Consider the following 56,593-nt stretch of genomic DNA (forward strand, 5'->3'; position numbering starts at 1 on the left):
GAGCAGGTGCTGCGAGTCTGCCTCGTTGAGCGCCGCGGTCGGCTCGTCGAGGATCAGGAGCTTGACCGACTTACTGAGCGCCTTGGCGATCTCCACGAGTTGCTGCTTGCCGACGCCGATGTTCTTGATCAGGGTGTCCGGATCTTCGCGGAGCCCGACCCGCGCGAGCAGTTCGAGGGCGGTCTTCTTGGCCGTGATCCAGTCGATCGCGCCCCACCGGGTCGGCTCGTTGCCGAGGAAGATGTTCTCGGTGATGGACAGCTCGGGGATCAGCGCGAGTTCCTGGTGGATGATCGCGATCCCGGCTTCCTCGCTCGAGCGGATGTCCCGGAAATGCACGGTCCTGCCCTGGTAGACGATGTCGCCGTCATAGGTCCCGTACTGGTACACCCCGGAGAGCACTTTCATGAGGGTGGATTTGCCTGCGCCGTTCTCACCGCAGATGGCGTGGATCTCCCCTGCCTTCACGGTGAGGGACACGTCGGACAGGGCCTTGACCCCGGGGAACTCCTTCGTGATCGATCGCATTTCCAGAATGACCGGCCCGTCCGCGCGGACGGGCTCGTCGTTCATGACGTGCTGGGTGGACATCATTGTGCTCCTTGCGCCAGATGCCACAGATAGTAACCGGCAGTGGCCGCGAGCAACAGGCTCCCTGCTGCCGCGACGTGTCACGCTTGGGTAACGGCTGATCGGATACACAAAAGGCAGATCGCAGGCGCAAAAAAGCGGGCCGGTCGTCCGAAGACGACCGGCCCGCTCTCGCGTGTTTGTGCGGGTCAGCGACCGCCGGAGCGACGCTTGTTGTACACGTCGAACGCGACGGCACCGAGCAGCACCAGGCCCTTGATGAGCTGCTGGTACTCCGTTCCGACACCGAGGATCGACATGCCGTTGTTCAGCAGCCCGATGATGAAACCACCGATGATGGCGCCGGTGACGGTACCGATACCACCGGTGACCGCGGCGCCACCGATGAAGACGGCGGCGATGGCGTCGAGTTCGAAGCCGTCACCGGCCTTCGGGTTGGCGAGGTTGAGCTGGGCGGTGAAGACGAGCCCGGCGAGTGCCGAGATGACGCCCATGTTCACGAAGAGCATGAAGGTGACGCGCTTGGTCTTGATGCCCGACAGTGCAGCGGCGTTCAGGTTGCCACCGATGGCGTAGATGTGGCGGCCGAAGACGCTGTTCGACATCACGGATGCGTAGACGACGATCAGGACGCCGAGGACGATCAGGACGATGGGCGTGCCACGGTAGCTCGCGAGCAGGTACGTGATGCCGAGGATCATCGCTGCGGTGAACACCAGCTTGGTGAGGAACCAGGCGAACGGCTCGTCTTCGACGTCGTACTTCGCGCGGGCACGGCGCTGGCGGATGCCCTGGAGCACCAGGAAGAGCGTCGCAATGATGCCGATACCGAGGGTCAGCGGTTCGACAGCACTGGTTCCGCCGCCGAGGTCGGGGAGGAATCCGCTGCCGAGGGCGCGGAATTCGTCGGGGAACGGCGAGATCTGCTTGTTCTGCAGTGCTATCTGGGTGAGCCCACGGAAGGTGAGCATACCGGCCAAGGTCACGATGAAGGCCGGTATCCCGAAGTAGGCGATCCAGAAGCCCTGCCACATTCCCACGAGGGCGCCGACACCGAGGCACAGGATGATCGCGAGCCACCACGGCACATTCCACTGCGTGATCATCACGCCGGACATGGCGCCGACGAAGGCGACGACCGAACCGACCGAGAGGTCGATGTGGCCGGCGATGATGACCATGACCATGCCGACGGCGAGGATCAGGATGTAGCTGTTCTGCACGATCAGGTTCGTGACGTTGATCGGCTTCAGGGTGATGCCGTTGGTGGCCACCTGGAAGAAGATCACGATCGCGATCAGGGCGATGAACAGGCCGATTTGCCGCAGCTGGCCGGCGAGGTAATTAAGTGAAGATCTGAACACGCTCATCGCTTGTCCTTGTCCCTTTCCTGGGTCATGTTTTGCATAAGGAATTCGGCCGTCGTCTGCCCGCGGGCGACGTCCGCCGTGATCCGGCCTTCGAAGATGGTGTAGATCCGGTCGCAGATGCCGATCAGTTCCGGCAGTTCGGACGAGATCACGATGACGCCCTTGCCTGCGTCGGCGAGGCGGTTGATGATTCCGTAGATCTCATACTTGGCGCCGACGTCGATGCCGCGGGTGGGCTCGTCGAGGATGAGGACATCCGGGTCGGAGAACATCCACTTGGACAGCACGACCTTCTGCTGGTTTCCGCCGGAGAGCTTCCCGGCGAGGGCCTCAACCGTCGGAGCCTTGATGTTCATGCTCTTGCGGTAGCCCTCTGCGACGACGATCTCCTGGTTGGAGTCCACCCAGCCGCGCTTGGCGATCTTGTGCATGCCCACCGTGGAGATGTTGCGTTTGATGTCCTCGATCAGGTTGAGACCGTACCGCTTGCGATCCTCGGTTGCGTACGCCAGGCCGTGATCGATGGCGTTCGCTACCGTGCTCGTGTTGATCTTGACGCCGTTCTTGTACACGGTGCCGGAGATGTTGTGCCCGTAGCTGTGGCCGAAGACGCTCATCGCGAGCTCGGTCCTGCCCGCGCCCATCAGCCCGGCGATGCCGACGATCTCGCCGGCCCTGACGGTGATGTTCGCGTCCTTGACAACCCGGCGCTGGTGGTCGAGCGGGTGGTAGACGTTCCAGTCTTCGACCCGGAGGAGTTCCTCACCGATGTTCGGCGTGTGGTCGGGGTAGCGGCTGCCGAGGTCGCGGCCGACCATGCCCTTGATGATGCGCTCCTCGGAGATGTCATCGGTGTGCATGTCGAGCGTCTCGATGAGCTTGCCGTCACGGATGATGGTGACCTCGTCGGCGATGGCCTTGATCTCGTTCAGCTTGTGGCTGATCATGATCGAGGTGACGCCCTGGCCCTTGAGGTGCTTCATCAGGTCGAGCAGGTGCGCGGAGTCCTCGTCGTTGAGTGCTGCGGTCGGCTCGTCCAGGATCAGGAGTTTGACCTCCTTGGACAGGGCCTTCGCGATTTCCACGAGCTGCTGCTTGCCGACGCCGATGTCGCGGATCTTGGTGATCGGGTTGTCCTTGAGACCGACCCTGGCGAGCAGCTTGGCTGCCTCCATGTTGGTCTTGTTCCAGTCGATCCAGCCGTTGTTCTGCTGCTCGTTGCCGAGGAAGATGTTCTCGGCGATGGAGAGGAACGGGCTCAGCGCCAGCTCCTGGTGGATGATGACGACGCCTGAGGCCTCGGAGTCATTGATGGATTTAAAGGCGACCGGCTCATTTTCGAAGACGATCTCGCCCTCGTATGTGCCGTGCGGGTAGACGCCGGAGAGCACCTTCATCAAGGTGGACTTTCCTGCACCGTTTTCACCGCAAATCGCGTGGATGTGGCCTCGCTTCACCGCGAGGGAAACGTCCTGGAGGGCTTTCACTCCGGGAAAGGTTTTCGTGATGCTGCGCATCTCGAGAATATTCGTTGTCACCGTTACTTCTTCTTCCGGTGGAGAGAGGGTGGGTGGTGGTTGTGGTGCTGGTGCTTTCGGTGCTGGCAGTGGCGGCGGGGTGACCCGCCGCCACTGCCGGGGGAGCGAAGAACCTACTTGAGGTCGGCCTCGGTGTAGTAACCGGTGTCGACGAGCAGGGCCTTGTAGTTGTCCTTGGTAACGACCTGCGGAGCGAACAGGAAGGTCGGGACGACCTTGACCTTGTTGTTGTAGCTCTTCGTGTCGTTGACCTCGGGGGTCTTGCCGTTGAGCAGGTCGTCAGCCATCTTCACGGCCTCGTCGCCGAGCTGGCGCGTGTCCTTGTAGATGGAGGAGTACTGCTGGCCGGCGATGATCGACTTGACCGAAGCGGCCTCGGAGTCCTGACCGGTGATGATCGGGAGCTTGTCGGTGGCGTATCCCGAGCTCGTCAGAGCCGAGATGATGCCGATGGAGAGACCGTCATACGGGGAGAGCACGCCGTCGACCTTGGAGCCGTCGGAGTAGGTGCTCGCGATGAGGTTCTGCATCCGCTTCTGGGCGGTCGCCGGGTCCCAACGCAGGGTGGCGACCTGGGTGAAGCTGACCTGGCCGCTCTTGACGACGATGACGCCCTTGTCGATGTACGGCTGCAGGACGGAGATGGCGCCGTTGAAGAAGAACGTGGCGTTGTTGTCGTCGGGGCTGCCGCCGAAGAGTTCGACGTTGAACGGGCCGGTCTTGCCGGTGTCCTTGCCGTCCTTGTCCAGCACGCCGAGTCCGGTGAGCAGGCTCGTGGCCTGCAGCACGCCGACCTCGTTGTTGTCGAACGTGGTGTAGTAGTCGACGTTCTTGTTGCCGTTGATCAGGCGGTCGTACGCGATGACCTTGACGCCGGCCGCTGCGGCCTGGTCAAGCTGGTCGCTGAGCGCGGTGCCGTCGATCGACGCGATGATGAGGATCTTCGCGCCCTTCGTCAGCATGTTGCTGATCTGCTGGACCTGGGTGGGGATCTTGTCTTCGCCGTATTCGAGGTCGACCTTGTAGCCGAGCTTCTCGAGGGAGGCCTTGACAGCGTCGCCGTCCTTGATCCAGCGCTCGCTGGACTTGGTGGGCATTGCGACGCCGACAAGTGCACCGGCGTTGGCGCCCGCTGCAGCGGTGGTGGTGGCTGTGTCGCCACGTCCGCCGGAGCAGGCAGCGAGGGAGAGTGCGAGTCCAATGGCAGCGATGCCTGCGAGGACCTTACTTGTCTTCACTGAATTACCTTTCGTGGATCTGTTATCAACTCTGATGGCAGTTGTATTGGTGCTGCTATGTGATTACAGGCCTTGTGCCAGTCGGTAGTAGGCCTGGTTCCAACGCACCTAGCGGGTGAAATCCCGAAGGGTGGTGGTCTTATCGGTCACGAGAAGCTCGGTGCGAGCAATCGCGGCGAAATCGTGGGGGTCGAGAGTGGTGGAGAGAGCGGGCATCACTTCAGTGCTCCTTGCGGCGCTTGTCCGTAGACGTTCTGATAGCGGTTGTAGAGGGAGTCGATCGCGGCCTGCGGGATCGGGATGAGTGCTCCGCCCTGGCGGGCGATGTGCACGGTGCGGGCGACGTCTTCGACCATGACCGCGGCCTTGACCGCGTCCCTGGCGTCCTTGCCGATCGTGAAGGGGCCGTGGTTCTGCATCAGGACGGCCCGGGACCGGTGTCCCGTGAGGGCCGCGACGATGCCGCGGCCGATCGTGTCGTCACCGATGATCGCGAAGGTGCCGATCGGGATCGGGCCGCCGAACTCGTCGGCCATGGCCGTGATCACGCAGGGGATCTCCTCACCGCGGGCGGCCCAGGCGGTCGCGTAGGTGGAGTGCGTGTGCACGACACCGCCGATCTCGGGCATGTTGCGGTAGACGTAGGCGTGGGCGGCGGTGTCGCTCGACGGGGAACGGTCCGAGCCGGGGGTGCCGGGGATCACTGCGCCGTCGAGGTCGCACAGGATCATGTTCTCCGGGGCGAGGTCGGCGTAGTCGACGCCGCTCGGCTTGATCACGAAGAGGTCTGCGCCCGGGACGCGGCCGGAGACGTTGCCGCCGGTCCAGACCACGAGGCCGTTGCGGGTGAGTTCGGCGTGGAGGTCGGCGACATCGGCGCGGATGCGAGCGATCGCGACCTCGATCTGGGGTCCGTAGGTGCTCATGCGAACGCCACCGTACCGGTGGAGATACCCGCACCGCGCGTGAGGGCGTTCGGTCGGCGATCGCCTCCGATGACAGAGATCTCGGCGGATGCGTCGGCTGCGGGCGCGGCCTGTGCGTTCTCGATCACGAAATTCGACTCCTTTGTCATGCGGTGCTGAGGCCATGGCCGTCTGCGTACTCACGTGCGTACTTACATTGTCACGAAATGTGAACGGTCACAATCGCTGTGCTCACACTACGCCCGCAGTGGGCGTCCTTGTCAAGTCAGGGCGAAAAAGTGGCTGGTTGCGTTTTGGTAACCACCCGAAACGCGCCGGATTCAGAAGGCAGGGGGCCCTGTGGAGCCACGGACGATGAGCTCGGGAATGATCGGTGCGCGGAACTTGTCCGGGTCGTCACCGGCGATGGTGCCGAGCAGGAGGGCGATGCACCGGCGGCCCAGTTCCGCGAAGTCCTGGCGCACGGTCGTGAGCGGCGGCCAGAAGTGTGGCGCCTCCGGAATATCGTCGAACCCGACGATGCTCACATCCCGTGGGATGTCGAGCCCCGCATCCCTGACCGCGTGCATGATCCCGAGCGCCATCTGGTCGTTCGAGGAGAAAATGGCGGTGAAGTCGCGTTGCCGCAACAGTTCGCGCCCGGCGTGATAGCCGAAGTCCGCCGTCCAGTCCCCGAGGATCGGGGCGGTCGTCGGCACGTCCATCGCCCCCATTTCCTCCAGGAACCCGCGCATCCGCGCCTCGGCCTCGATCCAGTCCTGCGGCCCGGCGAGGTGGAAGATGCGCCGGTGCCCGAGGTCGATGAGATGCCGTGTGGCCAGTCGTGCACCGTGGATCTGGTCGACGGAGAGTGCGTGGTCATTGGGCCGGCCCGTCGACTGGAGTGTGACATACGGCACCTCGATCGAGAGCTGTTCGAGGACGTCGAAGACGCGGACCTGGGGGGCGATGACCACGATCCCCTCGACCGACTGGTACATCAGGTGGTCGAGTGCCGCTTCGATCGAGACAGTGTCGACCGAGGTCAGGTTCGCGGTGTTGACGTAATAGCCCGCCTCCCGCGCCGCATCCTGGATCGCGGCGATGCTGCTCGCGGGGCCGTACTGGGCCCCGGAGGCCGACAGCACGCCGATCGTGCGCGATCGCCCCCTCGACAGCGCCCTGGCCGCCCGGTTGGGTCGGTATTGGAGCTCCTCGATCACCTGCAGCACGCGGGCCTTGGTCGAATCTCGGATGCTCGGGTGATTGTTGAGTACTCGCGACACCGTCTGATGCGAGACTCCGGCGAGGCGTGCAACGTCCCGGATGCTGGGAGCCCGACCAGTGGGCAGTTCAGCAGTCATCGGGGCCTCGTCTATGAGCACGGTCACAAAGAAATTACGCACCCCCAGTATGCACCGCCGGGGAGGCGCGATGTGACCGTCACATAGCGGGAATCCGGCCTCAGCCGACCGGGCCGGGTACCCGCGCGAATGCCCGCACCGGGAAAGTGCCGAAGCCCTCGATCTTCGGAGGTACCGCCGAGAACGTCCCGCCGGAGGCCGGTACGTCCCCCAGCCCGGTGAGGTGCTCGACGACGTGGATGCCGGCAGCGAGCAGGGCCGAATGGGCGGGCCTCTCCCCACTCCCCTCGGTGTCGTCGATGTTGAGCGAGTCGATCCCGACGAGGGCGACGCCGGCACCGACGAGGAACCCGACGGCGTCTTCGGCCAGGAAGGGAGCCCCCGCCCTGTACTCCGGGGTGCCGAAGTGGCGGTCCCAGCCGGTGTGGATCAACACGGCCGAACCGGCCAGGCCGGAGCCTCGCTCGGCGAATGCCGCTGCGGGAATGCCACGGGCCGCAGCATCCGTCAGATGGAATACCTCGGCGGGGAGGTCGACGAGGGTATCGAGGTCGAGGCCGGCGAGATCCGTTCCACCCTCGTACCGGTGGTACGGACTGTCGAGATACGTGCCCGTGTTGCCGATCAGGGTGATCACGTCCATGGTGAATTCGGTGCCGGGCGCGTAGGCCGAGCGCGAGGCGGCACGGGTGAGGAAGGGCTCGATCACGGGAGCCGGCAGCCCCGGGTACGTCACGAGGCCCGCCCGGATGGTGTGGCTGAGATCGATCAGGCGGGCACGGGCGACGGTCATGTGTTCTCCTGGGCGGTTCGGGTTGGGCGGGGACGTGTTGAGCGAGCGCTTCCGGGCGAATGTTCGGGTGTACGGGAGCGCAGGGGGTTCGTCCGGCGCTTCTTGACCCGGCCGATGACGACGGCGACGAGGGCGAGCACGGCGGGAACGAGGAGGTTCGGGCCCGCGAGCACGAGCAGCGCGCCGGTGAGGGCCACGCTGACCGCTGCGAGCCACCAGCCGAGGCTGTAGCGGTCCAGGAGGCGCACGGCGGCGATCATGCCGAGAGTGTAGATCGCGACCATGGAGCTCGTGTGGATCAGGATGAAGACCGACAGGGGCAGGTGCTGCGTCACCATGATCGTGAAGTACCCACCGGTGAGCACGGCGACCACGGAGAGGCTGCGGCGCGGGACGCCGCCCGATTCGACGCCGCGGGCGAGCCAGAGCGGGAGATCGCCGTCGCGACCGAGCGAGGCGCCGAGCTTGGCGAACGCGCCCAGGTACACGTTGAGCACCCCGAGGGCGACGATCGCTGCGATCACCGCGACCGAGACCGGGCCGACGCCGCCGGGCGCCTGGGCGACGAGGGCGAGCAGGGGGACGGCGCCCGTTCCCGCAGCGCCGCCGAGGACGGCGACCGTCACGTACTGCAGCGCGAGGTAGGCCGCGCCCACGACCACGAGCGCGATCGCCGTCGCCGCCGGGATGACGCGGCGGGGATTGCGGAACTCCCCCGCGATGTGGGTGCCGACCTCCCAGCCGGCGAAGGCCCAGACGAACAGGCTGACGGCGGCGCCGACGCCGGTCCAGCCGTGAGTCAGGAACGGCTGGAAGTTTCCGGGCTCTGCGGCGGGGAAGGCGACGGTGACGACCCCGATGACGATGACGAGCAGCGCTCCGGTGAGGATGAGCTGAACGGCTCCGGAGACCCGGACACCGAGGTAGTTGGACACGAACGGTGGAACAAGGATCAGGAGGGCGACGATCGGTACGGCGGCCTGCTCCACCCCGAGGATCGCGACGACGTATTCCGCGCCGAGCATGGCGACGACCGGGGCGCCGAAGCCGACGCCGAAGAAGAACCAGTAGCCGGTCATCCGCGCCCACGTCTGGCCGAGGGCCGTGCGGACGTAGCTCGCCACGCCGCCGGGGTCCGGGTATCGGGCGGCGAGGGCGGCGAACGTGCCCGCGAGCGGGATGGACAGCACGAAGACGATCAGAACCGCGAGCAGGGAGGCCGGCCCTGCCGCAGCGGCCGTGAGTCCGGGCAGCACCAGGATCCCGGTGCCGAGGACCGCGGCGATGTACAGCGCGGTGCCCTGCAGCAGGCCCAGACTCCCGGAGCCGGTGGGGGCGGGGCTCACGGGGGCATCCGTCGGCTGGGTCATGGTCCTATGCTGCCGGACGACCATGCCCCGGCGAAATGGCAGACGTGACACACTCCGTCGAATTCCTGCCAACTTGCGGCCCGCACCGGCCGCAGCCGAATCCGTTAGGGGCGGGTGAGGTGGGCGACGGCGGCGAGGGCAGCGTCGAGGTCGGCGATCAGGTCGGCCTTGTCCTCGATACCGACGGAGAGGCGGATGATGTTGTCTGCGACCTCGAGTTCCGTTCCACGCACCGAGGCGTGCGTCATCTCGGCGGGGTAGTTCACGAGGGACTCGACGCCACCGAGGGACTCGGCGAGCTGGAAGAGCTTCGTGGACTCGGCGAAGGCGCGGGCAGCGGCGGCCCCGCCGGCGAACGCGATCGAGAGCATGCCGCCGAAGCCGCTCATCTGGCGTTTGGCGAGCTCGTGGCCGGGGTGGTTCGGCAGGCCGGGGAAGTAGACGGCTTCGAGGGCTGGATGGCCGTCGAGGTGTTCGGCGATCGCCTGCGCGTTGGAGCAGTGCCGGTCCATCCGCACCGAGAGGGTCTTGATGCCGCGCACGGTGAGCCAGGCGTCGAGGGGTGCGGAGACGGGTCCTGTGGCGAACTGCAGGAACTGCGCCTTCTGGTAGAGCGCATCGTCATTGATCACGAGGGCCCCGCCGAGCACGTCGGAGTGACCGCCGAGGTACTTGGTGGTCGAGTGCACGACGACGTCGGCGCCGAACGCCAGCGGATGCTGCAGGGCGGGGCTCGCAAACGTGTTGTCGACGATCACGGTGACGCCGAAACGGTGCCCGAGCGTGGCGAGCGCCTCGATGTCGCTGATCTTCATGAGGGGGTTGCTCGGCGTCTCGACCCAGAGGATCTTCGTTTCAGCGGGAATGATCGCGGCCTCGACGGCGGCGAGATCGGACAGGTCGACGGTCGTGTTGCGGATGCCGACCGCGCCGTGCACCGTGTTGATCAGGCGGTGCGTTCCGCCGTAGACGTCGTTGCCGAGCACGATATGATCGCCGGGTGCGAGCAGGGCACGCAGGATGGTGTCCTCCGCGGCGAGGCCGCTCGCGAACGACAGGCCGTGCGCGCCACCCTCGAGGGCGGCGAGCAGGGTCTCGAGCACGGTGCGCGTCGGGTTCCCGCCGCGGCTGTATTCGTAGCCGCCGCGCAGATGGCCGATGCTCTCCTGCACATAGGTCGAGGTCAGGTAGATCGGCGGGATGACGGCTCCGGTCGTCGGGTCGAATTCCTGTCCGGCGTGGATGGCGAGGGTGTCGAAGTTCGGGGTGCTGGGCATCCGTGGGTCCTTTGGTGGTGGGCGCTCAGGCGCTGAGGTAGGTGAGGAGGTCGTGGCGGGTGATGACGCCGAGGGGCTTGCCATCGGCGGTGACGAGGAGGGCATCGTCGTGGGCGAAGGCGGCACGGGCGGACGCGACGGGTTCGTTGACGCCGATCATCGGCAGGGAATCGCCGACGTAGGCGCTGATCTTGTCGGTGAGTTTCGCCTCGCCGGAGAAGACGAGCTCCATCAAGTGGCGCTCGTCGATCGCGCCGAGCACCTCGCCCATCACGACCGGCGGCTTGGCGGTCAACACGAGCAGCTGGGAGACGCTCGACACCGTCATGGCCTCGATCGCGTCGCGCACGGTGTCGATCGGGTGCACGTAGACGAAGGCAGGCAGGGTGCCGGTCTTGCTCTCGAGGAGGTCTGCCACGGTGTGCCCGGCCGGGGCGTTGCTGAAGCCGTAGCTGCGCATCCACTTGTCGTTGAAGATCTTGCCGAGGTAGCCGCGACCGCCGTCGGGCAGCAGCACGACGACGACGGCGTCGGCCGGGAGGGTCGCCGCGGCGCGAAGGGCCGCGACCACGGCCATGCCGCTCGAACCGCCGACGAGGATGCCCTCTTCGAGTGCGAGGCGCCTGGTCATGGCGAAGGATTCGGCGTCGGAGACGGCGATGACCTCGTGCACGACGGCGGGGTCGTACGCCGCAGGCCAGAAGTCCTCGCCGACGCCTTCAACGAGGTAGGGCCTGCCGGTGCCGCCGGAGTAGACCGAGCCTTCCGGGTCCGCGCCGATGATGCGCACCGTGTCGCCGGAGACCTCGCGGAGGTACCGCCCGGTGCCGGTGATCGTTCCGCCGGTGCCGACGCCCGCGACGAAGTGGGTGACGGTGCCGTCGGTGTCGCGCCAGATCTCCGGACCTGTCGACTCGTAGTGGCTGAGCGGCCCGTTCGGATTGGCGTACTGGTTGGGCTTGAAGGCGCCGGGGATCTCCCTGGCGAGCCGGTCGGAGACGCTGTAGTACGACTCCGGGTCGTCGGGCGCGACGGATGTCGGGGTCACGACGACCTCGGCGCCGTACGCGGTGAGCACGTTGCGCTTGTCCTCGCCGACCTTGTCCGGCAGCACGAACACGCACCGGTAGCCGCGCTGCTGCGCGACGAGGGCGAGGCCGACGCCGGTGTTGCCGGACGTGGGTTCGACGATGGTTCCGCCGGGCAGCAGCAGGCCGTCACGTTCGGCGGCATCGATGATTCGGGTGGCGATCCGGTCCTTCGCGGAGCCGCCCGGGTTGAAGTACTCGAGTTTGACCAGCACGGTCGCGCCGATCCCCTCGGTGACCTTGTTGAGTTTGACCAGCGGCGTGTTGCCGATGAGGTCGAGGATGGTGTCTGCAATCTTCATGGAAGATCCTTCGTCGAGGTGTCGTGAATGTCACCGCGCGGCCTGGGGCTCACGCACGGGACGGGCGAGGAGTGATCGGGGTGGGGCGTCAGGGGTCGGTCAGCGACCCGGACAACACGGACACTTCAGACGGACGAGCACCCTCCAACTCTAGTACCGCTCGTCGGTGAGCGGGCGGGGCGGAATCACAGGGGCGCTCGGTGCCACGGCCGGGACAGCACCCGAGACGGCGCCCGGGCTCGCGACCTGCTCGGAGTAGAGCCGCGCGTAGACGCCGTTCGCGTCGAGCAGGCCGCCGTGGGTCCCGCTCTCGACGATCCGGCCGCCGTCGACGACGAAGATCACGTCGGCCGCGACGATCGTCGAGAGTCGGTGGGCGATCGCGATCGTGGTGCGGCCGCGGGACGCGGTGTCGAGTGCCGCCTGCACGACGCGCTCGGAGATGGCGTCGAGGGCGCTCGTCGCCTCGTCGAGGATGAGCACTTCCGGGTTCTTCAGGAGCACCCTGGCGATGGCGATACGCTGCTTTTCGCCGCCGGAGAGCCGGTACCCGCGCTCGCCGACGACCGTGTCGTAGCCGGCGGGGAAGGACGCGATCGTGTCGTGGATGCTCGCGGACCGGGCGGCGGCCTCGAGTTCGTCCGCCGTGGCATCCGGTTTCGCATAGCGGAGGTTCTCGGCGATCGTCGCGTGGAAGAGGTAGGTCTCCTGGCTCACAATGCCGATGTGGGAGACGAGGGACTGCTGGGCGAGATCGCGCACGTCGATGCCGCCGAACAGGACTCGCCCTTCCGTCGCCTCGTAGAAGCGGGGGATCAGGTAGGAGACGGTCGTCTTCCCGGCGCCGGACGGCCCGACGAACGCGGCGAACTGGCCGGGCTCGATCGTGAACGAGACCTGGTCGAGGGTGGGCCGGGACTCACCGGCGGCATCCGGATAGGCGAACGTGACGGCATCGAATTCGACGCGACCGGTGGCGGGGCCGGTCTCGGGCACCGCGAGAGCCTCCGGGGAATCCTGGATCGCCGGGACGAGGTCGAGGTACTGGAAGATCCGCGCGAAGAGGGCGCTCGAGGTCTGCAGGTCGAGTGCGACCCGCATCAGGCCGAGCAGGGGGAACAGCAGCCGGGACTGCACGGTCGTGAACGCGACGATCGTGCCTGCGGTGATGTCGGCGGAACCGTTGCTCATCAGCAGGCCGGCGACCAGGTAGACGATCGCGGGGATGCTCGAGAGGAAAATACTGACCATGGCGAAGAACCACTGGCCGCTCATCTGCTGGCTGACCTGCAGTCGTACCTGGTTGTCGTTCTCGTCCGAGTAGCGGCCGATCTCGGCCTGCTGCCTGGTGAAGCTCTTGGAGAGCAGAATCCCGGAGACGCTCAGAGTCTCCTGCGTGATCGCGGTCATGTCGGAGAGCGATTCCTGGGTCTTCGCCGCGATCCGGGCGCGGACCTGGCCGACGCGGCGCTGGGCGATCACGAGGATCGGCATCAGGATCAGGGCGACGATCGTGAGCTGCCAGTCGAGCAGGAGCATCGCGACGAACGCGGCGATCACGGTGACGGCGTTGCCGAGCAGGCTCGAGATGGTGTTCGTGAGCACGCTCGCGACGCCGCCGACGTCGTTCTGCAGCCGCGACTGGATGATCCCGGTCTTGGTGCGGGTGAAGAAGCTCAGCTCCATGGCCTGCAGGTGAGTGAACAGTCGCACGCGCAGGGCGCCCATCACGGTGTTGCCGACACTCGCGGTGAGCCAGGTCTGCCACACCCCGAGCAGCTGGGAACCGAGGTAGATCGCGATCATGAGCCCGACGAGGGTCGCGAGGCGGGGCAGGTTGGGCTCTCCCCCCGGCGGGAACAGGCCCTCGTCGAATGCGCGCTGCACGAGCAGAGGCGGGACCACCGAGAGCGCGGCGCTGATGATCACGAGCACGACGGTGACAGTGAGCGCGGTGCGGTGCGGCGCGAACAGCGCGGCAATCCTGCCGAGGAGGTTCGGTATCCGCGGTGCTTCGGCGTTCTCGGCGCGCTGGGCGACGGGGTCACCGCTGCTGATCCGCCCGCGCGGGCGTCCGTACTGTCCAGGCCGGCCGGAGGGGGCCGACCCGCCACCGTGGCCGTGCATTGCACTCATGAAGCCAGCCTAAACGTCGCCGCAGCGGCATCCGCTCGCCTGCAGGGCACGCAACTGTGCCCGCTCCGGACACCTGTTCCCGTTGCGCGGGGCACAGGTGTCCGTTACGGGCACAGGTGTTGTTCGAGCGGATGCCCGGGCCTGGTCAGCCCTTCGTCGAGCCGGCCAGCAGGCCGCGCACGAAGTAACGCTGCAGGCTGAAGAACACGATGAGCGGCACGATCAGGGACACGAAGGCCGCGGCCGTGAGGCGCTGCCAGTCCTGCCCTCGGGTACCGGTGAGTTCGGCCAGGCGCTGCGTGAGCGGGGCGACATCCGGCGTGCCGCCCGAGAAGATCAGGGCGACGAGCAGGTCGTTCCAGACCCAGAGGAACTGGAAGATCGCGAAGGACGCGAGCGCGGGCACCGCGAGCGGCAGCACGATCCGGAAGAAGACCTGGCCGTGGCTGGCGCCGTCGACACGGGCTGCCTCGATGACCTCGCTCGGGATCTCGGAGATGAAGTTGTGCAGCAGGAAGATCGCCAGCGGCAGCGCGAAGATCGTGTGCGCGATCCAGACCGGCAGGTAGTTCTGCGCCGGGATCATCGGGATCAGCTGGTGCAGCGCCTCCTGCCCGGGCTTCAGGATCGCGGTGAACATCTGGAGCAGCGGGATCAGCGCGAGCTGCAGGGGCACGATCTGCAGTGCGAACACGAGCACGAAGAGTGCGCCACTGCCCTTGAACTTGATCCAGGCAAAGGCGTACGCGGCCATCGAGGCGATCACGAGGGGGAAGATCGTGGCGGGGATCGCGATCGCGAGGGAGTTCACGAAGTACGCGCCGAGCTGCGGGGAGGACTGCGAGGTGGAGAGCAGCACCTCCTTGTAGTTGTCGAGCGTGAAGCCCGGGTTCTGCAGGATGGTCCACCACCCCGTCGTGGTGATCAGCCCGGCGGGCCGGAAGGAGGACACGAACAGGCCGAAGGTCGGCAGCGTCCACAGGATCGCGATGACGAGCGACACGACCGTCGCCGTGCGCGACGTGAGGCGCCGTTTCACCCTGGCCGACTTGGTGCCGACGGTGACGACCTCGAGGGCATTCTTCTTGGTGCCGACGATGGGCAGGTCGACTACGTTGTCGCTCATCGGATCTCCCTCTGCTTGCGCATGATTCGTACGTTGTAGATGACAATCGGCAGCACCATCAGGAACAGCACGATCGCGAGCGCAGCGCCACGGCCCTGCTCACCGGCTCGGAATGCCTGCGTGTACATCTCGTTGGCGATGACGCTCGTGTTGAAGTTACCGGCGGTCATCGTGCGCACGATGTCGAAGACTTTGAGGGTGGCGATCGAGATAGTCGTGATCACGACGACGAGCGAGCCGCGGATGCCGGGGATCGTCACGTTGGTGAACCGCTGCCAGGCGTTGGTTCCGTCGAGTTCGGCGGCCTCGATCTGCTCGGTCGGGACCCCCTTGATGGCTGCAGAGAGGATGACCATGGCGAATCCGGTCTGGATCCAGATCATCACGATGATCAGGAGGAAGGTGTTGATCGGCGAGGTCTGGAGCCACTGCACCGGCTGGCCGCCGAGCCAGACCACGATCTGGTTCAGGAGGCCGATCTGGTCGCTTCCTCCCGACTTGTAGTCGTAGATGAAGCGCCAGATGATTCCGGCACCGACGAAGGAGATCGCCATCGGCATGAAGACGAGGGCCTTGAAGTATTTCTCTCCCCGGGACTTGTCGATGAAGACCGCGTAGCCGAGGCCGATGGCCGTTGAGATCGTCGGCACGACGACAACCCAGATCAGGGTGTTGCCCAGGGTGATCAAAGCAGCCGGCTGGGTGAACATCCAGACGAAGTTCTCGGCGCCGACATAGGCACCCGAACTGTTGGTGAACGCCAGGAGGGAGGTGCGGAATGCCGGGTAGATCAAACCGGCAAGCAGCAGGAGGAGGGCGGGCGCGATGAAGAAAGTCAGCTGCCAATAGTCGCGCCCGCGTTTGGGCGCCCTGTCTATCAGGAAAAGCAGGAGACCGATGACAAGCGCGAACGCTGCCAGTGCCCCCACTACCTGGATTATCTTTCCGAGTAAGTCTGCGGTCGTCATTGGCCGGTCCCTTCAATCGTGCGCGAAGCGGTCGTGCGAGGGGTCGCGTGGAGGTCTTGTGGGTGGTGCAGGTGGTGCGGTCGTGCGGGAGGCGGGTGGCGGGGCCCGCCGACTTCTCGGCAGGCCCCGCCCCGGTTGGGGCATCCGCTAGCGGATGCCCCGGGGAACTAGCTCTTCGGCCAGCTCGCCTCAATGGTGTCCGTGACCTTCTGGCTGCTGTCGCCGCTCAGCCAGGACACGATGCCCTTCCAGAACGAGTCGGTGCCGACGGCACCGGGCATCAGGTCGGAACCGTCGAAACGGAACACCGTCTTCGGGTCCTGCAGGATGGTGATGCTCTGCTTGAGCAGGTCGCTCGAGGCGTTCGCGGGGTCGAGGCCGGTGTTGGCGCTGATCACGCCGCCCTCCTTGACCCGGTTGTTCGCCCAGGTGTCACTGGACAGGTAGGTGAGCGTCGCGGTGATCGCGTCGCTCGTCTTGAAGGCTCCGACGAGCTCGCCGCCACCGGTGACCGCCTGGTCGCCGCCGGCCTTGACCGGGGGAAGCAGGAACGCGTAGACATCGCCCGTGGGGGAAACCGTCACCGCGGAGCCGTCCGCCTTCTTCCAGAAGCCCTCGTAGAACGAGGCCTGGTGGTGCAGGGAGCACTTACCGTCGAGGATCGGGAGGCCCGCGTCGCCGAACTGCGTGGAGATGATCGACGAGACATCGCCGAGACCACCGTTGACGTCGTCCGGGTTCTTGAGGATCGCACCGACGGAGTCGAACGCCTTCACGATGGCGGGGTCGTTGAACGGGATCTTGTGCGTGACCCACTTGTCGTAGGTGTCCGCGCCGGCCTGGCGAAGCACGTAGTCCTCGACCCAGTCGGTTCCCGGCCAGCCGGTTGCGTCACCTGATCCGACACCGGCACACCACGGCTTGTGGTCGCCGTCGGCCGCGATCTTCGCGGTGAGTGCGGTCAGTTCATCGAGGGTCTTCGGGATTTCGTAGCCCTTGGCCTTGAATTCCGCAGGCGAGTACCAGACGTAGCCCTTGACGCTCGCCATCAGCGGGGCGGCGTAGAAGGTGCCGTCAGCTGCGGTGCCGTAGCCCTTCCAGTCCTTCGACCACCACTTGTCGACGTTCGCCTCGACGGCGGCCGGCGCCTTCTTGAGGAAGCCGGCAGCAGCGAGCTTGTTGAAGAGGCCCGGCTGCGGGATGATGCCGATGTCGGGAGCGTTGCCACCCTCGGCGAGCACCGCGATCTGGGCTTCGAATTCCTTCGTGCCCTGGTAGGTGACCTTGATGCCCGTGCAGGACTGGAAGTCGGCCCAGGAATTGACGAGGCGATCGGCCTCGACGTCCTGGATGGTGCCACCGATCTTGACCTCGGGGCTGTCCTTGAACGTCCCGTAGGACGCGTAGTCGGCACAGTTGGACGACGACGAACTGGATGCGGCGATGTCGCCTGTGCATCCGGTCAGGGCGAGTCCGACCACGGCCGCGGTGGCCAGCGGCAGGTAGAGCCGGCGGTGCTGCTTCACGCTCATGCGTTTCTCCTCATTGAGTGATGCGGGTACGCGAGCTATGCGGTTCACGTACCGAAATGTGATGCGGGACTGTGTTGCGGGAATGTACTGCGGGAATCAAGAACTGCAATACGGGATCGTGCCGGGTATCCGATTCCCCTGCCTTCGTAAGTAAGGAACCGGTTCCACATCACAAACTACGGGAGGTCAGCGGGATTGGCAAGACAATCTTTGTCACGAAATCGCAAAGATTCCGGCGATGATCGCGCGACCACGCACACGCGGGCATTAAAAGTGTCACAGTTCAGCCTTTTCTGCTGGAACCGGTTCCAGTAACAGCGAAAGGAGCGCTACTCTTTCGTTACCGATCCAAAGGAGGACGAGTCGTGAGCGCAATCGCCGACGTGGCACGCCTCGCAGGCGTTGCAAAAGCGACGGCATCCCGCGCACTCAGCGGTCGCGGTTACGTTTCGGAGGCGACGCGGCTCCGGGTCGTCGCGGCCGCGAGGGAGATCGGCTACGTCGCCTCGCCGAACGCCGCGAGCCTCGTGACCGGGCGCACGAAGAACGTCGGCGTGATCATCCCGTTCATCAGCCGGTGGTTCTTCTCCGAGGTGCTCGAGAGCCTGGAACAGGCCCTGCTCGCAGAGGGCTACGACATGACGCTCTACAACCTCCCGGCAGCGTCCGCCGAACGCGACAGCGTCTTCGAGTACTTCCTCGCTCGCAAGCGGTTCGACGGGGTCATCTCTGTCGGCGTCGCCTTGAGCGAGGCGGAGGTCGATCGACTTCACCGCCTCGGGAGGCCGTTGATCGGCATCGGCGGGCCGATCAGGGACGTGCACACGATCGCGATCGACGATGTCGCGACAGCGCGGCTCGCGACCGAACACCTGCTCGGCCTCGGCCACGTCGACGTCGTGCACGTCGGCGGAGATCCGATCGACGAGATGGACTTCCGGGTGCACAGCCAGCGCCTGAGTGGCTTCTACTCCGCCATGCGCGACGCAGGCCGCTCGACGGACCGATGCTTCTACCCCTGCGAATTCAGCATGCCCGGCGGCTACGAGGTGGGGTTGTCCGTGCTCGGCGACCCGCGTACCCGTCCGACCGCGATCTTCGCCGCGAGCGACGAAATCGCCATCGGCGTCATCGTCGCGGCGCGGGAACTCGGCATCCAGGTGCCGGCCGAGCTGTCCGTGATCGGCATCGACGGGCATCCGTACGCGGACATGTTCCGCCTCACGACCCTGGAGCAGCATCCACGCAGGCAGGGACGCCTCGCCGTGAGCGCGCTCCTGACCGAACTCGCGCGCCCGACGGACGCGGACGCGAGGCTCGAGGAAGACGGATACCTCACGGTGCTGCCGACGAACCTCGTGATCCGGTCGAGCACGAGCGGCCCGCACCGGCCACGCAGTTAGCTGTCTCCGGCGCCGATCGCCTCTGCCTCTTCGAGCTCGTCCTCCATCGCACCGTCAGCACGGGCGAGGTGGCGGTGGCCGAGCACGAGAATCGCGACGGCCACGAGGACGGATGCCGCCCCGGCGTAGAACGGGACCGCCGGCCCGAAGAACTCCGCGAGCAGGGTTGCGGCAGGCGGCGCGATCGCCCCGCCGAGGAACCGCACGCCCGAATAGGCCGAGGACGCTACCGGGCGCGGCAGGTCGGTCGCCTCCATCACGGATTCGGTGAGCACGGTGTTGAGCACGCCGAGCAGCAGCCCGCCGACGATGACGCACGTGACGACACCGGTGGCCGAGCCGATCAGCACGCCCGCTGCCGCGAGGTCGAGGGCGAGCAGGGGCAGCACGAGCCAGAGCACCCGGCTGCGGCGCATCCGCCTGGTCAGGAGCGGGGCGACCCAGACCGAGGTGACGGCGAGCGAGATGCCCCAGCCGAAGAAGACCAGGCCGAGGGTGATCGCACTGCCCAGGCCGAGCGGCACGAGCGCGAACGGCGTGTACGCGAGCAGCACGAAGAAGCCGATGTTGTAGAACAGGGCCGCGCTCGCGAGGATGCCGAGCCCCGGCCGGGCGAGCGCCCGGAAGGGTGCTGACAGCCGGATCGGCGCGGGCTTCTGCGGCTCCTTCTTCAGCATCACGATGATCGCCACGAAGCCGATCGCCATCAGCGCCGCACTGCCGAAGAAGGGCCCTCGCCAGCTGATGCTGCCGAGCAGCCCGCCGATGAGCGGGCCGATCGCGATGCCGAGCCCGAGGGCCGCCTCGTAGAGGATGATCGCCGAGGACGTGCCTCCGGATGCCGCGCCGACGATGGTCGCGAGCGCGGTCGAGATGAAGAGGGCGTTGCCGAGGCCCCAGCCGGCGCGGAAGCCGATGATGGTCTCGACGTTCTGCGACAGGCCGGCGGCGAGCGCGAACACGATGATGAGCGCGAGGCCGATCAGCAGGGTGCGCTTGGCGCCGATCCTGCTCGACAGCCAGCTCGTGAAGAACATCGCGATCCCGGTGATCACGAGGTAGCTCGTGAAGAGCATCTCGGTCTGGGTCGGGCTCGCGGCGAGGTCGCGGGCGATCGCAGGCAGGATCGGGTCGACGAGGCCGATGCCCATGAACGCGATCACGCACGCGAAGGCGACGGCCCAGACCGCGGTCGGCTGGTGCAGGATGCTGCCGGCGCCTTCCCGTCGTCCGTGCACGTCGGTTGCGGCAGGGGTTCCGTGTTCCGCCAGCGCGGTCACGCGGCTCATGCGCGGGCTCCGGCCGGACGGCCAGGCTCAGACGCAGGCACACGTGCCGCAGTGACGGCCGCGGTGGGCACCCGCTCCACGGGCACCTCGCTGCCGTCGAGGCGTTCGCGCAGGATGTCGACGGCGTTGCGGATCGTGGCGAGCTCGGCATCCGCCAGCCCGTCGAACATCGGCAGGAGGGCTTCGGCGAGTTCGCTGCGCCAGGCGGAGAGCGCTGCGTCGCCGGCAGCAGTGATCACGGTGCTCGTGACGCGGGCGTCGAGCGGGTCGGCGAGACGGGCGGCCCAGCCGCGTCCGACGAGGTGTGCGACGAGCTTGGTCGCGGTCGGCTGCGAGATGCGGCTGCGGGCGGCGATCTCGCCGAGGCGGATCGGGCCGAGCTGGCGGAGCACGCTCAGGGTGCGCCAGACGGCCGGCGACTCCCGGCTGTCCGCGGCGTGGGCGGCGACCCGGGTGAGCCGGTGGTTCACGGTGATCAGGTCACCGAGGAGTGCGGGAAGGTCAGAAGGCATTCCCCCACTGTACATAGCTTGGCTATCTATGTCCATAGCCCGGCTATGGACATCGGCCCGCGCCCGGGTCCGGTCGGGTTAAACAGCAGAGGGCGCCGCATCCAGTGGATGCGACGCCCTCGGCGTGTTGCGAATCGAACGGCTGACGCCTGTCGACCTCGAGTGAACCCCCTGGGGGGCCCGACTACTTGAGGGTGACGGTGGCGCCGGCGGCCTCGAGGGAAGCCTTGCCCTTTTCGGCGGCTTCCTTCGTGACGCCCTCGAGGACGGCCTTCGGCGCGCCATCGACAACGGCCTTGGCCTCGCCGAGGCCCAGGCTGGTGAGCTCGCGCACAACCTTGATGACCTGGATCTTCTTGTCGCCAACGGACTCGAGGATGACGTCGAAGGCGCTCTGCTCTTCGACCTCTTCAACGGCGGCGGCGGGGCCAGCGGCACCGGCGACGGCGACGGGGGCTGCTGCGGTGACCTCGAAGGTCTCCTCGAACGCCTTGACGAACTCGGAAAGCTCGATGAGGGTCAGGCCCTTGAACTGTTCGAGCAATTCTTCGGTGGAAAGCTTTGCCATGATTATTCTCCCTATAGTTTCTTAGTTACTCACCGCTAGCAGGCCTATGCCTGGTTCGCGGACTCCTGCTTCTCACGCAGTGCTTCGATGGTGCGAACAGCCTTCGAAAGCGGTGCGTTGAACAGATATGCGGCTCCGAACAGCGAGGCCTTGAACGCGCCGGCCAGCTTGGCCAGCAGCACTTCACGGGACTCGAGGTCGGCGAGCTTGCCTACCTCTTCGGCAGTGAGCGGGCTACCGTCGAAGTAACCACCCTTCACTACCAGGAGAGGGTTTGCCTTGGTAAAGGCACGCAGGGTCTTCGCGACGGCGACGGGGTCTCCGTGCACGAAGGCGATGGCGGACGGGCCGGCGAGTTCGTCGTCAAACGACGTGATGCCGGCGTTGTTGGCCGCAATCTTGGTGAGCGTGTTCTTTACCACGGCGTACGTGGCGTCCGCACTGATGGAAACGCGCAGCGTCTTGAGCTGCGCAACAGTGAGACCGCGGTACTCGGTGAGCAGAACGGCGGTCGAGCTCTGGAATTTCTCCGTCAGCTCGGCGACCGTTGCTTCCTTGTTCGCCATGGCGCTCCTCTTGGTTTCATGTGCCGGTAGCCCGGGGCGCAGACATGAAAAAAGCCCCAGCGCAAGCGCCGGAGCTGAGCAGTCCTTGCGAACTGAAACTGAACTTCGATTCCTGCGCGGGCTGTTCACATGAGTGAACCTTCGGTCACTGTCCATTACTGGGCAGCGACAACCGGCGGTCTTTGGCTTCGTTCACTGTAACGGATGCCGCTGGCGGGCGCAAATCGCGGCATCCGCCCCTCAGCCCGTGAGCGGAACGGCATAGGTAGTTGACCTGAGTCCACTATCGAGATATAGTTGATGCTTGTCAATTACACGCCCCAGGAGTTTCATGTCTCGCGTTTCATCCGTTCGTACCGCTCCACCGCAGAACCCGCAGGACCGGCAGCCCCTCCCCCACCGCGACTCGGACACGCCGATGTCGAAGCGGCAGGTACTCGAGGCCCTCTCCGGCCTGCTGATGGGCATGTTCGTCTCGATCCTCGCCGGGACCGTCGTCAGCACGTCGCTGCCGCTCATCCTCTCCGACCTGCACGGTGACCAGTCCGCATACACCTGGGTCGTCACGGCGACCCTGCTCGCGACGACCGTGAGCACGCCGATCTGGGGCAAGTTCGCCGACCTCTTCGACCGCAAGCTGCTCATCCAGCTCTCCCTCGTGGTGTTCGTCCTCGGTTCCGCACTCGCGGGCTTCTCGCAGAACACCGGCACCCTGATCAGCTTCCGGGTGCTGCAGGGCCTCGGCGCCGGCGGCCTCGCCGCGCTCAGCCAGATCATCATGGCCGACATCATCAGCCCCCGTGACCGCGGCCGCTATGCCGGTCTCTTCGGCGCGGTCCTCGCCCTCGGCACCGTGGGCGGTCCGCTCCTCGGCGGTGTCGTGACGGACGCCTTCGGCTGGCGCTGGAACTTCTTTATCGCACTGCCCGTCGCGATCCTCGCGATCATCCTGCTGCAGCGCACCCTGCACCTCCCGGCCAGGGTCAAGCGGGTCGTCAAGATCGACTACCTCGGCGCGATCCTCATCACTGCGGGCATGTCGCTCCTGATGATCTGGGTGACCATCGCCGGCACCCAGTTCGAGTGGGCATCCGTGCCCTCGTTCCTGATGGTCGGCGGCGCTGTCGTGCTGCTCGTCGCCGCGGTGTTCGTGGAGTTCGTGGAGTTCACGGTCAGCGAGCCGATCATCCCGCTCACACTGTTCAAGAACCGCACCTTCACCCTCGCGGTGATCGCGAGCATCTCGGTCGGCGTGTCCATGTTCGGCACCTCCGTCTTCCTCAGCCAGTACATGCAGCTCGCCCGGGGAGCCACGCCGACCCAGTCCGGCCTGCTGACCATCCCGATGATGGGCGGCTACCTGATCTGTTCGGTCACGTTCGGCACCCTGATCAGCCGCACGGGCAAGTGGAAGGCGATCATGGTCTCGGGCGGAGCGCTCGTGATCGTCGGCTTGCTGTTCCTCGGGACCCTCGACTACCGGACCGATCTCGTGCTCGTCGGCGTCTACATGTTCGTGCTCGGCTCCGGCCTCGGCATGCTGATGCAGAACCTCGTGCTCGTCGTGCAGAACTCGATCGAGGTCAGGCACCTCGGCGTCGCCACGAGCAGCGTCACCTTCTTCCGCAGCCTCGGTGGAACGATCGGCGTCTCGGTGCTCGGCTCCGTGCTCGGCACGGCGGTCGCGCAGCACATCACCGACGGCGTCGGCGCGCTCAGCGCCGCCGACAAGATGGCCGCGGCGAGCGCGCTCGGCTCCGGCGCCATCCCGCGCATCGCGGACCTCCCGGCCGCGGTGCGCACCCTCGTCGAATCCGCGTACGGGTCCGGCGTCGGCACGGTCTTCCTTCTCGGCATCCCGCTCGCCGTGATCACCCTCGTGATGGTCACCCTGCTGCCGAACGCGTCCCTCGGCCGGAAGACGGGCATTGCCAGGGCCCGCGAAGGTTCCGGGGACGGCACGTCGGCCGGGCACACCGGCGTGACTGCCGCGGAGCGCGCCGCAGAGGACAAAGCCGGGCGCGCTGCCGAGCGCGAAACCGAGGTCGAGGAGATGGAAGACATCCTGATCGAGGTGAGCGCGGCATCCGCCGGCCTCGCCCCCGCCGGGCTCAACAACCCGACCGGGGTGATTCACCTGCCGCGAGACGACCAGCCCGGCGCGCACAGAGTCAGTAGTCTGTGACCATGATCCAGGGGACTCCGACAGCGTCCACGCACACCGACGAGCGGGAGGACGCACCGGGCGCTGAGTCGGCGACGGCGATCGCCGAGGTCGAGGAGCAGCTGAGCGTGCTCGCCGGGTTGATCCGGGCGAGCATGCGGGATGCCGCGCTCTTCATCGACGCGTCGCTGCAGCCGTTCGCGTTCAAGCTCCTGCGCCACATCGAGCGCTACGGGCCGACGCACTCGAGCGCGGTCGCCGCTGCGCTCTACGTGGACAAGAGCGTGATCAGCCGCCAGGCGAAGCAGCTCTGCGAACTCGGTCTCGTGCGCACGGAAGTCGACCCGGACGACGGCCGCGCCCGGTTCCTCGCCGTCACCGACCTGGCACGGGCCAAACTCGACGCCGTACGGAACGGTGAGACCGCGATCGTGCACAAGCGCCTGAGCGATTGGCCGACGGACGACCTGCACCAGCTCGCCACGCTCCTCGCCCAGCTCAACACCCCGTAGCCCGCGCCACGCCGCGGGTCAGGCGAGCGGGAGCGACACCCGGAACTCGGTGCGGCCCGGCCGGCTCGACACCGTGACCTCTCCCTGGTGCGCGGTCACGACAGCCTGGACGATGGCGAGGCCGAGTCCGGTACTTCCGGTTCCGCGGAACCGCGAGCTGTCGCCGCGGGCGAAACGCTCGAAAAGGGTCGTCTGCAGGTTCGCCGGGATGCCGGGGCCGTCATCCGTCACGGTCACGATCGCACGGCCGTCCTGCTCGGACAGCGCGACCTCGACGGTCGTGTCCGGCGGGGTGTGGATGCGCGCGTTCGCGAGCAGGTTGGTGAAGACCTGGTGCAACCGGGGCGTGTCGCCAATGGCCTGGATCGGCTCATCGGGAAGCTCGAGGTTGAGCACCCGGTCTCGGCCGGCCGCGTGCGCATCGCTGACGACGTCGACGAGCAGGCTCGTGAGGTCGACGGTGCCGTGTTCGAGTTCGCGGCCCTCGTCGAGGCGGGCGAGCAACAGAAGGTCCTCGACGAGCCCGGTCATCCGAACCGACTCGGATTCGATCCGGCTGAGGGCATGCAGGGCGTCCGGCGGCAGCTCCTGGCCGGAGCGCCGGGTGAGCTCGGAGTAACCGCGGATCGAGGCGAGGGGCGTGCGGAGCTCGTGACTCGCATCCGCGACGAACTGCCGTACCTTGTTCTCGCTCGCCTGCCGGGTCTCGAGGGCGAGGTCGACGTGGTCGAGCATGCGGTTGAGCGCGGAGCCGACCTGGCCGACCTCGGTGCGGGGGTCGGTGTCCGCGGCGGGGACCCGGTCGACGAGGCTGACCTCGCCGCGGTCGAGCGGGAGTTCCGAGACGCGGGCGGCCGTTGCCGTGACGCGCTGCAGCGGGCGAAGTGCGAGGCGCACGATCCACATCGCGAGGATCGCGACGACGATGATGCCGACGAGGGAGACGACGCCGATGATCATGGCGAGCTGCGTCGCGGTGCCGTCGACCGTGCTGAGCGGGAGGCCGACGATCGAGAGGGTGCCGGTGCGGCTCGAACTTGCGAGGATCCGGTAGTTACCGACATCGCCGCCGAGGTCGACGGTGACGGGCTGCGCGGTACCGGTCTGGCTCGCGAGGATATCGGCCTTCTGCACGAGGAGGTCGACCTGGTGGGCCGTGAGTGCGACGATCGTGCCGGTGTCGTCGGTGTAGCCGGCTGTGAGGGTGGAATCGTAGAAGACGAGGGCGAGAGTGCCCGGCTGGCCGGGGCCGTTGAGGATGACGCTCGCGGAGGGCACGAACACCGGCAGCGCGGCGCCGAGGTCGTTGTCGCGGCGGCCCTCGAGCATCGAGTGCGACCGTTCGGCGGCGGAGCTCACCTGCTGGTCGAGGCCCGCGAGCAGGTTGGCGCGCAGCACGGTGACGCTCACGACACCGATCGAGATGCTCACGAGGGCGAGCAGGCCGACGACGGCGAGCACGAGCCGGCGGCGCAGGGTCCAGGGGGCGCGTCCGGGTCGCAGCCAGAGCGGACGCCGCAGCCACCGCGGGCGGCCGACCCACTGCGGTCGACGTGACGGATGCTGCGGGCCGGGTCGTGCGGGCGAGCCGGCCGGGTCGAACGGGTCAGTCCGGTCGGCAACGTCGGCCACGTCAGCCACGCCAGCCGCGTCAGCCGCGTGGGTCGGGTCAGCCGCGTCAGCCGGGTCGAGCGAATCCGGCCGGTCGGTCGGCGTCATCACGCGGTTTTCAGCATGTACCCCGCACCGCGCACGGTGTGGATCATCGGCTCGCGTCCCGCATCGATCTTCTTGCGCAGGTACGAAATGTAGATCTCGACGACGGAGGACTTGCCGCCGAAGTCATAGCTCCAGACCCGGTCGAGGATCTGGGCCTTGCTCAGCACGCGGCGTGGGTTGCGCATCAGGAAACGGAGCAGTTCGAATTCGGTCGCGGTGAGCTCGATGGCGTCGCCGGCCCGGGAGACTTCGTAGCTGTCCTCGTCGAGGGTGAGGTCACCGACCGAGATGCGCGGGTCGACGGAGTCCGACACGGCCAGGGTCGAGCGGCGGATCAGGCCGCGCAGCCGGGCGACGACCTCTTCGAGGCTGAACGGCTTGGTGACGTAGTCATCGCCGCCCGCGGTGAGGCCGGCGATGCGGTCGTCGAGGGAATCCTTCGCGGTCAGAAAGAGAACGGGAGTCTCATAGCCGTCGGCGCGCACGCGCTGCAGCACCTGGAGGCCGTCGATGTCGGGAAGCATGATGTCGAGCACGATCGCATCCGGCCGGAACTCGCGGGCGATGGTCAGCGCCTGGCGTCCCTCGCCTGCGGTGCGCACCTCCCAGCCCTCGTAACGGAGGGCCATCGAGAGCAAATCCGTGAGCGTGGGTTCGTCGTCGACGACGAGCACTCGAATGGGGCTTCCGTCGGCCTTGTGGAGACGCGGCCCGCGGGTCGAGTGGTCTGTTTCACGTGTGCTCATAGATCTCAGTATCGCGAGCTTTCTATGAAAAGCCTATGCGGGGACCTTGGCGCTCCTGTGAATGGGGTTCGCGCCCGCTCTGCCCCTCCCCTGCCGCCCCATCGTTCGCACCCCGCGCCCAACCAATTCGACGGATCGGTTGGGCGGGAACGGCGGTCGCGGCTGGCACAATGGGGAGGGTGACCGATACCCTGCTCCCGCTTTTTGAGCCGGCAGGGTCACTCACGGTCTCCTCGGCAGCCGCAGCATCCGTCGCCGCCGTCACCGCAGCAGTCGCTGCGCCGGCGATCGCCCCGCACCTGCTGCGCATCGTCGCCGACTCAACGGACTGGGCGGCCTGGATGCGCGCCCGCAACCAGGGCATCACGGCCACGGATGTCGCCAAGCTCGCCACTCCCAAATCGGTGCAGAACGCGGCCAACGACAAGATGAACGGCAGCAACTTCGGCGGCAACACCTACACCGACCACGGTCGCGCCCGCGAGCCCGTGATCGCGTCCTGGGTACTCGACAACTACGGCATCGAACCGAGCACGACCCTGTTCCATGCCGCCGGCCACCGCCGCCACCTCGCGACCCCCGACGGCGTGGGCACGGATGCCCGGACGCTCGAACTCTCGGAGATCAAGACGACGAACAAGGCGTGGCGCAGCATCCCGCGCTCCTATATGCGGCAGGTCTGGTGGCAGCAGTACGTACTCGGCGCCGATCGCACGCTGCTGGTCTGGGAGCAGCACCGGGACTTCGTGCCGATCCGGTCGCAGCCGGAATGCCGCTGGATCGAACGCGACGAGGACCAGATCGCGATCCTGGTCGGTTACGCGAACCAGTTGATCGACGTGCTCAACGCAATGGCGACCCGGGCGCAGCAGGCTCGGGCGTAGACGCGATCCTCGCGGCCCCGGCGGCCACGGCGGCGGCCGCGCGGCGGCGCTTGCGCAGCGCGGACACGGCGCCGCTCGCGAACATGTATCCCATGTAGGCGAACAGCAGCCCGGCGACGATGGGCACGATCCAGCTGCGGCTCTGGCCGTTGACGGCGTTGTTGACCCAGCCGACCCACGGCACGGAGTACCAGAGGCGCCCCTGGATCTGTACCGGAAGCACCTGGTCTGCATCGGCGACGCTGTTGTTGTCTCCCTTGAAGGTGAAGGTGCGTCCGCCTTCGGAGCTCGAGCTGATCGCGGTGACCCGGTGGGTGATGACGCCCGGCTCCCCCGAGCGGATCTGGTATGTGACGACGTCGCCGATGCGGATCTCGTCCGGGGTGACCGGGCGCACGATGATGAGCGTTCCGGGCGGCAGGGTGGGTTCCATCGAACTGGTCAGCACGGTGAGCGGGGTCGACCCCGTGACCTTGGGGACCACGATCAGCAGCAGCGCGAGGGCGACCACGAGGAGCAGGATCGCTCCGCTGACCGCGAGCCCGAGGTAGTGCAGCAGGCTCTTGTCGGGCGGGTCGACGGGCGCAGGGGCCTCGTTCGCGGCCGCACCGGGCACGGATGCCGCGGGTGCCGGCGAGTGTTCCGGTGCAGACTGAAGCTGGGTGCTGGTCATTCGCGGTCCTCCTCAGGGCGGCGACGGCGGGCGAGCAGGAGAAAGATGCCGATCCCGAGCAACAGGCCGCCGACGACCAGCACGGGTGCGGGCGGTTCGACGCCGGTGTGCGCGAGGATTCCGCTGCCGACGACTGCCGGGTACGCCGTCGGAGTCGTGGCGGTCGGGGTCAACGGCGTCGGCGGAGCGCCGGGAAATGCCGGCACGACCGTTCCCGGATCGTCACACGGAGACGCCGCGAACGGGCCGGCAACGGCATCCCGCATCGCCACGAGCAAGCCCAGGCTCGCGCTCGCTCCCTGGTCGACAGTGCCGGAGACATCCGCCATGGTGAACGTGACGACGAGTTTCATCGTGCCGCCTGCCGCGATCGGCTGCGAGGGCACGACGATCGCGCAGCTATCGAGCCTGCGGAGGGTGCGGGTGAGGGTGTCGCCGGTTCCGGAGTTCCACGCGGCGAGAGTGATGTGATCGGCGTATCCGCCGGACGGGAGCAGCACGTCGTGCGCGCTCACCCGCACCTCGGCTGGCGCGGCGGTCGGGTTGCGCACCCAGAGGGCGGCCTGCTGGCTGCCGCGCGGGACGAGCAGGCCGAGGCCGTCGAAGAGGCCGGCGTTGAGCGTCGTCGCGAACGTCACGCCATCGGTGCTGAGGAGCAGGTCGACGGGGGCGATCGGAGTGGCGCCAGCCGAGGCGCTTGCCGGCGCTGCGACGCCCGAAACGGCGAGTGACATGGCGAGCGCAGCGATTCCGAGGGCGGATGCCGCGACCCGGCGACCCCGGATCGGGTTCGGGCGCATGTCAGCCCACCCACGTCATGGTGAAGGTCTGGCTGGCCAGCCCGAGAACACCGCACGGCTGTTGCTCCAGCTGGATGTTGTTCGTTGCGGTGGTCTGCCCGCTGACGTCGAGACACTGGCCGCTGTCGTTCACGAAGCGGTAGGTACCGCTTCCAACAGCCCCGACGGCCGTGATGCGCCAGCTCTGGTTCGAGGTCCCGGCATTCTGGAGTTGTGCGGCGAGGCCGGCGGCGGCGCCCCTGCCGGTATCCCAGAAGAGCTGAGGGGCGTACTTCGCCTTCACCGCAGACACACCGGCAGGGTTCGAGAAGTTCCAGGACTGGTTGTCGAAACCGGTCGACTTGCAGCCGAAGCTGATCATCGCAGTTCCGGCCGCCGTCGACTGGTTCTCGCCGTCGATGCAGAGTCCGGTCGTCGCATTCTTGACCTTGTACCAGGCCCCGGAATTGGGGCCGGCGGTCGCGATGACTGCAGCTGTGGACAGGGGCGAGGCATCGCCGGCCGCATCGAGGGCCCTGACCGTGTAGCTGTACGCCGTGCCGACGTCGAGCCCGGTGTCGGTGTAGGTCACCGTGGGCGCCGTCGTCGTCCCGATCAGGGTCCCGTTGCGGAAGACCTGGTAGGTGATGATGGCTGCTGTGTCGGCGGGTTTGGCCCAGGTCAGGGTCGCCGTGTGGTCCGTCGTGGTTGCAGTGGGCGCGCCGGGTGTCAGGGTGTTCGCGACCGCCTGGGTCGCGTAGATGGCGAGCGGGGCGATCGCCCAGTTGCCGACGCTCGAGGTGAGGGTGACGGTCGGCACTGCGGAGATACCGACGAGTGCGAAGCGTTGCGCCTGCGTGATCGTGCTGCGCACGCAGAAGTATGCGGACGTTCCCACGGCGAGCGCGGTCGCGCCGCTGCCGGAGAAGGTCAGTGCCGAGGTCCAGTGCTGGCCGGTGGGACTGGTAGAGGTCGCCCCGGTCGAGCAGGACGCCGCCGAGGCGACGGGCCAGGTCTGCAGGTCGACGCCGGTCGCGAGTGTCGTCGCGGGAGCCGTCAGCGTCAGCGTGTACGGCGCAGGGATGTTCCCCTTGTTCGTAACGGTCACGACCTTGGTGACCGACAGCGTGCTCGAGTCATACAGGACGGCGAGCGTGTCGAAACCGGTCTGCGTGACGGCCAGGCTGCCGGCCGTGACGGACGCGATTGCGGTCACCCCCGGCGCGGTCCAGCTCGCCTGGGCGACGCTCGTGCCTGCCAGGGTAAGGAAGAGGGTGAACGCGAGCGCCAGCATCCGTTTGGGCGAACGGATGCGAGGAGCGCGGCGCTGCACGGTGGACATGGCTCAGGCCTGGATTCCGTCGATGACGATGCCGAAGTTCGCGGCGGAGAGGCCCTGGGTCGTGGCAGGGGCGGACAGCGGCAGGGTGACGGAGACGCAGAGGGTGGTGGACCCGCCGACGGGGAGGGTCTTGCCCAGACTCGTGACGACCGGGGTGGTGTTGAGGACTGCGGTCCAGGTCGGGGCAGGCACGACCGGGCAGGTACCGACGAAGAGGCCGATGCTCAGGGACGCCGAGAGGGTCGTCGCCGGAACCGGCGGAGTGAATCCGGCGATCCGGAGTGCGAGCGGAACGTTACCGACGTTGGTGACGGTGACCGGGGCACTGACCGTGACGCCGGGGTAGAGCACGCTGGTCGGCAGGGTGAGAGTGGACACGGTCAGGGTCGCGGTGCCGGATTTGATGGTCGTGGCCGCAGACACCGGGGCACTCGCATTGAGGTATGCGTATGAGCCACCAGCGCCGAGGACCGCAAGGCAGATCGCGGCCGCCACAGAGACCGCGGTCGAGACGATGGTCCGAAAAGAGGGGACACGCGTCGCGGCTCGCAGGCCTTTTCGAAGGACTGACTGGATCCGAACCATGCGGGAAGACGTTTGGAGGGGAAACATGTGCACCCCAATTCATCGACCAACAGTGTTTCTGAGGCTAGGAAGCCGGTGCGTCTGGCCGAGACCAGACGCACCGGCGGGACCGACTAGATCTGGGTCAGGAGGACCGAGAAGTTGCTGAGATTTACGGAACCGCCCTGGGCGGAGTTGTCGACGGAGGTGCCGAATGGCCAGGTGATGGTCGCTGTGACCGTCACGGTTGTCGCTCCCTTGACGACCGAGTATCCACCGGTAACGGCGGTCAAGTTGGCGGTGAGGGCGGCGCTGCTGCTCAGTGCCGTCGCCAGCTTCGTGTCGAATGTGCTCGACGACGTCGCAGTGATCGCGGCCCCACTCAGGGACAGCGTCGCCTTCAGGTTGTCGCCTGTGGCTGAAATGTTGAGCACCTTGGTGTAGGTGAGAACATCACCGGGGACTGCCTTGTATGCCGCGATGCTCGTGATCGGGACCGGCGCGTTCGTTCCCACCGTGCTCGTCCAGGTTCCGGGCGCGGCGGGCGTCGGCTCGGTAACGGACAAGGTGCCGGCCGCGATCGTCGCAGCGCCACCAGCGGTCACCGTCGAGTTCCACGAGGCGAAGGTGCCCGCACCGCCGAGGAGGAGCGCCACGCCGACCGCGCCAGCGAGGGAGCCTTTGAGAAGCTTGTTCATGATGGATCCTTTTCGACGCCGCGACGGGCATCAGGGTAGTTGCAGGCCGAGATTCGGCCGACCAATGTGGGAAGGACAGTTCGTTCGTTGCCCGGGTGGGAAGGATCGCGCCACTTCGGGTGCGGCGCGAAACTCCACTCGGGCAACGGGTCACCGAATACAGGCCAAAGCCACGCCGGTCACCCGGTGGAGCTCGACTCGAACGGTCCCCCTAAATGAGGACTTCGGTCCCCCTTTATGTGGACAGACTACGACGGCGCGACAGGGCAAATCCAGACCTCCAAGCCCCCAAGGTGAGGCACATCCGTCGTTTTCGCACCCCCAGATCGAGTCACGTAGCTAACCGAATCCGGCCGGTGGCCGACGGTTTCTCAGGCTGTCCACCCGGTGCCCGCCGGGAGACAATGGACTCATGGGAAATGCAACGAACGTGCCCCCGACCATGCGTGCCCTCGTCATCGACCGCACCGGCGCGGCCGGGGAATTACACCTGGACACCGTGCCGACGCCGATCCCCGTACTCGACGAGCTCATCGTGCGGGTCGTCGCCGCGGGCGTCAACCCGATCGACGCGAAGACCCGGGCCGGCTCTGGCGTGGCGGCGGCAATCCCGGCATTCCCCGCCGTGCTCGGCTACGACTTCAGCGGAATCGTGGTGAGCTCGCCGTACGAGGCCTTCCCTCTGCAGCCCGGTGACGAGGTCTACGGCATGACCCGCTTCCCCCGCACGACGGGCAGCTACGCCGAGTACGTCGCCGTCTCGAGCATGAGCGTCGCCCGCAAACCGTCGACGCTGAGCCACATCGAAGCCGCCGCCGTGCCTGTCGCTGCGCTGACCGCGTGGGAAATGGTCGTCGACATCGCCGAGGTGACCCCGGGCGAGCGGATGCTGATCCACGCCGGCAGCGGCGGCGTCGGCCACTTCGCGGTCCAGATCGCCAAGGCCTTCGGCGCGTACGTGATCACGACCGGCTCGCCCCGCAACGCCGAGTTCCTGCGCCAGCTCGGCGCCGACGAGGTCATCGACTACACGAGCATCTGCTTCGACGAGGTGCTCGCCGACGTCGACTCCGTGATCGACCTGATCGGCAATGTGCACGACGACACCGGCACGCGGTCGCTCCGCATCCTCCGGCCCGACGGGGTGCTCGTCAATGCGCCGAGCGGCAGCTGGCCGACCCTGCAGGCGGACGCCGAGGCCGCCGGCGTGCGGGCAACCGGATTCAAGGTCGCTGCCGACGCGGATGCCCTGGACTGGATCACGAAGATGATCGACGACGGCGCGGTGCGGCCCAACATCGACCACGTCTTCGAACTCGCGGAAGGCCCGGCCGCTCACGGCCTGATCGAAGAGGGCCACACCCGCGGCAAGATCGTGCTCCGCATCTCCGATGTCGGAGTCTCGGGAACGGGCGCGTGAGCCCAGCCTCGGGCACCGGGCCGACGATCGTCTGGTTCCGCGACGACCTCCGCCTCGCCGACAACCCGGCACTGCACGCGGCCGTCGAACGCGGGCTGCCGATTGTCGCGGTCTACGTGCTCGACGAGGACTCCCCGGGTGTCCGGCCGCTCGGCGGGGCGTCCTGCTGGTGGCTGCACGGCAGCCTCCATGCGCTTGGCGAATCACTGAAGGCACTCGGCGGGAGCCTGCTGCTCCGGCGCGGACCGGCGGCCGATGTGATCGGCACGCTTGCGGCATCCACGGGAGCCGGGGCCGTGTTCTGGAACCGCCGTTACGGGGCTGCGGAGCGCGCGGTCGATACCGCGATCAAGGCCGGGCTGCACGCCGACGGCGTCGAGGCCCGGAGCTTCGCCGGTTCGCTGCTGTTCGAGCCGTGGACGATCCGCACGGGACAGGGCAACCCGTACTCGGTGTTCACGCCGTTCTGGCGGGCGTGCGTCGCCGGGCCGCCCCCGCGCGAGCCATACCCGGCGCCGGAATCGATCGACGACGGGTCGGGAACACTGCCCTCTGACCGGCTCGAGGACTGGGGCCTCCTGCCCACCCGCCCGGACTGGGCCGCCGGGCTCCGTGCCGCCTGGCAGCCGGGCGAGGCTTTCGCCGCCGAGGCGCTCGACACGTTCCTGCGTGAGTCGCTCGCGCGCTACGCAGACGAACGGGACGCCCCCGCCCAGGCCGCGACAAGCCGCCTGTCGCCGCGGCTTCGCTGGGGCGAAGTGAGCCCGTTCCAGGTCTGGCACGCCACCCAGCGGGTGCTCCGCGGGGCGGATGCCGCCACCGCGTCGAGCGCGCAGCGGTTCCTCACCGAACTCGGCTGGCGGGAGTTCAGCTATCACGTGCTCTTCCACGCGCCCGAGCTCGCGACCGAGAATCTCAAGCGCGAGTTCGACCGCTTCCCGTGGCCCCCGCTCGATGATCGCGTACTCGAGGCGTGGCAACAGGGCCGCACCGGCATTCCGCTCGTCGATGCCGGGATGCGCGAACTGTGGCAGACCGGGAGTATGCACAACCGGGTACGCATGGTCACCGCTTCATTCCTCACCAAGAATCTATTGGTGGACTGGCGCGTGGGCGAGCGCTGGTTCTGGGACACCCTCGTCGATGCCGACGGCGCGAGCAACCCGTTCGGCTGGCAGTGGGTCGCCGGATCGGGCGCGGACGCTGCACCCTACTTCCGGGTGTTCAACCCCGAACTGCAGGCGGCGCGGTTCGACCCGCACGGGGAGTACATCCGCGAGTACGTGCCCGAAATCGGCACGGATGCCTACCCCGCTCCGCTCGTCGACCTCGGCGAGACCCGGCGCGCGGCTCTGGCCGCCTACGAGTACGTCAAGGCCGCGAAGGCGCCCGCCCCGGTTCCCTCGGCCTGAGCCGCCGGGTCAGAGGGCGCGTTCGAGGACGAAGTCGTCCTCGTACCGGTCGCCGACCAGGAAGTGCTTGGTGCCGACCCGCGCGAAGCCGTGCTTCCCGTAGAAACGGATGGCCCGGGCATTCTCCTGGTTCACCCCGAGCCAGGCGCCCCGCGCGCCGCGATCCCGCGCGGCGTCGAGTGTCGCCGTCATGAGCGCTGCGGCCACTCCGCGCCCGTGGCTTTCGGCGCGCAGGTAACACTTGCTGAGCTCGACGGTCGGGCGGATGCCGATGGCCGCGAGCACCTCAGGGTCACCGGGCTCGCCGAAGATCAGCATGGTGTAGCCGAGGGGAAGACCGGTCTCCGGGTCTTCGGCGAGGAACAGCATCCGCCCGCGGTCGGCGAGGTAGGCGTCGAAGTTCGACTCTGAGAGAACGTCGCGCACGAAGGCCGCGATCGCCTCGTGGGTCGTGTGCGGAGGGCACGCGAGCGCGAAGGTCGCTGCCGCGAGTTCGGCGAGCACCCCGGCATCCGCCGCCCCCGCCGTTCGTATCGATATCACGTCCCCACCATACCGACCCCGCCGGCCCGCGAAAGCGGGTGAAACGTCGCTAACCAGCGGTCAGAACGACGATTCACCCGCTTTCGCGGAGGGGGGACGGACCGCTACAGGTAGCGGGCGTATGCGCCGACGGTGAGGAAGGTCGGGAACTCGGGCTCGAGCGCCGAGGTGCGGAAGACCGACAACGCGTCGTCGAAGCGGTCACCGGGAGTGCGGGGCAGGCCGGCGAACACCTCGGCGACGAGGCCGTCCACCCACGGTCCGTCGATGCGCACGCCCTCGGCGGTGACCGAGTTGTCGTGGATCCACTGCCACACCTGCGAGCGGGAGATCTCCGCGGTCGCGGCGTCCTCCATCAGGTTGTCGATCGCCGCGGCCCCCACACCGCGCAGCCAGGACTCGATGTAACGCAGCCCGATCGTGATGTTGTCGCGCACGCCGGCGGTGGTGATCTGCCCGCCGACGGATGCGACGTCGAGCAGTTCCGCGGCGGTCACGCTGACGTCGTCGCGGGTACGGTCGAGCTGGTTCGGCCGGTCGCCGAGCACCGCATCGAACTCGGCCTGTGCGGTCGGGATCAGGTCGGGGTGGGCGACCCAGGTGCCGTCGAAACCGTCGCCGGCTTCGCGCTTCTTGTCCGCAGCGACCTGCTCGAGCGCCCGTTCCGTGACAAGCGGATCGCGCCGGTTCGGGATGAAGGCGCTCATGCCGCCGATGGCATACGCGCCGCGGTCGTGGCAGGTCGAGACGAGCAGCTCGGTGTACGCGCGCATGAACGGCACGGTCATCGTGATCTGCTTGCGGTCGGGGAAGACGAACCGGCGCCCGCGGGCGCGGAAGGTCTTGATGATGCTGAAGATGTAGTCCCAGCGGCCGGCGTTGAGGCCCGCGCAGTGGTCGCGGAGTTCGTAGAGGATCTCCTCCATCTCGAAGGCGGCCTGGATCGTCTCGATCAGCACGGTCGCGCGGATCGTGCCGTACGGCAGGCCGAGCGCGTCCTCGGAGTGGCTGAAGATGTCGTCCCAGAGCCGGGCCTCGAGGTGGCTCTCCAGCTTCGGCAGGTAGAAGTACGGTCCGCTGCCGCCCTCGATCAGGCGCTGGGCGTTGTGGAAGAAGTACAGGCCGAAGTCGACGAGGCTGCCGGAGGCGCTCATCGTGCGGTTCGCCCGGTCGACGAAGCTGATGTTCTTCTCGACGAGGTGCCAGCCGCGCGGGCGCATCACGATCGTCGGGGTCGCGCCGGTCGCGTCTCCCGTGACGGTGTACTCCTTGCCCTCTGCGCTCGTGAAGTCGAGCTGCCCGCGGACGGTGTCGAACAGGGTGATCTGGCCCTCGATGACGTTGGCCCAGGTGGGACTCGTTGCGTCCTCCTGGTCGGCGAGCCAGACCTTGGCACCGGAGTTGAGCGCGTTGATGGCCATCTTCCGGTCTGTCGGGCCGGTGATCTCGACGCGGCGGTCTTCGAGGCCGGGGCCCGCGCCGGCGACGCGCCAGCTCGGGTCGCGACGGATGTGCGCCGTTTCGGTGAGGAAGCCTGGGTCGCGCCCGTTGGCGGCGTCAACGCGCTTCCGCAGCCTGGTCGCGAGCAGGTCGTGGCGGGTGCCCGCGAAGCGGTCGTGCAGCTCCGAGACGAAGTCGAGCGCAGCGGGCGTGAGGATCTCGTCGTAGCGGGCACCGAGGTCTCCGGTGACCTCGAGGTGCGGCTGGATCATGGCGAAGCTGCCGGTGTTCGTGGTCGGGGCGACCGTGTCGGTCGTCGCCAGGGGGGAATTCATGGGGTTTCTCCTTCTGGAGGGTGAGGTCGAGGTGTTCGGGGCGGTGAGCGGATGCGGCCGGCCGGGTGGCCGCATCCGCTCGGGGTGAGACGGGTCAGGGCGTAAATCGGGTTAGAACTGCTCGGCCTCTGTGGAACCGACGAGGGCGAGCGTCGCGCTGTTGGGGTTGAGCGCGGTGGCGATCTTGTCGAAGTAGCCGGTGCCGACCTCCCGCTGGTGGCGGGTGGCGGTGTAGCCGTCTGCCTCGGAGGCGAATTCGGCCTCCTGGAGTTCGACGTATGCGCTCATCTGGCGTTCGGAGTAGTCCTTGGCCAGGGTGAACATCGAGTGGTTGAGGGCGTGGAAGCCGGCGAGGGTGATGAACTGGAAGGCGTAGCCTGCCTTCGCGAGCTCGCGCTGGAACGCCTCGATCTGGGCATCGTCGAGGTGCGACTTCCAGTTGAACGAGGGCGAGCAGTTGTATGCGAGCTTCTTGCCGGGGAACTGCGCGTGGATCTCGGCGGCGAAGCGCTGCGCGAGCTCGAGGTCGGGCTCCGAGCTCTCGACCCAGAGCAGGTCGGCGTACGGCGCGTATGCGAGACCGCGGGCGATGACGACGTCGATGCCGTTCTGGGTGTCGTAGAAGCCCTCCGCGGTGCGCCCGCCGGTGAGGAACTCCTGGTCGCGCTCGTCGATGTCGCTCGTGATGAGCGTGGCGGCGAGGGAGTCGGTGCGCGCGATGATGATCGTCGGCACGCCGGCGACATCCGCTGCGAGACGGGCGGCGTTCAGGGTGCGGATGTGCTGGCCGGTCGGGACGAGGACCTTGCCGCCCATGTGGCCGCACTTCTTCTCGCTCGCGAGCTGGTCTTCCCAGTGCACGCCGGCCGCTCCGGCCTCGATCATCGACTGCATGAGCTCGTAGGCGTTGAGCGGGCCGCCGAAGCCGGCCTCGGCGTCGGCGACGATCGGCGCGAGCCAGTCGATGCCGGTGCCGGTTCCGCCGTTCGCGGCTGCTTCGCTCGACTCGATCTGGTCGGCGCGGAGCAGCGCGTTGTTGATGCGGCGCACGACCGAGGGGACGGAGTTCGCGGGGTAGAGCGACTGGTCGGGGTAGGTCTGGCCGGAGAGGTTGGCGTCGGCGGCGACCTGCCATCCGGAGAGGTAGATCGCCTTGAGGCCGGCGCGCACCTGCTGCACGGCCTGGTTGCCGGTGAGGGCGCCGAGGGCGCGCACCCACTCGGGGTTCTCCGCCGTGCCGTTCTGGTGGATGAGTTTCCAGAGGTTCTCGGCGCCGCGGCGGGCGAGAGTGCGGTCCTCGCGGACAGAGCCGCGAAGGCTGATGACATCCTCCGCGGTGTAGTCGCGGCGGATACCGTTCCAGCGTGCGTCGGCCGCCCACTCGAGGGCGAGTTCGGCGGCGGTCTGGGTCTGGTCGCCGGGGCGGGCTGCGTTCTCGGTCATGCTGTCTCCTTGGGTTTGCGTCATTGCTTGCCTGTGACACCTACTCTGCGGTGGTTGAGCGACCCGAACCCCTCCTGGAATGACAGAAGAAATGAAGTTCTTCTGCTTGCGTGAAGTTCTGCACCGTGTGAACATGGTGCGATGATCACCGCCGATCCCTCCCTGCGCACCGCCCTGTCCCAGCCGGAACCCGACGAGCACGGGATCGACGCCCTGACTCTCGGCCGGCGCATCCGTGAACTGCGGGGTTCCCGCAGGATGACCCTCGACACCCTCGCCGCCGCCGTCGGGCGGGCGCCGTCGCAGGTGTCGATGATCGAGAACGGCAAACGCGAGCCGCGCCTGTCGATGCTGCGCACGATCGCGACCGCGCTCGGCACGACCGTCGACGAGCTGCTCAAGACGGAGGCGCCCTCGGAGCGTGCCGCCCTCGAGATCGCCGTGGAACGGGCCCAGCGGGGGCCGGTCTTCACCGCCCTCGGGCTGCCGCACATCCGGATTGGCCGGTCAACGAGCGATGAGGCGCTGCAGACGATCCTCACCCTGCACCACGAGATCGAGCGCCTGCACCGGGAGCGGGCGGCGACGCCGGAGGAGGCGCGGCGGGCCAACGCCGAACTGCGCGGCATCATGCGCGCGCGGGACAACTATTTCCCCGAGCTCGAGGCCCAGGCGGCCGGGCTGCTGGGCGCGGTCGGCCACCGGGGCGGGCCGGTGCCGCAGCGGGTCGTCGCCGACATGGCCGCGCACCTCGGCTATTCCCTGCACTACGTCGCGGACCTGCCGCACTCGACGCGATCGGTCACCGACAAGCGCAACGGCCGTATCTACCTGCCGATCGAGCAGAGCGCATCCCGGGACACTCGCTCGCCGATCCTCCAGGCCTTCGCGAGCGCACTCTGCGGGCACGAGGAGCCGACAAGTTATGCGGAATTTCTCCGGCAGCGGGTCGAGACCAACTACCTGACGGCGGCGATCCTGCTGCCGGAGGACGACGCCGTGAAACTTCTGACCGAGGCCAAGGCGCAGCGCAACATCTCGATGGAGGATCTCCGCGACGCCTTCGCGGTGTCCTACGAGACGGCCGCGCACCGGTTCACGAACCTCGCGACGGCCCGGCTCGGCATCCCGGTGCACTTCATGAAGGTGCACGAGTCCGGCACGATCATCAAGGCATACGAGAACGACTCAGTGCGGTTCCCGAGCGACGCCCTCGGCGCCGTCGAAGGGACGACGGTCTGCCGCAGCTGGACCGCCCGCACGGTCTTCGACGTCGCCGACCGGTTCAGCCCCTGGTACCAGTACACCGACACCCCGTCCGGCACCTTCTGGTGCACCTCCCGCATCGCGAAGGCGAAGGAGGGTGAGTACTCGGTGAGCGTCGGCGTGCCGTTCTCGGAGACGAAGTGGTTCCTCGGCCGCGAGACGAACAACCGGGCCGTCTCCCGTTGCCCGGACGAGAGCTGCTGCCGCAGCGCCCCCGACGAACTCGCCGAGCGCTGGGCGGGCCAGGCCTGGCCGGCCGCGCGTACCCCGACGAGCCTGCTCGCCGCCCTCCCGACCGGCACCTTCCCCGGCGTCGACCAGACCGAGGTCTACCAGTTCCTGGAATCCCACTCCCCCAGCCTCTGAGTCCCACCCCCTGAGCGGATGCCGCTGCACACCGAAGCGGGTGCCGATCGTCCTGCAGATCTCCACCCCGGCCCGGACGTTCCTTGGAATTCCGGGGTCGGGCATCCGGTCTTCCGGAATCTGCAGGAGCTATGCCACGGGGACGGTGTCGGGGACGCGGTGCAGGGCCTCGACGAGCGGGGCCAGTTCGGGTTTTGCCTCGGCCTCGGCGAGGGCTGTCGCGAGTGTGTCGTCGTAGAGGGGGCGGACATCCGCGAGCAGGGCCTGGCCGGTCGCGGTGAGCTCGGTGTAGATTCCGCGGCGGTCGTCGGCGCAGAGGATGCGGGTGAGCAGGCCGCGATCCTCGAGCCGGTTGACGAGCCGGGTCGTTGCGCTGCTGCTGAGCGCGGTCGCGCCGGCGAGCTGCTGCATCCGCATGTGCCAGCCGTGCTGGCGACTGAGCGCGTCGAGCACCGTGAACTCGATCACGGAGAGCTCGGCACCGCCCTGGAGCGCGCGCTCGAGGGCCGCCTCGATGAGGCCGTGCAGCGCGGCGAGCGTGCGCCAGCCCTGGGCGCGGATCTCGACGGCGTCGTCTTCGATGCCCATGGTCCACTCCGATTTCCGTCGACCTCGTCGACAAACTAGTTGCTTGCGCGTTTATCTAGCGTGTGCAAGTATTAATGACGCGCCTGCAACTAACAGCGTACGCAGTATGACCGCGTAAGTACAGTTTTCCGCCCCCCAAGGAGTCTCCCGCATGCCCATTGGTCTTTTCGCCCTCGCCCTCGGAGGGTTCGGCATCGGACTCACCGAGTTCGTCATCATGGGCCTCCTGCCGGACCTCGCCTCCGATTTCGGCGTGAGCGAGGCGGCGGCCGGCTGGCTCATCTCCGGCTACGCCCTGAGCGTGGTCATCGGAGCACTCGGCCTCACCGCTGCCGTCACCCGGCTGCCACGCAAGCACGTGCTCATCGCGCTGATGGGGCTTTTCATCCTCGGCAACCTGATCTCGGCGCTCGCACCGACCTACCCGGTCATGATGCTCGGCCGCATCGTCGCCGCCCTCTGCCACGGTGCGTTCTTCGGCATCGGCTCGGTGCTCGCCGCCGACATGGTCGCCCCGACGAAGAAGGCGGGTGCCATCGCGATCATGTTCACGGGCCTCACCGTCGCGAACGTGCTCGGCGTGCCGTTCGGAACCCTCCTCGGCCAGAACCTCGGCTGGCGGGCGACCTTCTGGGCGATCACCGCGATCGGCGTGCTCGCCCTGGTCGGCATCGCGACGCTCGTGCCCGCGACCGCGCACGCCACGGCCGGCGCCGGCGGTCTCCGCGGCGAGCTCAGGGCCTTCCGCTCGAGCCAGGTCTGGCTCTCGATCGCCGTGACCGTGCTCGGCTACGGGGGCATGTTCGGCGCGTTCACCTACATCGCCTTCACCCTCACCGAGGTCAGCGGCTTCGCCGCCGCGAGCGTGCCCTGGCTACTCGTCCTCTTCGGGGTCGGCCTGTTCGTCGGCAACGTCCTCGGCGGCAAGGCGGCCGACCGTTCCGTCGACCGGACCCTCATCGTCGTCCTGGCGGCGCTCGCCGTCGTCCTCGTCGCCTTCGCGCTGACCGCGGGCAGCCAGGGCGCGACGATCGCCTCGCTCGTCCTCCTCGGCGGGTTCGGTTTCGCAACCGTCCCCGGCCTGCAGATGCGGGTGATGAGCTACGCGAGCGAGGCGCCCACGCTCGCCTCCGGCGCGAACATCGCCGCTTTCAACCTCGGCAACGCGCTCGGCGCCCTGCTCGGCGGTCTCACGATCAGCGCGGGCCTCGGCTACACCTCGCCGATCTGGGCCGGCGCGGTCGTCACCGTGGCCGGTCTCGCCGTCATGCTGGTCGCCGCAGCCCGCGCCCGCCGTTCCCGCCCGGCCGATCAGGCCTCGCGGGTGATCTCGACCGTGACGAAGAGCTGGGAGCCCGCTGAGCCTGCGTAGACGCCGCGGAGCGGCGGCACGTCGTTGTAGTCACGGCCGCGGCCGACGGAGACGTGCCGGTCACCGATCTCGATGAGGTTCGTCGGGTCGAATCCGCGCCACTCGCCGCAGAACCACTCGACCCAGGCGTGGGATTCGCCCGTGACGGTCTCGCCGACCTCGGCGTTCGGCTTCGGGTGCAGGTAGCCGGAGACGTACCGGGCCGGGATCCCGACCGAGCGCAGGGCTCCGAGGGCGATGTGCGTGATGTCCTGGCAGACCCCGCGCCGGTCGTTCCAGGCCTCCTCGGCGGTCGAGTGCACGCCCGTGACACCCTGGACGTACTGCATCTGGTCGCCGATCGCGGCACAGATCTCGTAGGCGGCCGAGCAGGAGCTCGTGTGGCGCGCGGCGATCTCGGCGGCGAGCGCCTCAACGTCCATCGGCGGTTTCGTCAGGCGCGTCTGCCGGGAGTGTTCGAAGAGCGTCGAGGTGCGCAGGGCGTCCGCGGCGAGGTCGACCCAGCTGTGTTCGTGGGTCTCGTGCTCGCGCGGCCGGACTTCGACGAGGCTGTTGGCGGTGAGGATCAGCTCGGAATGCGGCGTCAGCACCTCGAACGAGGAGACCCGGGTGCCCCAGTAGTCGGCGTAGTAGTGGTTGCCCGCCGCCGGGCTGATCTCGAGGTTCGAGAACAGCACGAACTGGTCGACCGAACTGACCGGCAGCATCCGCGCCTCGTTGTATGACGCGGCGACTTCGCCCTTGTAGCGGTACCCGGTCGTGTGCCGGATCCGGAGGCGGTTCACGAGGCTTCCCCTGTCCAGGTCGGAACGTTCCCCTTGGGGAAGTACCGGTTGCCGATGGCTTCGGAAGCGGTGCTCGTCGCGTCCTGGACGCGCATCATCTGCAGCGGCAGGTCGTTCAGGATGTCCATGATCGGTCGGTACTCCAGTTGGCTGCGGATCTGGCCGAGCACCCGCTGGGCCTGGCCGGTGACGCCGGCCCGGTCTGTGCGCGGCTCGAGGTCGCGGAGGCACTGTTCGGCGCGCGAAACGGAGAAGACGATGGACCGGGGGAACAACCGGTCCATCAGCAGGTATTCAGCGGCGTTCCGGGCAGAAGGCACTCCGCGGTAGGTGCGCAGGTAGGACTCGTACGCGCCGCAGGAACGCAGGATCGTCGTCCAGGACGGCCCGCTCGCCTCGGTCAGCGACCGGGTCGCGAGGAGGCGTGCCGTCATGTCGGCCTGCTCGAGGCTGCGCCCGAGGGTGAAGAAATGCCAGGCGTCGTCCCGGCTCGCACCGGCCTCGACGATCCCGACGGCGAGCGCGGCGCGTTCCCGCACCCACGCGAAGTAGTCGTGGGTCTTCTCACTCGCGACCTTGCGGGGCATCCGCGCGCTCGTCGTGTTGAGGCACTCCCAGAGTTCGGTCGGCACGATCTCCCGCGCACGACGGGCGTTCTCGCGTGCGGAGGTGATCGAGTACGCGATCGAAGCCGGATGCGTGCGGTCCATGGCGAGGGTGGCGAGAACGTCCTTGCGGGTCAGCTCTCCCTCATCGGGGACGGGGCTGCCCATCAGCTGGAGGAGCGACCGGCAGGCGAGGTTCTCCTCGATCCAGGGATCCTCGAGCAGAAGCTGGAGGTGCACGTCGAGGATGCGGGCGGTGCCGTCGCTGCGCTCGATGTACCGTCCGATCCAGAACAGGCTTTCTGCAATGCGACTCAACATTCCCGGTCCTCCTGCGCCGATGACTTCGATGCCGCCGGCGCCCCTGCGGACACCGGTTGCCTCCCCTGCTGCTGCTGCTGTTGTTGCTCCTGCTGGTCGCTGTTGCCCAGCGGTTTGTCCTGCGGCGAGTGGTCGACGGGGTGCGTGCCCGCGGCCGTCGCCTGGGTGTTCGCGGCCTGGTCGGCCACGAGGCCCTGGATGTTGCGCGCGGAGGACTCGTGGTAGAAATCGGGTTCGAGCCCGATCACCCAGGTGTCCTTCGACCCGCCGCCCTGGCTCGAGTTGACAACGAGCTCACCCTCGGGGAGCGCGACGCGGGTCAGCCCGCCCGGCAGCACCCAGACATCCGTTCCGTCGTTCACGGCGAAGGGGCGCAGGTCGGCGTGGCGCGGCCTCATGCCGTCCTCGACGAGGGTCGGGATGGTCGAGAGCTGCACGACGGGTTGCGCGATCCAGCCGCGCGGGTCCCGCAGCAGCTGCTTCCGCAGTGTCGCGAGCTCCGCCTTCGACGCGGCGGGCCCTACCACGAGGCCCTTGCCCCCCGACCCGTCGACGGGCTTGACCACGAGCTCGTCGAGCCGGTCGAGCACCTCTTCGAGCGCGAGGGGATCCTCGAGCCGCCAGGTGTCGACGTTCGGGATGATCGCGTCTTCGCCGAGGTAGTAGCGGATGAGATCGGGCAGGTAGGTGTAGACGAGCTTGTCGTCTGCAACACCGTTCCCGACTGCGTTGGCGATCGTGACGTTCCCGAGCCTGGCCGCCATCAGCATGCCGGGCGACCCGAGCTGGGAGTCCGCGCGGAACTGGAGCGGGTCGAGGAACTCGTCGTCGACCCGGCGGTAGATCACGTCGACCCGGGTGGGGCCCGCGGTCGTGCGCATCCAGACGCGCCCGCCCGAGCAGAACAGGTCGCGGCCCTCGACGAGCTCGACGCCCATAAGCCGGGCGAGCAGGGTGTGCTCGAAGTATGCGGAGTTGAAGACGCCCGGCGTGAGCACGACGACATTGGGGTCGTCGACCCCGGCGGGGGCGGATGCCCTGAGCGCCTGGAGCAGCTTGTTCGGGTAGTCGCCGACCGGGCGCACCCGCATCGAGACGAAGAGTTCGGGGAGCGTCTGCGCCATCACCCGACGGTTGGAGATGACATAGCTCACGCCGCTGGGCACCCGGACGTTGTCCTCGAGTACCCGCCACGCGCCCTTTTCATCGCGGATCAGGTCGATGCCGGAGACCTGGATGCGCACGTTGTTTGCCGAGACGATGCCGGCGGCCTGCCGGTGGAAATGGTTCGACGAACTGATCAGGCTCGCCGGGATGACGCCGTCGTGCACGGCGGCCTGGGGCCCGTAGATATCGGCGAGGAACGCCTCGAGGGCGAGCACGCGCTGCTTGATGCCGGCCTCGACGGTGACCCACTCCGGTTGCTCGATCACCCGAGGAACGGCGTCGAGCGGGAACGGACGCTCTTCCCCGGCGAAGTCGAACGTGACGCCCTGGGCGAGGTAGGAACTCGCGAGCGCCGCCGTGCGGCCCCGCAGCTCCTCCTGGGTCATTCTGGCCAGGGCGCCGTAGACGTCCTTGTACGCTGCACGCGTTTCCGTCGGAGTGAGCGAGGACGGATCCGGGAACATCTCGTCCCAGGCGCTCGCTGACCCCGTCCGTTTCCGACTCTTCGTAGTGGCACCGTAGCCGGTGAACAGGTCAACCATGGTCGGAGCGTAGTCGCCTCATGTTGCGGGATTGTTTCGCCACACCGGCCGTTATTCGTGTATGCAAAGTGACGAAATTTCGGGGAGCTGATTCGACATTCTCGCGAATTTAGCGGAAGATGTGGTCAAGATTGCATACAGCACTGGGAGACGTAATGATTGGCCCGGCCGTGACCCCTTTCCCCGATCCCGAGCTCGCCGTCGCGGCGACCGGAGCCGGGAAACCGGCCACTGCCCCGGCCGCCGCCGATCACCCGGACGAGGATCCCGTGCCTTCGCACGCCTTCCGGGCGAGTTCCGTGCTCGACGTGCGCGGGCTCGGCGTCTCGTCGGCGACAACGACACTTGCCCCGGTGGATGCGATCACCCTGTCGGTCTCCCACGGCGAGTCCCTGGGCCTTGTCGGAACCGTGGCCGCCGGCGCGATCTCGGTGGCGCTCGCGATCGCGGGAGAACTCCCGGAGGGCGCCGCGATCGCGGCGGGCTCGATCCTCGTGGAGGGCGTGGAACTGGTCGGACCCGGTCGCAGCCCGGCGGCACGCCTGCTCGGCACCGTGATCGGTTACCTGCCCGCCGACCCGCTCAGCAGTTTCGACCGCACCCGGTCGGTGAGGAACCAGCTCGCCGGCGCCCTCCGAAAACGCATCGGCGTCACCCCGGACGTCGCGAAGCGGCACATCGTCGACCTGCTCGACCTGGTCGGTGTCGTCGATCCGGCCGCCAGGGCCCGGCAGTATCCGCAGGACCTCGACCCCGTCGTCCTCCACCGGGTGGTCCTGGCCGCCGTCCTCTCCGGCGACCCGGCCCTCGTCATCGCGGTCTCCCCCGGTGCGGGCCTGGAGCCGGACGCCCGGGCCGCGCACGCTACCCTGCTGCGCGACCTCTGGCACGCGAAGGAGTTCGCGCTCCTCGTCGCATCGACCGATTTCGAGATCGTGGCGGAGACCTGTGACCGGGTCGCGGTGGTCGAGGACGGCCGGATCGCCCTGCAGGGGTCTGTGGCCGAGATCCGGAATGCGCGCTACGGCGTGAAGTCGGCCAGGTCGGCCAGGTCGGCCGCGTCGATCGCCTCCGCGTCAAGCGGATTGGCGTCAGCGGGCTGAGCGGCGCCAGGCGTGACGGCGGAAGCGTCGCCCTGGTCCCAGCTCTGCACCGAATTGCGTGCGGCCAGGATGTGCGACCGCATGGACGTCGAGGCCCAGAGCGCGTCGTGCGAGCGGAGGGCGGCCAGGATGTCGCGGTGATGGTGATTGCTCACCGCGCGGAAAGATCCGCTGTCGCGCCGGAAGGCCTTTGCCATCAGTGGCACCCGGCCGACGGAGACGGTCAGGCGGGTGAGCTGGGCGTTCGCGGCGGCGGTGACGATGATGCGGTGGAACTCGGCGTTGAGTTCGCCGAGCCGGGAGATCCCGGCGTCGTCCTTCGCGAGCACGACGTCGTCCATCAGGGTGATCAGTTCGGCGAGACGGTCGAGGTCGCCGTCGGAGATCCGCACCGCGGCGAGGCCTGCCGCGCGGCTCTCGAGCATGGCCCGCAAGTAGTAGGTCTCGCGCATCTGCTCGGTCGTCCAGGCGATGACCGTCGCGCCCTTGTTCGGCACGAACTCGACGAGGCCGGTCTCGTCGAGCCTCCGCAGAGCTTCGCGGATCGGGGTGCGGCTGACGCCGAGTTCCTCGGCGAGCGCCTGCTCGCGCAGGGTGGCGTTACCCGGGATCTCACCGGAGAGGATGCGTCCGCGCAGGTAAGCGAATGCGGCCTGTCCGCCTGTTACCGACACTATTTCCACCCGATGTCCTTGTCGCCACGTACGCGTGTTTCAACTATGACACACGGCGTTCCGGCGACGACGGCGCGAAGGGCCGGGCGGGCCCGCCCGCCGCGAAGTGGGGGTACGTCCGGAAACGACCCGCCGGTGCCCTGGCCGGGTCAGAACGCCGGCATCCCCGTGAGAGCGCGACCGATCACGAGCTGGTGGATCTCGTCCGTGCCCTCGTAGGTGCGGACGGACTCGAGGTTGGCGAGGTGACGCATCACCGGGAATTCGTTCGTCACCCCGTCGCCGCCGAGGATCGACCGGGCGAGGCCGGCGATCCGGATGGCCTCGCGCACGCTGTTGAGCTTGCCGACGCTGATCTGGGCCGGGGAGAGGGTGCCGCGTTCCTTCAGCCGCCCGAGGTGCAGGGCGAGGAGGACGCCCTTCTCGTACTCGACGAGCATGTCGGCAAGTTTGGCCTGGGTGAGCTGCATGGCCCCGATCGGGCGGCCGAACACCTCACGACTGCGCGACCGGGCGATCGCAGCGTCGAGGCAGCTCCTGGCGGCCCCCATCGCGCCCCAGACGATGCCGAATCTCGCCTCGTTCAGGCAACTGAACGGGCCGGAGAGCCCCGTGGCGCCGGGGAGGACGGCATCGGCGGGCAGGCGCACCCCGTCGAGGGTGACATCGCACTGGATGGACGCGCGCATCGAGAGCTTGCCAGCGATCGGTGTCGCGGTGAACCCCGCCGTCCCGGTGGGAACGAGGAATCCGCGCACCCCGGCATCCGTCTGCGCCCACACCACTGCGACGTCGGCGACACTCGCGAGGCCGATCCAGCGCTTCGTGCCCGTGAGCACCCAGTCGTCGCCCTCGCGCCTGGCGGTCGTTCGCATCGCGGCGGGGTCGCTGCCGCCGGTCGGTTCGGTGAGGGCGAAGCAGCCGATGAGGGAGCCGGCGGCCATGCCGGGCAGCCAGCGCTGCTTCTGGTCCTCAGTCCCGTACTTGTGGATCGCCGACATGGCGAGCGAGCCCTGCACAGAGACCAGGGTGCGCCAGCCGCTGTCGGCGGCCTCGAGTTCGAGGCAGACGAGGCCGTAGCTCACGGCGCTCGCGCCCGCGCAGCCATAGCCCTCGAGGTGCATTCCGAGGAAGCCGGCCGCGCCGAGTTCGGGGACGAGTTCGGCGCGGAAGAACCGGTCCTCGAAGTCCTGCTCGATCGTGGGCAGGATGCGGTTGGTCGCGAACGCGCGGGCCTTGCGCGACCAGACGACCTCTTCTGGAGCGAGGAGGTCGTCGAGATCGAAGACCGAGTCGACGAGGGGGCTGGCGACGAGTGGGGTGGGGCGGCCTGATGCGGTCACGAGAGGTCCTGTTCGGTTCGGCGGAGCGCGGTGGGTGGTGCGGGAGTGGGCCTGAATGCGGGTGCGGGGACGGGTGCCGGTGCCGGCTCCGCCGAAGCGGCCGCGCCGGGGGCGCTGTGAGCGTCCGGCCCGAGCCAGTCGGCCCCTGCGTGTTCGCCGAGCCGGGGCGGAGGCAGCAGGTAGCCGGCCGGACGGTCGCCGAGGTGGATCGGATTGGCGACCTGCCGGCTGACGCGCCGCGGGTCCGAACCCGAGACGAGCTCGACGACGGACGCGGTTCCGAGACCCTCGGCGAAGGCGAAGGCCTCGCTGATCGAGTTGACGAGTCCGGCTGGCACCCCGGCATCCGTGAGCGTGTCGACCCAGTGCGCCGCGGGATGGGCACGGAGGAGGGCTTCGAGGGCGGGCCGGAGGTCGGCGCGGTGCCGCACCCGGTCGGCGTTGCCGAGGAATCGCGGGTCGGTCGCGAGGCCGGGTGCGCCGAGGAGGCGCACGAGCGTGCGGAACTGGGAATCGGTGCCGACGGCGATCACGAGGTCGCGGTCGGATGCCGCGAAGAGCTCGTACGGGGCGATGCTCGGGTGGGCGTTGCCGAGGCGCGCCGGAGAGTGCCCGGTTGCGAGGGTGCCCGCCGCCTGGTTGGTGAGCGCCGAGAGCAGGGTCGTCAGGAGGTCGACTTCGACGCGCCCTCCGGAGGCCCTGCCCGGGCCGGTGGCCTCGGCCGCGCCGGCATCGCCCCGGGAATCGCGTTCGCGGAGCGCGAGCAGGATGCCGCTGAGCGCGTTGAGTCCGGCGAGCACGTCCACGAGGGCGACGCCGACTTTGCTCGGCTCCCCCTCGACCGGGCCGGTCACGCTCATCAGCCCACCGACGGCCTGCACGAGGAGGTCGTAGCCGGGGAGCCGGGCACCGGCACCGGCACCGAAGCCCGTGATCGAGCAGTAGACGACGCCGGGGTTCGCGGCGCGCACGGCCTCGTAGCCGAGGCCGAACCGCTCCATCACGCCGGGCCGGAAGTTCTCGACCACGACATCCGCCGTGGTCGCGAGGCGCCAGGCCGCCGCCCGTCCCTCGACGGTGCCGAGGTCGCAGACGACCGAACGCTTGTTGCGGTTGACCGCACCGAAGTAGGTGGACGCGCCCTGGGCATCCGTGGGCGGCAACCACTGCCGGGTGTCGTCCCCGGCCGGGCTCTCGATCTTGATCACGTCGGCGCCGAAGTCGGCGAGCATCATCGTGGCATACGGCCCGGCGAGCACGCGCGAGAAATCGGCGACCCTCAGCCGGGGTGCGCGGGCCGACGGTTCGTGCGGCATCAGCTCACCTCGGTCCCCATCGACGCGTCCGGCCGGCAACACCGACGGGACGCAGTTGTGATCCTATACCGAATGTTTTCGGTTCCGGCACCCGTCCGACAGTTCCCAGCATGCCACCGTCGGCTACATTGAAGTCTATGGAGGCACAGCTGCGACCCGGCGCCCGGGAGGCGATCTTCGCCCAGCTCATCGAGGCCGGCCGCGCCGAGCAGGTTGCCCGTCGCCTGACCGATGCCATCATCCTCGGCGTCCTCACGTCGGGCGAACGCCTGCCGAGCGAGCAGGAGCTCGCCCGCCGTTTCGGTGTCGCCCTGATCACAGTCCGCGAGGGCCTCGTGATCCTGCGCGAGACCGGCCTCGTCGAGACCCGTCGCGGCCGCGGTGGCGGCAGTTTCGTGATCCAGGCGGATGCCCCGGACGAGACGCTCCTGCACACCCGGCTCCGCGGCGTCGCCCACGTCGAGCTCTCGGACCTCGCGGTCTACTTCTCCACGATCATCGAAGGCTGCGCGGAACGGGCCGCGCTTCGCGCGGCACCGCAGGATGCCGATCGACTCTCCGAGTGGCTCGCCCAGGCCGACTGGGACCGCGACGCGGGCGCCCGCGCCAATGCAGGCGGCTTCTACCTCGAACTCGCGGTACTCAGCCAGTCGGCCCGGCTCGTGCGCGAACAGGTCCGGCTGCAGGCCGAGTTCGGCCCGCTCCTCCTGCTCGGGCTCGCAGACCCGTCGATGCGAGCCAGTGTCGCTGCCTGCAACACGGACGTCGTCGCGGCGATCCGGAGTGGCGACGGCCCGCACGCCCGCACCCTCGTCGCCGGGCAGGTGCGCGAACTCGCCGAGTGGCTGCATGCCGCGAAGACCAGGATCGAACGGGGAGGAACGCTCCATGCGGCATCCGCTGTCAGCGCCTGAAACACCGGTCGTGACGCCGGCCCCCCTCGCTCCCCAGGCCTGCGCCGCCGCCGTCAGCGCCGCGGTCGCCGACGTGTTCACGGTGCTCGAGGACTGGCGGGACCGGGTCGCCGCAGCGGTCCCGCTCACGACGACGACCGAACTCGACGCCCTCGTGGAGACGCTCGTCGTGCCGGCCCTCCTCGGCGAGGCCGAACCGGCCGCACACCGGGACGCGGCACAGCACAGCACAGCACAGCACGGCGCGGCACCGCACGGCACGGCACCGCACGGCGCCCCGGCCCTCCTGGTCGGCGCCGGCTTCATCGCGACAGCGGACTACCGGCCAGGCCGCCCCGCGCATTTCGCCTGGTGGCTCGGCCCGCTCGCGTCGAACCCCCTGCTCGGCACGACGCTCTCCCCCACCCGGCTCGACCTCGCGGCGCGGGTGCACACCGAATACCTGCGCGACTTCCGCGGCCTGGAGTGGTACCGGGTGCCGGAAGCCACCGGGCGGGCGCACGTCACGGGTCCGTACGTCGACCACCTGTGCACCTTCGATTTCATCGTGACCCTCACCCTCCCCGTGCAGGTCGACGGCGGCACGGTCGGCGTGATCGGGGCCGACGTGTCGGTCACCCGTCTCGAGCAGGCCCTGCTTCCGGTCCTGCTCGGACTCAGCGCGCCCGCCGCCCTCGTCAACGCGGTCGGCCGCGTCATGATCTCGACGGAGGCCACGCTCGCCGCGGGCGACATCGTGCCGAACCCGGGGCATCCGCTCACCGGCTATGACCGGGTGCCCTGCCCCGGGATTCCCTTCGATGTGATCGTCCGGCGCCCACCGGAATAAAAGATTGCATTTGGGATGATTTAGGGTATCGTCGGCCTCTGGGGAACTCCGCCCCGGGCGCCGCGGCCCTGGCCAGCGCCGACCAGACGCTTGGGAAAGGCCTGCGCATGTCCATCCGTGAACTCCGTAACTTCGTCAACGGGCAGTACGTCGCCTCCGCAGCGAGCGAGCAGCTCGACATCGTGAACCCCGCAACCGAGGAGGTCTACGCGCGCACCCCCGTGTCGACAGAAGCGGATGTCGCGTCCGCGTACTCCGCAGCGGCGACCGCGTTCGAGACGTGGGGCGAGACCACGCCCGGCGAACGCCAGCTCGCCCTGCTGAAGTTCGCCGATGCCCTGTCCGAGCGTGCGGAGGAGATCGCGGACGTCGAGAGCGAGAACACCGGCAAGCCGCGTGCCGGCCTCGTCGGCGACGAGGTCGACGTCATGATCGACCAGGTACGCTTCTTCGCAGGCGCCGCCCGCGTGCTCGAGGGCAAGTCAGCCGGCGAGTACCTGAAGGACCACACCTCGTTCATCCGGCGGGAGCCGATCGGCGTGATCGGGCAGGTCACCCCGTGGAACTACCCGATGATGATGGCGATCTGGAAGATCGCCCCCGCCCTCGCCGCCGGAAACGCCGTCGTACTGAAGCCCTCGGACTCGACACCCGTCTCGACGCTCCTCCTCGCCGAGATCGCCGCGGAGTTCTTCCCGGCCGGCGTCTTCAACGTCGTCATGGGCGACCGCACCACGGGCCGCGCCCTCGTCGCCGACCGGATCCCGCAGATGGTGTCGATCACCGGTTCCGTACGGGCCGGCATGGAGGTCGCGGGCACCGCGGCGCTCGACGTCAAGCGCGTGCACCTCGAACTCGGCGGCAAGGCCCCGGTGATCGTGTTCGACGACGCCGACATCGACGCCGCCGTCGAGGGCATCGCGACGGCCGCGTTCTACAACGGCGGCCAGGACTGCACCGCCGCCACCCGGGTCCTCGTCCAGGCCGGAATCCACGACGAGTTCGTTGCAGCACTCGCGGCGTACGCCCGGGTGAACGCGAGGACCGGCGGCCCGCGCGAGGACGGCATCCTCTTCGGCGCCCTCTCGAGCGCCGACCAGCTCGCCCGGGTGCAGGGCGTCATCGCGGGCCTGCCCGACCACGCCGACATCGCGCTCGGCGGGCACCGCCAGGGCGACCTCGGCTACTTCCATGAGGCGACGATCGTCTCTAACCTGCGGCAGGGCGACGACGCGGTGCAGAACGAGATCTTCGGACCGGTCATCACGGCCCAGAAGTTCACCGACGAGGCCGAGGCGCTCGCCTGGGCGAACGACGTGCAGTACGGCCTGGCCTCCTCGGTCTGGACGAAGGACCACGCGCGTGCGATGCGGATGGCCAAGCGCCTCGATTTCGGCTGCGTCTGGATCAACACGCACATCCCGCTCGTCGCCGAGATGCCGCACGGCGGCTTCAAGCACTCCGGCTACGGCAAGGACCTCTCGATGTACGGCCTCGAGGACTACACCCGCATCAAGCACGTGATGAGCTACATCGGCTGATCCACCCCTTTCGGGGCAAACATCCGGTTCTATAGCTTTCTCGCAATGGTGTCACTATGGTGGGCACACACAGCCTGCCGACGACGTCAGGATGCACCGCAGCCGAAAGGTCATGATGAGCGCAGATCAGCCCGGAAAGACGCCCGCCGCGAGGGGAATCGGTGACCAGGAGCACCTCAGGGTGCTCGGGTACGAGGATTCCTTCCACCGTTCGATGTCGCTGTGGGCCAACTTCGCCCTCGGCTTCACGTACCTCTCGCCGCTCGTCGGCGTGTACTCCCTCTTCGCGCTCGCCCTCAGCACGGGCGGGCCGCCCTCGATCTTCTGGATCCTGATCGTGGGCGCCGGCCAGCTGCTCGTCGCCCTCGTCTTCGGCGAGGTCGTCTCGCAGTACCCGATCGCCGGCGGGATCTACCCGTGGACCCGCCGGCTCTGGGGCAAGCGATACGCCTGGATGGCCGCCTGGGTCTACGTCTGGGCGATGCTCGTCACGATCACTGCCGTCGCCGAGTTCGGCAGCGGCTTCCTCGGCAGCCTGATCGACGCGCCGGTCACGAAGGAGGTCACGCTTGGCCTCTCGGTACTGTTCCTGCTGGTCGCCTTCGCGTTCAACTTCTCTGGCACGAAGATGCTCGGCCGGGTCGCCAGGATCGGCCTCGGCGCCGAGCTCATCGGCGTGATCGGGCTCGGGCTCTACCTGCTGATCTTCCAGCGCAAGCAGGAGTTCAGCGTCTTCTTCAGCACGATGGGCGTCGAGGGCGACGGCAACTACGCCGTCGCGTTCCTCGGTGCGGCACTCGCCGGACTGTTCCTGTTCTACGGCTTCGAAGCCTGCGGGGACGTGGCCGAGGAGGTCGCGAACCCGGCCAGGGGCATCCCGAGGGCCATGATCCTGACCATCCTCGTCGGCGGGGTCTCCGCGCTGTTCTCCTTCGGCGGCTACGTGATGGCGGCACCCGACCTGCAGGCGGTGGTCGACGGCAACGACATCGACCCGATCCCGGCGATCCTCGAGGCCTCGCTCGGAACCGTCGGCGCCAAGCTCTTCCTGGTCGTCGCGATCACGGCGTTCCTGTCCTGCGTGCTGAGCCTGCAGGCCGCGGCCAGCCGGTTGATGTTCTCCTTCGCCCGCGACGGGATGATCCCCGGCCACGCCTGGCTGTCCAAGGTGAGTCCGCGCACCGCCGTCCCGGTGAACGCGCTCATCGTCGCCTGCTCGATCCCGCTCGCGCTCTGCCTGCTGATCTACGCGGGCGGCAGTCTCACCCAGATCACGGCATTCGCGGTGATCGGCATCTACGTGGCGTTCCAGTCCGTCGTGCTCGCGGCGCTCCGCCAGAGGATCAAGGGCTGGCGTCCGGCCGGTCCGTTCAACCTCGGCAGGGCCGGCTTCGTCGTCAACGTGGTCGCCCTCGCCTACGGTGTCTTCGCGATGGTGTTGCTGGCGCTGCCCGGCAAGACGGGGGTCTTCCTCGACGACTGGATCGTGCTGATCGGGCTGGCGGTCGTGATGGGCGCGGGCCTGCTCTACCTGTTCATCGCGAAGCCGCACACGAATTCGCACCAGCCGGAGGGTGATGCGATCGCGGTCGCGGCGCTGCTCCGCGCACATCCGGGCAATGCCGCACCCGGAGTCGTCGATCCGGGGAAGCCGCGCCCGACATCCGTCTCTGACTGACCGTCGCCAGAACGAGACGGGTACGACGAAGGGCCCGTCTTGCGACGGGCCCTTCGTTGTGGTGCTGGTGCCGGTGCTTAGATGGCGTTGACGTCGAGCGGGATGCCGGGACCGAAGGTCGTCGAGACGGCGCCCTTCATGACGTAGCGGCCCTTGGACGAGCTCGGCTTGAGGCGGACGATCTCCTCGAGTGCTGCCGTGATGTTCTCGTTCAGCTGCTCGGCGGTGAAGGATGCCTTGCCGACGACGAACTGCACGTTGGCGTGCTTGTCGACGCGGAACGCGATCTTGCCGCCCTTGATGTCGTTGACGGCGCGGGCGACGTCGGTCGTGACCGTTCCGGTCTTCGGGTTCGGCATGAGGCCACGCGGGCCGAGGACCTTACCGAGACGACCGACCTTGCCCATGAGCTCCGGGGTCGAAACCGCGGAGTCGAAGGCGGTGTAACCGGCGGCGACCTTCTCGATGAGCTCGTCGCCACCGACCTCGTCGGCGCCGGCAGCGATGGCTGCCTCGGCCGCGGGGCCGGTTGCGAAGACGATGACGCGCGACACGCGGCCGGTACCGTGAGGAAGAATAACGGTTCCGCGGACCATCTGGTCAGCCTTGCGCGGGTCGACGCCGAGCTTCAATGCGACCTCGATGGTCGAGTTGAAGTTCGCGGAGCCGGTCTCACGCGCGAGCGTGACGGCCTCGGTTGGGGTGTAGAACTTGTCGGCCTCGATCTTCTCGGCCGCGGCCCGGTAGGCCTTTGACTTCTGTGCCATGTGAATCTCCTGAATATAAAGATTTGAGAGTGTGGTGCGAGCCTGGCCGGCTCTTCCACGTACTGCTGGTGGCGGATGCCTGGTTGAGGTTAGGCCTCGACCGTAACGCCCATGGAGCGTGCGGTGCCGGCGATGATCTTCGCGGCGGCGTCGATGTCGTTGGCGTTGAGGTCAACCATCTTCGCTTCGGCGATCTCGCGGACCTGCGCCTGGGTGAGCTTGGCCACCTTGACGGTGTGCGGGGTTCCGCTGCCCTTGGTGACGCCGGCGGCCTTCTTGATGAGCTCCGCTGCGGGCGGGGTCTTCAGGATGAACGTGAAGGAACGGTCGTCGTACACGGTGATCTCAACCGGGATGACGTTGCCGCGCTGGGATTCGGTCTGGGCGTTGTATGCCTTGCAGAATTCCATGATGTTCACGCCGTGCTGGCCCAGTGCCGGCCCGATGGGCGGTGCGGGGTTTGCGGCGCCGGCCTTGATCTGAAGCTTGATCAGACCAGTAACCTTCTTCTTCGGTGCCATGATTCTTCCTTCTTTTATGATGACGAGCTGCCGTGAGGCAACTCTCCCGGTGGCCCGGACGGGCCCCGGTGGTGGGGAAACTTACTAAAGCTTGGTGACCTGGTCGAAGCTGAGCTCGACCGGGGTCTCACGCTCGAACAGGGAGACGAGGACGATGAGCTTGCCGCTCTCCGCCTTGATCTCACTGATCGTGCCGGGCAGGCCCGCGAACGAGCCTTCCTTGATCGTGATGGTCTCGCCGATTTCGTAGTCGATCTCGGCGGGCAGTGCGCGGGTCGCGATCTT

52 protein-coding genes (2 of these 52 running past the window's edge) are annotated in these 56,593 nt (G+C 67.9%); 13 read left to right on the top strand and 39 right to left on the bottom strand.

The annotated features are described in order from the left end of the window. From mmsA (RHM57_RS15130) to RHM57_RS15200, 15 genes are all read right to left on the bottom strand, one after another. Positions 1 to 594: the 5' end (the start) of a multiple monosaccharide ABC transporter ATP-binding protein gene (gene mmsA / locus RHM57_RS15130; protein ID WP_322188524.1), read on the bottom strand. 993 nt of this gene lie to the left of the window's left edge; 594 of the gene's 1,587 nt are visible here — the first part of the coding sequence; it begins with the start codon at positions 592 to 594; its stop codon lies off the left edge, out of view. A 185-nt stretch (positions 595 to 779) separates the two neighbouring features. Further along, on the bottom strand, positions 780 to 1,961 hold the full coding sequence (gene mmsB / locus RHM57_RS15135) for a multiple monosaccharide ABC transporter permease (protein ID WP_134446766.1): 1,182 nt from the start codon (positions 1,959 to 1,961) through the stop codon (positions 780 to 782). Next, positions 1,958 to 3,478 (bottom strand): multiple monosaccharide ABC transporter ATP-binding protein, encoded by a 1,521-nt coding sequence (gene mmsA, locus RHM57_RS15140; RefSeq protein ID WP_370294730.1) that lies wholly within the window; start codon positions 3,476 to 3,478, stop codon positions 1,958 to 1,960. The genes mmsB and mmsA (RHM57_RS15140) overlap by 4 nt, the downstream gene beginning before the upstream one ends. Positions 3,479 to 3,612: 134 nt before the next feature. Beyond that, positions 3,613 to 4,737 (bottom strand): multiple monosaccharide ABC transporter substrate-binding protein, encoded by a 1,125-nt coding sequence (gene chvE, locus RHM57_RS15145; RefSeq protein WP_134446762.1) that lies wholly within the window; start codon positions 4,735 to 4,737, stop codon positions 3,613 to 3,615. Positions 4,738 to 4,952: 215 nt separating this feature from the next. Further along, entirely contained in the window at positions 4,953 to 5,663 is a 711-nt protein-coding gene (locus RHM57_RS15150) for an L-ribulose-5-phosphate 4-epimerase (RefSeq protein WP_134446760.1), read from the bottom strand. After that, positions 5,660 to 5,791, bottom strand: a complete 132-nt coding sequence (locus RHM57_RS15155; RefSeq protein ID WP_255454105.1) for a hypothetical protein — start codon at positions 5,789 to 5,791, stop codon at positions 5,660 to 5,662. The genes RHM57_RS15150 and RHM57_RS15155 overlap by 4 nt, the downstream gene beginning before the upstream one ends. A gap of 192 nt (positions 5,792 to 5,983) precedes the next feature. Continuing rightward, positions 5,984 to 7,006 (bottom strand): LacI family DNA-binding transcriptional regulator, encoded by a 1,023-nt coding sequence (locus tag RHM57_RS15160; RefSeq protein WP_134446758.1) that lies wholly within the window; start codon positions 7,004 to 7,006, stop codon positions 5,984 to 5,986. A 100-nt stretch (positions 7,007 to 7,106) separates the two neighbouring features. After that, entirely contained in the window at positions 7,107 to 7,799 is a 693-nt protein-coding gene (locus RHM57_RS15165) for a cyclase family protein (protein WP_134446756.1), read from the bottom strand. After that, positions 7,796 to 9,169, bottom strand: coding sequence for an APC family permease (locus RHM57_RS15170; RefSeq protein ID WP_134561682.1), 1,374 nt, complete (start codon positions 9,167 to 9,169; stop codon positions 7,796 to 7,798). Before RHM57_RS15170 ends, RHM57_RS15165 begins: the two co-directional genes overlap by 4 nt. A 104-nt stretch (positions 9,170 to 9,273) precedes the next feature. Continuing rightward, complete coding sequence (locus RHM57_RS15175) at positions 9,274 to 10,446, bottom strand: cystathionine gamma-synthase (protein WP_134561683.1); 1,173 nt, start codon at positions 10,444 to 10,446, stop codon at positions 9,274 to 9,276. Between the two features lie 25 nt (positions 10,447 to 10,471). Continuing rightward, positions 10,472 to 11,836 (bottom strand): cystathionine beta-synthase, encoded by a 1,365-nt coding sequence (locus RHM57_RS15180; protein ID WP_134446750.1) that lies wholly within the window; start codon positions 11,834 to 11,836, stop codon positions 10,472 to 10,474. Between the two features lie 150 nt (positions 11,837 to 11,986). Beyond that, a complete protein-coding gene (locus RHM57_RS15185) occupies positions 11,987 to 13,963 on the bottom strand; it encodes an ABC transporter ATP-binding protein (protein ID WP_322189875.1) in 1,977 nt (658 codons plus the stop codon). A gap of 154 nt (positions 13,964 to 14,117) precedes the next feature. Beyond that, a complete protein-coding gene (locus tag RHM57_RS15190) occupies positions 14,118 to 15,098 on the bottom strand; it encodes a carbohydrate ABC transporter permease (RefSeq protein ID WP_134446748.1) in 981 nt (326 codons plus the stop codon). Further along, positions 15,095 to 16,066: a carbohydrate ABC transporter permease gene (locus RHM57_RS15195; protein ID WP_134446746.1), complete on the bottom strand. Its 972-nt coding sequence runs from the start codon at positions 16,064 to 16,066 to the stop codon at positions 15,095 to 15,097. The genes RHM57_RS15190 and RHM57_RS15195 overlap by 4 nt, the downstream gene beginning before the upstream one ends. A 167-nt stretch (positions 16,067 to 16,233) precedes the next feature. Next, positions 16,234 to 17,598: an ABC transporter substrate-binding protein gene (locus RHM57_RS15200; RefSeq protein WP_134446745.1), complete on the bottom strand. Its 1,365-nt coding sequence runs from the start codon at positions 17,596 to 17,598 to the stop codon at positions 16,234 to 16,236. Positions 17,599 to 17,963: 365 nt separating this feature from the next. On the opposite strand from RHM57_RS15200, the gene RHM57_RS15205 reads away from it, so the two are divergent. Continuing rightward, the gene (locus RHM57_RS15205; RefSeq protein ID WP_134446743.1) at positions 17,964 to 19,001 is read left to right on the top strand and encodes a LacI family DNA-binding transcriptional regulator; all 1,038 of its coding nucleotides are present in this window, start codon (positions 17,964 to 17,966) and stop codon (positions 18,999 to 19,001) included. On the opposite strand, the gene RHM57_RS15210 is transcribed toward RHM57_RS15205, so the two are convergent. From RHM57_RS15210 to rplJ, 4 genes are all read right to left on the bottom strand, one after another. Beyond that, complete coding sequence (locus RHM57_RS15210; RefSeq protein ID WP_134446741.1) at positions 18,998 to 20,290, bottom strand: MFS transporter; 1,293 nt, start codon at positions 20,288 to 20,290, stop codon at positions 18,998 to 19,000. The two genes, RHM57_RS15205 and RHM57_RS15210, sit on opposite strands and share 4 nt — an antisense overlap. Further along, positions 20,287 to 20,802, bottom strand: a complete 516-nt coding sequence (locus tag RHM57_RS15215) for a MarR family winged helix-turn-helix transcriptional regulator (protein WP_134446739.1) — start codon at positions 20,800 to 20,802, stop codon at positions 20,287 to 20,289. The genes RHM57_RS15210 and RHM57_RS15215 overlap by 4 nt, the downstream gene beginning before the upstream one ends. A 184-nt stretch (positions 20,803 to 20,986) precedes the next feature. Then, complete coding sequence (gene rplL / locus RHM57_RS15220; protein ID WP_134446737.1) at positions 20,987 to 21,370, bottom strand: 50S ribosomal protein L7/L12; 384 nt, start codon at positions 21,368 to 21,370, stop codon at positions 20,987 to 20,989. Between the two features lie 44 nt (positions 21,371 to 21,414). Next, positions 21,415 to 21,936 carry a 50S ribosomal protein L10 gene (rplJ, locus tag RHM57_RS15225; RefSeq protein WP_134446735.1) on the bottom strand — a complete coding sequence of 174 codons (522 nt, stop codon included), beginning with the start codon at positions 21,934 to 21,936 and terminating at the stop codon, positions 21,415 to 21,417. A gap of 418 nt (positions 21,937 to 22,354) precedes the next feature. Between rplJ and RHM57_RS15230 the strand changes: the two genes are divergently transcribed. Further along, entirely contained in the window at positions 22,355 to 24,121 is a 1,767-nt protein-coding gene (locus tag RHM57_RS15230; RefSeq protein WP_322189877.1) for an MDR family MFS transporter, read from the top strand. 2 nt (positions 24,122 to 24,123) lie between these two features. Then, on the top strand, positions 24,124 to 24,612 hold the full coding sequence (locus tag RHM57_RS15235) for a MarR family winged helix-turn-helix transcriptional regulator (RefSeq protein WP_134446733.1): 489 nt from the start codon (positions 24,124 to 24,126) through the stop codon (positions 24,610 to 24,612). 18 nt (positions 24,613 to 24,630) lie between these two features. On the opposite strand, the gene RHM57_RS15240 is transcribed toward RHM57_RS15235, so the two are convergent. After that, positions 24,631 to 26,331, bottom strand: coding sequence for a sensor histidine kinase (locus RHM57_RS15240; protein WP_134446901.1), 1,701 nt, complete (start codon positions 26,329 to 26,331; stop codon positions 24,631 to 24,633). Further along, positions 26,331 to 27,077, bottom strand: a complete 747-nt coding sequence (locus RHM57_RS15245) for a response regulator transcription factor (protein WP_134446731.1) — start codon at positions 27,075 to 27,077, stop codon at positions 26,331 to 26,333. Before RHM57_RS15245 ends, RHM57_RS15240 begins: the two co-directional genes overlap by 1 nt. Positions 27,078 to 27,364: 287 nt before the next feature. On the opposite strand from RHM57_RS15245, the gene RHM57_RS15250 reads away from it, so the two are divergent. After that, positions 27,365 to 27,961 carry a YqaJ viral recombinase family protein gene (locus RHM57_RS15250; RefSeq protein ID WP_370361370.1) on the top strand — a complete coding sequence of 199 codons (597 nt, stop codon included), beginning with the start codon at positions 27,365 to 27,367 and terminating at the stop codon, positions 27,959 to 27,961. Here the strand turns inward: RHM57_RS15250 and RHM57_RS15255 are convergent. From RHM57_RS15255 to RHM57_RS15275, 5 genes are all read right to left on the bottom strand, one after another. After that, positions 27,921 to 28,634: a signal peptidase I gene (locus RHM57_RS15255; protein WP_134558060.1), complete on the bottom strand. Its 714-nt coding sequence runs from the start codon at positions 28,632 to 28,634 to the stop codon at positions 27,921 to 27,923. The genes RHM57_RS15250 and RHM57_RS15255 overlap by 41 nt on opposite strands. Then, positions 28,631 to 29,434: an LPXTG cell wall anchor domain-containing protein gene (locus RHM57_RS15260; RefSeq protein WP_134558061.1), complete on the bottom strand. Its 804-nt coding sequence runs from the start codon at positions 29,432 to 29,434 to the stop codon at positions 28,631 to 28,633. The genes RHM57_RS15255 and RHM57_RS15260 overlap by 4 nt, the downstream gene beginning before the upstream one ends. 1 nt (position 29,435) lies before the next feature. Next, the gene (locus RHM57_RS15265) at positions 29,436 to 30,755 is read right to left on the bottom strand and encodes an RICIN domain-containing protein (protein WP_322188532.1); all 1,320 of its coding nucleotides are present in this window, start codon (positions 30,753 to 30,755) and stop codon (positions 29,436 to 29,438) included. 3 nt (positions 30,756 to 30,758) lie between these two features. Beyond that, positions 30,759 to 31,250 (bottom strand): hypothetical protein, encoded by a 492-nt coding sequence (locus tag RHM57_RS15270; protein ID WP_166788301.1) that lies wholly within the window; start codon positions 31,248 to 31,250, stop codon positions 30,759 to 30,761. Positions 31,251 to 31,453: 203 nt separating this feature from the next. Then, positions 31,454 to 32,017, bottom strand: a complete 564-nt coding sequence (locus RHM57_RS15275) for an alternate-type signal peptide domain-containing protein (protein WP_134446719.1) — start codon at positions 32,015 to 32,017, stop codon at positions 31,454 to 31,456. 412 nt (positions 32,018 to 32,429) lie between these two features. On the opposite strand from RHM57_RS15275, the gene RHM57_RS15280 reads away from it, so the two are divergent. Both RHM57_RS15280 and RHM57_RS15285 read left to right on the top strand, forming a co-directional pair. After that, entirely contained in the window at positions 32,430 to 33,437 is a 1,008-nt protein-coding gene (locus tag RHM57_RS15280) for an NADP-dependent oxidoreductase (RefSeq protein WP_322188534.1), read from the top strand. Continuing rightward, complete coding sequence (locus RHM57_RS15285) at positions 33,434 to 34,849, top strand: deoxyribodipyrimidine photo-lyase (RefSeq protein WP_322188536.1); 1,416 nt, start codon at positions 33,434 to 33,436, stop codon at positions 34,847 to 34,849. Before RHM57_RS15280 ends, RHM57_RS15285 begins: the two co-directional genes overlap by 4 nt. Positions 34,850 to 34,858: 9 nt before the next feature. Here RHM57_RS15285 and RHM57_RS15290 read toward each other — a convergent pair whose 3' ends face one another. The 3 genes from RHM57_RS15290 to aceA form a co-directional block, all read right to left on the bottom strand. Next, positions 34,859 to 35,392 (bottom strand): GNAT family N-acetyltransferase, encoded by a 534-nt coding sequence (locus tag RHM57_RS15290; protein ID WP_322188538.1) that lies wholly within the window; start codon positions 35,390 to 35,392, stop codon positions 34,859 to 34,861. A 104-nt stretch (positions 35,393 to 35,496) separates the two neighbouring features. Continuing rightward, entirely contained in the window at positions 35,497 to 37,167 is a 1,671-nt protein-coding gene (gene aceB, locus RHM57_RS15295) for a malate synthase A (protein WP_416173092.1), read from the bottom strand. A 111-nt stretch (positions 37,168 to 37,278) separates the two neighbouring features. Further along, positions 37,279 to 38,610: an isocitrate lyase gene (aceA, locus tag RHM57_RS15300; RefSeq protein ID WP_134558065.1), complete on the bottom strand. Its 1,332-nt coding sequence runs from the start codon at positions 38,608 to 38,610 to the stop codon at positions 37,279 to 37,281. A gap of 141 nt (positions 38,611 to 38,751) precedes the next feature. Here aceA and RHM57_RS15305 point away from each other — a divergent pair, with 141 nt between their 5' ends. Next, positions 38,752 to 40,242: a helix-turn-helix transcriptional regulator gene (locus RHM57_RS15305; protein WP_134446713.1), complete on the top strand. Its 1,491-nt coding sequence runs from the start codon at positions 38,752 to 38,754 to the stop codon at positions 40,240 to 40,242. Positions 40,243 to 40,371: 129 nt separating this feature from the next. On the opposite strand, the gene RHM57_RS15310 is transcribed toward RHM57_RS15305, so the two are convergent. Next, positions 40,372 to 40,830 carry a MarR family winged helix-turn-helix transcriptional regulator gene (locus tag RHM57_RS15310; protein ID WP_134446712.1) on the bottom strand — a complete coding sequence of 153 codons (459 nt, stop codon included), beginning with the start codon at positions 40,828 to 40,830 and terminating at the stop codon, positions 40,372 to 40,374. A 151-nt stretch (positions 40,831 to 40,981) separates the two neighbouring features. Here RHM57_RS15310 and RHM57_RS15315 point away from each other — a divergent pair, with 151 nt between their 5' ends. Continuing rightward, on the top strand, positions 40,982 to 42,202 hold the full coding sequence (locus RHM57_RS15315; RefSeq protein WP_134446710.1) for an MFS transporter: 1,221 nt from the start codon (positions 40,982 to 40,984) through the stop codon (positions 42,200 to 42,202). On the opposite strand, the gene RHM57_RS15320 is transcribed toward RHM57_RS15315, so the two are convergent. From RHM57_RS15320 to RHM57_RS15330, 3 genes are read right to left on the bottom strand one after another with little or no spacing between them, the layout of a single operon-like run. Beyond that, entirely contained in the window at positions 42,142 to 42,987 is an 846-nt protein-coding gene (locus RHM57_RS15320; RefSeq protein ID WP_134446709.1) for a transglutaminase family protein, read from the bottom strand. The two genes, RHM57_RS15315 and RHM57_RS15320, sit on opposite strands and share 61 nt — an antisense overlap. Further along, on the bottom strand, positions 42,984 to 43,913 hold the full coding sequence (locus RHM57_RS15325; protein ID WP_134446707.1) for an alpha-E domain-containing protein: 930 nt from the start codon (positions 43,911 to 43,913) through the stop codon (positions 42,984 to 42,986). Before RHM57_RS15325 ends, RHM57_RS15320 begins: the two co-directional genes overlap by 4 nt. Next, positions 43,907 to 45,622, bottom strand: a complete 1,716-nt coding sequence (locus tag RHM57_RS15330; RefSeq protein WP_322188542.1) for a circularly permuted type 2 ATP-grasp protein — start codon at positions 45,620 to 45,622, stop codon at positions 43,907 to 43,909. The genes RHM57_RS15325 and RHM57_RS15330 overlap by 7 nt, the downstream gene beginning before the upstream one ends. 170 nt (positions 45,623 to 45,792) lie before the next feature. On the opposite strand from RHM57_RS15330, the gene RHM57_RS15335 reads away from it, so the two are divergent. Then, the gene (locus RHM57_RS15335; RefSeq protein WP_166787285.1) at positions 45,793 to 46,725 is read left to right on the top strand and encodes an ABC transporter ATP-binding protein; all 933 of its coding nucleotides are present in this window, start codon (positions 45,793 to 45,795) and stop codon (positions 46,723 to 46,725) included. On the opposite strand, the gene RHM57_RS15340 is transcribed toward RHM57_RS15335, so the two are convergent. The 3 genes from RHM57_RS15340 to RHM57_RS15350 form a co-directional block, all read right to left on the bottom strand. After that, on the bottom strand, positions 46,644 to 47,399 hold the full coding sequence (locus RHM57_RS15340) for a GntR family transcriptional regulator (RefSeq protein WP_166787284.1): 756 nt from the start codon (positions 47,397 to 47,399) through the stop codon (positions 46,644 to 46,646). The two genes, RHM57_RS15335 and RHM57_RS15340, sit on opposite strands and share 82 nt — an antisense overlap. A gap of 149 nt (positions 47,400 to 47,548) precedes the next feature. Further along, the gene (locus tag RHM57_RS15345; protein WP_322188544.1) at positions 47,549 to 48,742 is read right to left on the bottom strand and encodes an acyl-CoA dehydrogenase family protein; all 1,194 of its coding nucleotides are present in this window, start codon (positions 48,740 to 48,742) and stop codon (positions 47,549 to 47,551) included. Beyond that, complete coding sequence (locus tag RHM57_RS15350; RefSeq protein ID WP_322188546.1) at positions 48,739 to 50,058, bottom strand: CoA transferase; 1,320 nt, start codon at positions 50,056 to 50,058, stop codon at positions 48,739 to 48,741. Before RHM57_RS15350 ends, RHM57_RS15345 begins: the two co-directional genes overlap by 4 nt. 137 nt (positions 50,059 to 50,195) lie before the next feature. Here RHM57_RS15350 and RHM57_RS15355 point away from each other — a divergent pair, with 137 nt between their 5' ends. From RHM57_RS15355 to RHM57_RS15370, 4 genes are all read left to right on the top strand, one after another. After that, positions 50,196 to 50,972 (top strand): FadR/GntR family transcriptional regulator, encoded by a 777-nt coding sequence (locus RHM57_RS15355; protein ID WP_322188548.1) that lies wholly within the window; start codon positions 50,196 to 50,198, stop codon positions 50,970 to 50,972. Between the two features lie 10 nt (positions 50,973 to 50,982). Next, positions 50,983 to 51,801, top strand: a complete 819-nt coding sequence (locus tag RHM57_RS15360) for a hypothetical protein (RefSeq protein WP_322188550.1) — start codon at positions 50,983 to 50,985, stop codon at positions 51,799 to 51,801. Positions 51,802 to 51,908: 107 nt separating this feature from the next. After that, positions 51,909 to 53,342, top strand: coding sequence for an aminobutyraldehyde dehydrogenase (locus RHM57_RS15365; RefSeq protein ID WP_134558073.1), 1,434 nt, complete (start codon positions 51,909 to 51,911; stop codon positions 53,340 to 53,342). Between the two features lie 112 nt (positions 53,343 to 53,454). Next, positions 53,455 to 55,020: an APC family permease gene (locus RHM57_RS15370; RefSeq protein ID WP_241984976.1), complete on the top strand. Its 1,566-nt coding sequence runs from the start codon at positions 53,455 to 53,457 to the stop codon at positions 55,018 to 55,020. 77 nt (positions 55,021 to 55,097) lie between these two features. On the opposite strand, the gene rplA is transcribed toward RHM57_RS15370, so the two are convergent. The 3 genes from rplA to nusG form a co-directional block, all read right to left on the bottom strand. Beyond that, positions 55,098 to 55,787 (bottom strand): 50S ribosomal protein L1, encoded by a 690-nt coding sequence (gene rplA / locus RHM57_RS15375; RefSeq protein WP_134446689.1) that lies wholly within the window; start codon positions 55,785 to 55,787, stop codon positions 55,098 to 55,100. Positions 55,788 to 55,876: 89 nt separating this feature from the next. Beyond that, the gene (gene rplK / locus RHM57_RS15380) at positions 55,877 to 56,308 is read right to left on the bottom strand and encodes a 50S ribosomal protein L11 (protein WP_134446687.1); all 432 of its coding nucleotides are present in this window, start codon (positions 56,306 to 56,308) and stop codon (positions 55,877 to 55,879) included. Positions 56,309 to 56,392: 84 nt separating this feature from the next. Next, positions 56,393 to 56,593 carry the final stretch of a transcription termination/antitermination protein NusG gene (gene nusG / locus RHM57_RS15385; protein WP_134446685.1) on the bottom strand. 798 nt of this gene lie beyond the right edge of the window, so the window shows 201 of its 999 coding nt (coding positions 799-999); its start codon lies beyond the right edge, outside the window; it ends in the stop codon at positions 56,393 to 56,395.

Origin of the sequence: Cryobacterium sp. 10S3, from assembly GCF_034344045.1 — a bacterium.
In the GTDB taxonomy this organism is placed as follows: domain Bacteria; phylum Actinomycetota; class Actinomycetes; order Actinomycetales; family Microbacteriaceae; genus Cryobacterium; species Cryobacterium glucosi.

Coding starts and splice junctions, on each gene's coding strand:
- mmsB (WP_134446766.1), bottom strand. CDS start 1,961: ATGAGCGTGTTCAGATCTTCACTTAATTACCTCGCCGGCCAGCTGCGG.
- mmsA (WP_370294730.1), bottom strand. CDS start 3,478: ATGCGCAGCATCACGAAAACCTTTCCCGGAGTGAAAGCCCTCCAGGAC.
- RHM57_RS15150 (WP_134446760.1), bottom strand. CDS start 5,663: ATGAGCACCTACGGACCCCAGATCGAGGTCGCGATCGCTCGCATCCGC.
- RHM57_RS15160 (WP_134446758.1), bottom strand. CDS start 7,006: ATGACTGCTGAACTGCCCACTGGTCGGGCTCCCAGCATCCGGGACGTT.
- RHM57_RS15165 (WP_134446756.1), bottom strand. CDS start 7,799: ATGACCGTCGCCCGTGCCCGCCTGATCGATCTCAGCCACACCATCCGG.
- RHM57_RS15170 (WP_134561682.1), bottom strand. CDS start 9,169: ATGACCCAGCCGACGGATGCCCCCGTGAGCCCCGCCCCCACCGGCTCC.
- RHM57_RS15175 (WP_134561683.1), bottom strand. CDS start 10,446: ATGCCCAGCACCCCGAACTTCGACACCCTCGCCATCCACGCCGGACAG.
- RHM57_RS15180 (WP_134446750.1), bottom strand. CDS start 11,836: ATGAAGATTGCAGACACCATCCTCGACCTCATCGGCAACACGCCGCTG.
- RHM57_RS15185 (WP_322189875.1), bottom strand. CDS start 13,963: ATGCACGGCCACGGTGGCGGGTCGGCCCCCTCCGGCCGGCCTGGACAG.
- RHM57_RS15190 (WP_134446748.1), bottom strand. CDS start 15,098: ATGAGCGACAACGTAGTCGACCTGCCCATCGTCGGCACCAAGAAGAAT.
- RHM57_RS15195 (WP_134446746.1), bottom strand. CDS start 16,066: ATGACGACCGCAGACTTACTCGGAAAGATAATCCAGGTAGTGGGGGCA.
- RHM57_RS15200 (WP_134446745.1), bottom strand. CDS start 17,598: ATGAGCGTGAAGCAGCACCGCCGGCTCTACCTGCCGCTGGCCACCGCG.
- RHM57_RS15210 (WP_134446741.1), bottom strand. CDS start 20,290: ATGAGCCGCGTGACCGCGCTGGCGGAACACGGAACCCCTGCCGCAACC.
- RHM57_RS15215 (WP_134446739.1), bottom strand. CDS start 20,802: ATGCCTTCTGACCTTCCCGCACTCCTCGGTGACCTGATCACCGTGAAC.
- rplL (WP_134446737.1), bottom strand. CDS start 21,370: ATGGCAAAGCTTTCCACCGAAGAATTGCTCGAACAGTTCAAGGGCCTG.
- rplJ (WP_134446735.1), bottom strand. CDS start 21,936: ATGGCGAACAAGGAAGCAACGGTCGCCGAGCTGACGGAGAAATTCCAG.
- RHM57_RS15230 (WP_322189877.1), top strand. CDS start 22,355: ATGTCGAAGCGGCAGGTACTCGAGGCCCTCTCCGGCCTGCTGATGGGC.
- RHM57_RS15235 (WP_134446733.1), top strand. CDS start 24,124: ATGATCCAGGGGACTCCGACAGCGTCCACGCACACCGACGAGCGGGAG.
- RHM57_RS15240 (WP_134446901.1), bottom strand. CDS start 26,331: ATGACGCCGACCGACCGGCCGGATTCGCTCGACCCGGCTGACGCGGCT.
- RHM57_RS15245 (WP_134446731.1), bottom strand. CDS start 27,077: ATGAGCACACGTGAAACAGACCACTCGACCCGCGGGCCGCGTCTCCAC.
- RHM57_RS15255 (WP_134558060.1), bottom strand. CDS start 28,634: ATGACCAGCACCCAGCTTCAGTCTGCACCGGAACACTCGCCGGCACCC.
- RHM57_RS15260 (WP_134558061.1), bottom strand. CDS start 29,434: ATGCGCCCGAACCCGATCCGGGGTCGCCGGGTCGCGGCATCCGCCCTC.
- RHM57_RS15265 (WP_322188532.1), bottom strand. CDS start 30,755: ATGTCCACCGTGCAGCGCCGCGCTCCTCGCATCCGTTCGCCCAAACGG.
- RHM57_RS15275 (WP_134446719.1), bottom strand. CDS start 32,017: ATGAACAAGCTTCTCAAAGGCTCCCTCGCTGGCGCGGTCGGCGTGGCG.
- RHM57_RS15280 (WP_322188534.1), top strand. CDS start 32,430: ATGGGAAATGCAACGAACGTGCCCCCGACCATGCGTGCCCTCGTCATC.
- aceB (WP_416173092.1), bottom strand. CDS start 37,167: ATGAATTCCCCCCTGGCGACGACCGACACGGTCGCCCCGACCACGAAC.
- aceA (WP_134558065.1), bottom strand. CDS start 38,610: ATGACCGAGAACGCAGCCCGCCCCGGCGACCAGACCCAGACCGCCGCC.
- RHM57_RS15305 (WP_134446713.1), top strand. CDS start 38,752: ATGATCACCGCCGATCCCTCCCTGCGCACCGCCCTGTCCCAGCCGGAA.
- RHM57_RS15310 (WP_134446712.1), bottom strand. CDS start 40,830: ATGGGCATCGAAGACGACGCCGTCGAGATCCGCGCCCAGGGCTGGCGC.
- RHM57_RS15315 (WP_134446710.1), top strand. CDS start 40,982: ATGCCCATTGGTCTTTTCGCCCTCGCCCTCGGAGGGTTCGGCATCGGA.
- RHM57_RS15325 (WP_134446707.1), bottom strand. CDS start 43,913: ATGTTGAGTCGCATTGCAGAAAGCCTGTTCTGGATCGGACGGTACATC.
- RHM57_RS15330 (WP_322188542.1), bottom strand. CDS start 45,622: ATGGTTGACCTGTTCACCGGCTACGGTGCCACTACGAAGAGTCGGAAA.
- RHM57_RS15350 (WP_322188546.1), bottom strand. CDS start 50,058: ATGCCGCACGAACCGTCGGCCCGCGCACCCCGGCTGAGGGTCGCCGAT.
- RHM57_RS15355 (WP_322188548.1), top strand. CDS start 50,196: ATGGAGGCACAGCTGCGACCCGGCGCCCGGGAGGCGATCTTCGCCCAG.
- RHM57_RS15365 (WP_134558073.1), top strand. CDS start 51,909: ATGTCCATCCGTGAACTCCGTAACTTCGTCAACGGGCAGTACGTCGCC.
- RHM57_RS15370 (WP_241984976.1), top strand. CDS start 53,455: ATGATGAGCGCAGATCAGCCCGGAAAGACGCCCGCCGCGAGGGGAATC.
- rplA (WP_134446689.1), bottom strand. CDS start 55,787: ATGGCACAGAAGTCAAAGGCCTACCGGGCCGCGGCCGAGAAGATCGAG.
- rplK (WP_134446687.1), bottom strand. CDS start 56,308: ATGGCACCGAAGAAGAAGGTTACTGGTCTGATCAAGCTTCAGATCAAG.